At 69.2% G+C, this 57,671-nt stretch carries 51 protein-coding genes (1 of these 51 running past the window's edge); 42 read left to right on the forward strand and 9 right to left on the reverse strand.

All coding sequences use genetic code 11. The annotated features are described in order from the left end of the window. Nucleotides 1-110: 110 nt before the first annotated feature. Nucleotides 111-734, reverse strand: a complete 624-nt coding sequence (locus tag AB0H36_RS29530; protein ID WP_360530566.1) for a 4'-phosphopantetheinyl transferase superfamily protein — start codon at nt 732-734, stop codon at nt 111-113. Nucleotides 735-824: 90 nt separating this feature from the next. Here AB0H36_RS29530 and AB0H36_RS29535 point away from each other — a divergent pair, with 90 nt between their 5' ends. Beyond that, nucleotides 825-1,994: an MFS transporter gene (locus tag AB0H36_RS29535; protein ID WP_360530569.1), complete on the forward strand. Its 1,170-nt coding sequence runs from the start codon at nt 825-827 to the stop codon at nt 1,992-1,994. Here the strand turns inward: AB0H36_RS29535 and coaA are convergent. After that, nucleotides 1,970-2,923, reverse strand: a complete 954-nt coding sequence (gene coaA, locus AB0H36_RS29540; RefSeq protein WP_360530572.1) for a type I pantothenate kinase — start codon at nt 2,921-2,923, stop codon at nt 1,970-1,972. The two genes, AB0H36_RS29535 and coaA, sit on opposite strands and share 25 nt — an antisense overlap. A 206-nt stretch (nt 2,924-3,129) precedes the next feature. On the opposite strand from coaA, the gene AB0H36_RS29545 reads away from it, so the two are divergent. The 7 genes from AB0H36_RS29545 to AB0H36_RS29575 all read left to right on the forward strand — a co-directional run bounded on the left by AB0H36_RS29545 (nt 3,130) and on the right by AB0H36_RS29575 (nt 12,661). Then, nucleotides 3,130-4,080 (forward strand): ABC transporter permease subunit, encoded by a 951-nt coding sequence (locus tag AB0H36_RS29545; RefSeq protein WP_360530575.1) that lies wholly within the window; start codon nt 3,130-3,132, stop codon nt 4,078-4,080. Further along, the gene (locus AB0H36_RS29550; protein WP_360530578.1) at nt 4,074-4,964 is read left to right on the forward strand and encodes a carbohydrate ABC transporter permease; all 891 of its coding nucleotides are present in this window, start codon (nt 4,074-4,076) and stop codon (nt 4,962-4,964) included. Before AB0H36_RS29545 ends, AB0H36_RS29550 begins: the two co-directional genes overlap by 7 nt. A 34-nt stretch (nt 4,965-4,998) precedes the next feature. Continuing rightward, a complete protein-coding gene (locus tag AB0H36_RS29555) occupies nt 4,999-6,633 on the forward strand; it encodes an extracellular solute-binding protein (RefSeq protein WP_360530581.1) in 1,635 nt (544 codons plus the stop codon). Next, on the forward strand, nt 6,633-7,238 hold the full coding sequence (locus tag AB0H36_RS29560; protein WP_360530584.1) for a hypothetical protein: 606 nt from the start codon (nt 6,633-6,635) through the stop codon (nt 7,236-7,238). Before AB0H36_RS29555 ends, AB0H36_RS29560 begins: the two co-directional genes overlap by 1 nt. After that, nucleotides 7,235-9,223, forward strand: a complete 1,989-nt coding sequence (locus tag AB0H36_RS29565; RefSeq protein ID WP_360530587.1) for a beta-galactosidase — start codon at nt 7,235-7,237, stop codon at nt 9,221-9,223. Before AB0H36_RS29560 ends, AB0H36_RS29565 begins: the two co-directional genes overlap by 4 nt. Continuing rightward, the gene (locus tag AB0H36_RS29570) at nt 9,213-11,153 is read left to right on the forward strand and encodes an alpha-glucuronidase (RefSeq protein ID WP_360530590.1); all 1,941 of its coding nucleotides are present in this window, start codon (nt 9,213-9,215) and stop codon (nt 11,151-11,153) included. The genes AB0H36_RS29565 and AB0H36_RS29570 overlap by 11 nt, the downstream gene beginning before the upstream one ends. Before the next feature lie 80 nt (nt 11,154-11,233). After that, entirely contained in the window at nt 11,234-12,661 is a 1,428-nt protein-coding gene (locus tag AB0H36_RS29575) for an ATP-binding protein (protein WP_360530592.1), read from the forward strand. On the opposite strand, the gene AB0H36_RS29580 is transcribed toward AB0H36_RS29575, so the two are convergent. Further along, entirely contained in the window at nt 12,658-14,946 is a 2,289-nt protein-coding gene (locus tag AB0H36_RS29580; RefSeq protein WP_360530594.1) for a glycoside hydrolase family 3 N-terminal domain-containing protein, read from the reverse strand. The two genes, AB0H36_RS29575 and AB0H36_RS29580, sit on opposite strands and share 4 nt — an antisense overlap. A gap of 110 nt (nt 14,947-15,056) precedes the next feature. Between AB0H36_RS29580 and AB0H36_RS29585 the strand changes: the two genes are divergently transcribed. From AB0H36_RS29585 to AB0H36_RS29605, 5 genes are all read left to right on the forward strand, one after another. After that, entirely contained in the window at nt 15,057-16,052 is a 996-nt protein-coding gene (locus AB0H36_RS29585) for a LacI family DNA-binding transcriptional regulator (protein ID WP_360530596.1), read from the forward strand. Nucleotides 16,053-16,087: 35 nt separating this feature from the next. After that, entirely contained in the window at nt 16,088-16,438 is a 351-nt protein-coding gene (locus tag AB0H36_RS29590) for a holo-ACP synthase (protein ID WP_360530599.1), read from the forward strand. Next, a complete protein-coding gene (locus AB0H36_RS29595; RefSeq protein WP_360530602.1) occupies nt 16,438-17,835 on the forward strand; it encodes an NAD(P)H-hydrate dehydratase in 1,398 nt (465 codons plus the stop codon). The genes AB0H36_RS29590 and AB0H36_RS29595 overlap by 1 nt, the downstream gene beginning before the upstream one ends. Before the next feature lie 673 nt (nt 17,836-18,508). Then, nucleotides 18,509-19,180 (forward strand): GAP family protein, encoded by a 672-nt coding sequence (locus AB0H36_RS29600; RefSeq protein ID WP_360530605.1) that lies wholly within the window; start codon nt 18,509-18,511, stop codon nt 19,178-19,180. A 349-nt stretch (nt 19,181-19,529) separates the two neighbouring features. Beyond that, on the forward strand, nt 19,530-22,463 hold the full coding sequence (locus tag AB0H36_RS29605; RefSeq protein WP_360530609.1) for a PIG-L family deacetylase: 2,934 nt from the start codon (nt 19,530-19,532) through the stop codon (nt 22,461-22,463). Between the two features lie 53 nt (nt 22,464-22,516). Here the strand turns inward: AB0H36_RS29605 and AB0H36_RS29610 are convergent, their stop codons facing one another. Beyond that, complete coding sequence (locus AB0H36_RS29610) at nt 22,517-23,299, reverse strand: META domain-containing protein (protein ID WP_360530612.1); 783 nt, start codon at nt 23,297-23,299, stop codon at nt 22,517-22,519. 304 nt (nt 23,300-23,603) lie between these two features. On the opposite strand from AB0H36_RS29610, the gene AB0H36_RS29615 reads away from it, so the two are divergent. The 9 genes from AB0H36_RS29615 to AB0H36_RS29655 all read left to right on the forward strand — a co-directional run bounded on the left by AB0H36_RS29615 (nt 23,604) and on the right by AB0H36_RS29655 (nt 31,481). Continuing rightward, nucleotides 23,604-24,833 (forward strand): hypothetical protein, encoded by a 1,230-nt coding sequence (locus tag AB0H36_RS29615; RefSeq protein WP_360530615.1) that lies wholly within the window; start codon nt 23,604-23,606, stop codon nt 24,831-24,833. Between the two features lie 78 nt (nt 24,834-24,911). Next, nucleotides 24,912-25,553, forward strand: a complete 642-nt coding sequence (locus tag AB0H36_RS29620) for an HAD family phosphatase (RefSeq protein WP_360530618.1) — start codon at nt 24,912-24,914, stop codon at nt 25,551-25,553. Between the two features lie 15 nt (nt 25,554-25,568). After that, complete coding sequence (gene alr / locus AB0H36_RS29625) at nt 25,569-26,741, forward strand: alanine racemase (RefSeq protein WP_360530621.1); 1,173 nt, start codon at nt 25,569-25,571, stop codon at nt 26,739-26,741. A 6-nt stretch (nt 26,742-26,747) separates the two neighbouring features. Beyond that, nucleotides 26,748-27,866, forward strand: coding sequence for an alpha/beta hydrolase (locus AB0H36_RS29630; protein WP_360530624.1), 1,119 nt, complete (start codon nt 26,748-26,750; stop codon nt 27,864-27,866). Beyond that, nucleotides 27,863-28,789, forward strand: a complete 927-nt coding sequence (gene tsaE / locus AB0H36_RS29635) for a tRNA (adenosine(37)-N6)-threonylcarbamoyltransferase complex ATPase subunit type 1 TsaE (protein WP_360530627.1) — start codon at nt 27,863-27,865, stop codon at nt 28,787-28,789. The genes AB0H36_RS29630 and tsaE overlap by 4 nt, the downstream gene beginning before the upstream one ends. Then, the gene (gene tsaB / locus AB0H36_RS29640; protein ID WP_360530630.1) at nt 28,789-29,457 is read left to right on the forward strand and encodes a tRNA (adenosine(37)-N6)-threonylcarbamoyltransferase complex dimerization subunit type 1 TsaB; all 669 of its coding nucleotides are present in this window, start codon (nt 28,789-28,791) and stop codon (nt 29,455-29,457) included. The genes tsaE and tsaB overlap by 1 nt, the downstream gene beginning before the upstream one ends. Continuing rightward, nucleotides 29,454-29,903, forward strand: coding sequence for a GNAT family N-acetyltransferase (locus tag AB0H36_RS29645; protein WP_360530633.1), 450 nt, complete (start codon nt 29,454-29,456; stop codon nt 29,901-29,903). Before tsaB ends, AB0H36_RS29645 begins: the two co-directional genes overlap by 4 nt. A 76-nt stretch (nt 29,904-29,979) precedes the next feature. Then, entirely contained in the window at nt 29,980-31,035 is a 1,056-nt protein-coding gene (gene tsaD / locus AB0H36_RS29650) for a tRNA (adenosine(37)-N6)-threonylcarbamoyltransferase complex transferase subunit TsaD (protein ID WP_360530636.1), read from the forward strand. Then, entirely contained in the window at nt 31,032-31,481 is a 450-nt protein-coding gene (locus AB0H36_RS29655; RefSeq protein WP_360530639.1) for a GNAT family N-acetyltransferase, read from the forward strand. Before tsaD ends, AB0H36_RS29655 begins: the two co-directional genes overlap by 4 nt. A 291-nt stretch (nt 31,482-31,772) precedes the next feature. Here the strand turns inward: AB0H36_RS29655 and AB0H36_RS29660 are convergent, their stop codons facing one another. The 3 genes from AB0H36_RS29660 to AB0H36_RS29670 are packed head-to-tail and all read right to left on the reverse strand — an operon-like array spanning nt 31,773 to nt 34,466. Then, nucleotides 31,773-32,543: an alpha/beta hydrolase gene (locus tag AB0H36_RS29660; RefSeq protein WP_360530642.1), complete on the reverse strand. Its 771-nt coding sequence runs from the start codon at nt 32,541-32,543 to the stop codon at nt 31,773-31,775. A 27-nt stretch (nt 32,544-32,570) separates the two neighbouring features. Beyond that, nucleotides 32,571-33,749 (reverse strand): class I SAM-dependent methyltransferase, encoded by a 1,179-nt coding sequence (locus tag AB0H36_RS29665; RefSeq protein WP_360530645.1) that lies wholly within the window; start codon nt 33,747-33,749, stop codon nt 32,571-32,573. 9 nt (nt 33,750-33,758) lie between these two features. Continuing rightward, nucleotides 33,759-34,466, reverse strand: a complete 708-nt coding sequence (locus AB0H36_RS29670) for a peptidoglycan-binding domain-containing protein (protein WP_360530648.1) — start codon at nt 34,464-34,466, stop codon at nt 33,759-33,761. A gap of 210 nt (nt 34,467-34,676) precedes the next feature. Between AB0H36_RS29670 and groES the strand changes: the two genes are divergently transcribed. From groES to AB0H36_RS29725, 11 genes are all read left to right on the forward strand, one after another. Then, entirely contained in the window at nt 34,677-34,973 is a 297-nt protein-coding gene (gene groES, locus AB0H36_RS29675; RefSeq protein ID WP_130384566.1) for a co-chaperone GroES, read from the forward strand. Between the two features lie 159 nt (nt 34,974-35,132). After that, nucleotides 35,133-36,752: a chaperonin GroEL gene (gene groL, locus AB0H36_RS29680; protein ID WP_360530651.1), complete on the forward strand. Its 1,620-nt coding sequence runs from the start codon at nt 35,133-35,135 to the stop codon at nt 36,750-36,752. 82 nt (nt 36,753-36,834) lie between these two features. Further along, on the forward strand, nt 36,835-37,278 hold the full coding sequence (locus AB0H36_RS29685; RefSeq protein WP_360530654.1) for a GNAT family N-acetyltransferase: 444 nt from the start codon (nt 36,835-36,837) through the stop codon (nt 37,276-37,278). Nucleotides 37,279-37,291: 13 nt separating this feature from the next. Further along, entirely contained in the window at nt 37,292-37,987 is a 696-nt protein-coding gene (locus tag AB0H36_RS29690; RefSeq protein ID WP_360530658.1) for a DNA alkylation repair protein, read from the forward strand. Nucleotides 37,988-38,097: 110 nt separating this feature from the next. Then, the gene (gene shbA, locus AB0H36_RS29695) at nt 38,098-38,718 is read left to right on the forward strand and encodes an RNA polymerase sigma factor ShbA (protein WP_360530661.1); all 621 of its coding nucleotides are present in this window, start codon (nt 38,098-38,100) and stop codon (nt 38,716-38,718) included. Beyond that, complete coding sequence (locus AB0H36_RS29700) at nt 38,711-40,015, forward strand: hypothetical protein (RefSeq protein ID WP_360530664.1); 1,305 nt, start codon at nt 38,711-38,713, stop codon at nt 40,013-40,015. The genes shbA and AB0H36_RS29700 overlap by 8 nt, the downstream gene beginning before the upstream one ends. Nucleotides 40,016-40,189: 174 nt before the next feature. Then, on the forward strand, nt 40,190-41,704 hold the full coding sequence (guaB, locus tag AB0H36_RS29705; protein WP_360530667.1) for an IMP dehydrogenase: 1,515 nt from the start codon (nt 40,190-40,192) through the stop codon (nt 41,702-41,704). 52 nt (nt 41,705-41,756) lie between these two features. Further along, nucleotides 41,757-41,888 carry a hypothetical protein gene (locus AB0H36_RS29710; RefSeq protein WP_360530670.1) on the forward strand — a complete coding sequence of 44 codons (132 nt, stop codon included), beginning with the start codon at nt 41,757-41,759 and terminating at the stop codon, nt 41,886-41,888. Nucleotides 41,889-41,965: 77 nt separating this feature from the next. Next, entirely contained in the window at nt 41,966-43,072 is a 1,107-nt protein-coding gene (locus AB0H36_RS29715; protein ID WP_360530673.1) for a GuaB3 family IMP dehydrogenase-related protein, read from the forward strand. Continuing rightward, the gene (locus AB0H36_RS29720) at nt 43,069-43,791 is read left to right on the forward strand and encodes an acyl-CoA thioester hydrolase/BAAT C-terminal domain-containing protein (RefSeq protein WP_360530676.1); all 723 of its coding nucleotides are present in this window, start codon (nt 43,069-43,071) and stop codon (nt 43,789-43,791) included. The genes AB0H36_RS29715 and AB0H36_RS29720 overlap by 4 nt, the downstream gene beginning before the upstream one ends. A gap of 57 nt (nt 43,792-43,848) precedes the next feature. Continuing rightward, nucleotides 43,849-44,247, forward strand: a complete 399-nt coding sequence (locus AB0H36_RS29725; RefSeq protein ID WP_360530678.1) for a hypothetical protein — start codon at nt 43,849-43,851, stop codon at nt 44,245-44,247. Here AB0H36_RS29725 and AB0H36_RS29730 read toward each other — a convergent pair. After that, entirely contained in the window at nt 44,244-45,152 is a 909-nt protein-coding gene (locus tag AB0H36_RS29730) for a TIGR03086 family metal-binding protein (RefSeq protein ID WP_360530681.1), read from the reverse strand. The genes AB0H36_RS29725 and AB0H36_RS29730 overlap by 4 nt on opposite strands. Nucleotides 45,153-45,215: 63 nt before the next feature. Further along, entirely contained in the window at nt 45,216-46,667 is a 1,452-nt protein-coding gene (locus AB0H36_RS29735; RefSeq protein WP_360530684.1) for a hypothetical protein, read from the reverse strand. A 205-nt stretch (nt 46,668-46,872) separates the two neighbouring features. Here AB0H36_RS29735 and AB0H36_RS29740 point away from each other — a divergent pair, with 205 nt between their 5' ends. The 9 genes from AB0H36_RS29740 to guaA form a co-directional block, all read left to right on the forward strand. Continuing rightward, the gene (locus tag AB0H36_RS29740; protein ID WP_360530687.1) at nt 46,873-48,465 is read left to right on the forward strand and encodes a succinic semialdehyde dehydrogenase; all 1,593 of its coding nucleotides are present in this window, start codon (nt 46,873-46,875) and stop codon (nt 48,463-48,465) included. After that, nucleotides 48,462-50,162: a GMC family oxidoreductase gene (locus AB0H36_RS29745; RefSeq protein WP_360530690.1), complete on the forward strand. Its 1,701-nt coding sequence runs from the start codon at nt 48,462-48,464 to the stop codon at nt 50,160-50,162. Before AB0H36_RS29740 ends, AB0H36_RS29745 begins: the two co-directional genes overlap by 4 nt. Nucleotides 50,163-50,710: 548 nt before the next feature. Then, nucleotides 50,711-51,706, forward strand: a complete 996-nt coding sequence (gene bioB, locus AB0H36_RS29750; RefSeq protein ID WP_360530693.1) for a biotin synthase BioB — start codon at nt 50,711-50,713, stop codon at nt 51,704-51,706. A gap of 208 nt (nt 51,707-51,914) precedes the next feature. After that, nucleotides 51,915-53,228: an adenosylmethionine--8-amino-7-oxononanoate transaminase gene (locus AB0H36_RS29755; protein WP_360530696.1), complete on the forward strand. Its 1,314-nt coding sequence runs from the start codon at nt 51,915-51,917 to the stop codon at nt 53,226-53,228. After that, the gene (locus AB0H36_RS29760) at nt 53,228-54,349 is read left to right on the forward strand and encodes an 8-amino-7-oxononanoate synthase (protein ID WP_360530699.1); all 1,122 of its coding nucleotides are present in this window, start codon (nt 53,228-53,230) and stop codon (nt 54,347-54,349) included. Before AB0H36_RS29755 ends, AB0H36_RS29760 begins: the two co-directional genes overlap by 1 nt. Continuing rightward, a complete protein-coding gene (locus AB0H36_RS29765; protein ID WP_360530702.1) occupies nt 54,346-55,146 on the forward strand; it encodes a dethiobiotin synthase in 801 nt (266 codons plus the stop codon). The genes AB0H36_RS29760 and AB0H36_RS29765 overlap by 4 nt, the downstream gene beginning before the upstream one ends. Then, on the forward strand, nt 55,143-56,213 hold the full coding sequence (locus tag AB0H36_RS29770) for a hypothetical protein (protein ID WP_360530705.1): 1,071 nt from the start codon (nt 55,143-55,145) through the stop codon (nt 56,211-56,213). The genes AB0H36_RS29765 and AB0H36_RS29770 overlap by 4 nt, the downstream gene beginning before the upstream one ends. A 19-nt stretch (nt 56,214-56,232) precedes the next feature. Beyond that, nucleotides 56,233-56,418, forward strand: coding sequence for a hypothetical protein (locus AB0H36_RS29775; RefSeq protein ID WP_360530708.1), 186 nt, complete (start codon nt 56,233-56,235; stop codon nt 56,416-56,418). A gap of 9 nt (nt 56,419-56,427) precedes the next feature. After that, nucleotides 56,428-57,671: the 5' portion of a glutamine-hydrolyzing GMP synthase gene (gene guaA / locus AB0H36_RS29780; RefSeq protein ID WP_360530711.1), read on the forward strand. It continues 307 nt past the right edge of the window; 1,244 of the gene's 1,551 nt are visible here — the first part of the coding sequence; the start codon lies at nt 56,428-56,430; its stop codon lies off the right edge, out of view.

Consider the following 57,671-nt stretch of genomic DNA (forward strand, 5'->3'; position numbering starts at 1 on the left):
CCCCGGCTCCGGGCGAGATCGGCAGGCAGCCAGCGGGAAGCCGGCCAACAACCGAAACAACAAACTCAAGTCTCTACGGTTTGAGGGGATTGCCGCCTCCGCCTCGTCGATCAGTTGCCTTGGGTAACCACTCGGAGGCTCGTCTGTGATGCGACCGTTCTGTGTGGGACGGCTTGGTGATGCGTGGTCACTGCCAGCTCGGCCGTTGTTGCGGGGGCGGCCAGGGCCAGGATGGTTTGTTTGTCGACGGGTGGGTGTAGGACTGCGAGGGTTGGGGCGGACGGGACCAGGCCGGCGCGGAGCGGCGGGTCGTTGGTGGGAGGGAGCGGCATGCGGCGGCGGAGGCCGGTGTTGTGTAGGCCTAACCCGAGCGCCTTGCCTACAGCTTCCTTCGCCGTCCACAGGTGCAGGAAGGCGGTCAGCTGGTCGGCTTGCCCCGTTAGCCACTGCAGTTCCAGGGGGTCGAACCAGCGGCGTGCTAGTCCTCCCACCTCGCGGGGGTGGAGGTCTTCGATGTCTATGCCGACGGGGGCAGCGAAGGAGGCGGCGGCTGCGGTGAGGGTGGGGGTGCGGCTGAGGCTTACGGAGAGGCCGTCGATGTGGGGCTGGCCGGTTGGTGTGTGGTGCAGGGACGGCGTGCCGCCTAGTAAGGAGGCGGCCAGGTCGAGCAGGAGCGTGTGGGCGGCCGACGGGTCGCCGGCCGGGGCCAACCACAAGTGTACCGAGTCACCCATCGGACGAAGGTAACCGCTCCGATACTGGTCCTCTGTGGCGGGTTGAAACTGGATCTGTAGGGGAGACCGGTCTGTTCTTAGGTTTGAGGCATGACCACCTGCGAAATCACCCTGGTTCCCGCGACACCGCGCCTGCTCACCGGGCAGTTCGGCCGGCTGCTGTTTACCGTGTTCGGCTCCTCGCTGAGCATGTACTTGCTCACCTCGGTGGTCCCGCTCTACCTGGCCGCCAGCGGCTCCGGGGGCATCGGCGCCGGGCTGTCCACCGGCGCGATGATGCTGTCCGCGGTGGGCGTCGAGCTGCTCGTGCCCCGGATGCTGGCCCGCTGGGGGTACCAGGTCGTCCTCGGGCTCGGGCTGGTCCTGCTGGGCGCGCCGTCCCTGGTCCTGCTGACCACCGCGTCACTGCCGCTGGTGCTCGCGGTCTGCGTCGTCCGCGGTGCCGGACTGGCGATCCTGGTCGTTGGCGCGGTCGCGTTGATCGCCGAGGTGACTCCGGCGCACCGCCGCGGTGAGGCGTTCGGTGTGTACGGCGTCGTCGTCGGACTGCCGGCCGCGATCGGTCTGCCGCTCGGCGTCTACCTGACCGGCGTGATCGGCTTCGACGCGCTGTTCGTCCTCGCCGCGGCGGCCTCGCTGGTCGGTCTGATCACCCTCGGCGGAATGCCCAAGCTGCCCAGCACGGAAGAGCAGCACGTCAAGGTGCTCGGCGGTCTGCGGGGGAGCGGCCTGTTGATGCCGACGTTCGTGTTCGCCGCAGTCACCGTCGCCGCCGGCATCAGCGTCACCTTCCTGCCGCTGGCCGTTGCCGAGGAGAACCAGTCCCTGGTGGCCGCCGCCCTGCTGATGCAGGCCATCACAGCCCCCGGCGCCCGCTGGCTGGCCGGCCGGTACGGCGACCGCGTCGGCCCGGCGAAGTTGCTGCCGGTGGCGTTGGTCCTGGCTGCGCTCGGCGCCGGCGCCCTGGTCCTGATCGGGAGCGCGACCGCGATCGTCGTCGGCTCCACCCTGTTCGGCATCGGCTTCGGCGCAGCGCAGAACCTGACGCTGTCACTGATGTACAACCGGGTCCCGAAGTCCCGCTACGGCCAGGTCAGCGCGCTGTGGAACCTGGCGTACGACGGCGGCTGGGGCATCGGCGCCATCGTCTTCGGCGCGATCGTCGCCGGCACCGGCTACTCGGTCGCCTTCGCACTGACTGCCGCGGTCGTCGCCGTGGCGATCGTGCCGGCGGTTCAGAGTTTGCGCAACCGGACGTAACGCACGGTGTGGTCAGCGCCCTTGCGGAGGACCAGGGTGGCGCGGGAGCGGGTGGGGAGGATGTTCTCCCGCAGGTTCGGGCCGTTGATGCCGTCCCACAGCGACTCGGCCTTCTTGATCGCCTCGTCCCGGCTGAGCTCGCCGTACCGGACGAAGTACGACTCCGGGTTGCGGAAGGCCGTCTCCCACAGCTTGAGGAAGCGGTGCACGTACCAGGACCGGATGTCGTCGGCGGCGGCGTCGACGTACACGGAGAAGTCGAAGAAGTCGCTGACCGCCAGGCCACTCTTGCCGTCCGCGTGCCGCGGCGCGGGCTGCAGGACGTTCAGGCCCTCGAGCAGCAGGATGTCCGGCTGCTCGACGGTGGTCCGGACGCCGGGCATCCGGTCGTAGTGCAAGTGTGAGTAGACCGGCGCCTCGACGGTGTCCATCCCGGACTTCACCTCGACCACGAAGCGCAGCAGCGCCTTGCGGTCGTAGGACTCCGGGAAGCCTTTGCGCATCATCAGGCTCCGGCGCTCGAGCTCGGCGTTCGGCCAGAGGAACCCGTCGGTGGTGACGAGGGCGACCCGCGGGTGCTCGGGCCAGCGGGCCAGCAGCTCGCGCAGCAACCGGGCGGTGGTCGACTTGCCGACGGCAACCGACCCGCCGATGCCGATCACGAACGGCGTCCGGGTCGCGGCCGGCTTGCCGAGGAAGCTCTCGGTGTCGGCGTGCAGGGCGCGGGCGTGCCGGACGTAGAGCGAGAGGATCCGCGACAGCGGCAGGTAGACCTCGCGTACCTCGTCCATGTCGATCTCGTCGCCGAGACCGCGCAGCCGCTCGATCTCCTCGGCCGTCAGCGGGGACACGGTCGTCTCGGCCAGTTGCGCCCAGGCCGCCCGGTCCAGCTCGGTGTAGGGAGTCACCTCCCGCGTCGGCTGCAGCATGAGCCCATTCTTCCCACCCCGACGTACGACGACCCACCCCGGGCGGGCGTGGCTTACGTCTCAACCATTTGAACGGACCGACTCCGGAAAACGCTTGCTCAACCTAGTGACGGCGTGTGGGGGCGTGCGTACGGTGTGTCCACGTTCAAGTATCGAAGTTCCCATCGAAAGTTTCGAGAACTCTGTGTGAGCGACCAAGAGACTCGGTGAGGAGGGCTGCGGGCGTGCACAACCGCCGTGTTGAGGTACAGCGCCGCCGGGGTGTCTGGGCGGACGTGAAGCGGGACTGGCGGCTGTACGCGCTGCTGGCGCTGCCGATCGCGTACATCGTGATCTTCAAGTACCTGCCGATGGCCGGGAACATCATCGCGTTCCGCCGGTTCATGCCCGGCGGATCGATGTTCGGCGAGCAGTGGGTGGGGCTGCGCTACATCCGGATGTTCATCGAGGACCCGACCTTCTGGCAGGTGTTCCGCAACACGGTGGTGCTGGGCGGCCTGAGCCTGCTGGTCGTCTTCCCGATCCCGATCGTACTGGCGCTGCTGCTGAACGAGCTCCGCGGGCAGCGGTTCAAGAAGTTCGTCCAGACCGTGTCCTACCTGCCGCACTTCATCTCGGTGGTGATCGTGGCCGGGATGATCCTGCAGCTGGTCTCGCTGCACGGCACGGTCAACCAGGTGCTGAAGGCAACCACCGGCAGCACGGTGAACTTCATCCAGGACGCGGACTGGTTCCGGGCCATCTACGTGTCCTCCGACGTCTGGCAGACGGCCGGCTGGGGCACCATCCTCTACCTGGCCGCGCTCACCCAGATCGACGACACCTTGTACGAGGTGGCCCGGATCGACGGCGCCAACCGGTGGAAGCAGACCTGGCACATCACCCTGCCCGGGATCGCGCCGGCCGTGGTGACGCTGCTGATCCTGAACATCGGCTCGTTCCTGTCGGTCGGGTTCGAGAAGATCCTGCTGCTCTACAACCCGCTGACCTACGAGACCGCCGACGTCATCTCGACGTACCTCTACCGGGTCGGTCTGGTGTCGAACAACTTCTCCTACGCGACCGCGATCGGCCTGTTCGAGGCCGTGGTCGGCCTGACGCTCGTCTTCGGTGCGAACGCGATCTCGCGCCGCGTACTGGGAGCGGGACTGTGGTGAACCAGACGGCCGGCATCAAGGACAGCACCGGGTACCGGGCCTTCCAGGTCTTCAACGTCGCGATCCTGCTGCTGGTCGTGGTGCTGACGCTGTACCCGTTCCTGAACATCGTCGCGCAGTCGTTCAGCAGTGAGTCGGCGATAAGCGCCGGCAAGGTCAACCTGTTCCCGGTCGGCTTCGACACCTCGACGTACCAGGTCGTGATGAACGACGCGATGTTCTGGCGCAACTACGCCAACACCGTGCTCTACACCGTGGTCGCGACCGCGATCTCACTGGTGCTCACGACCTGTATGGCGTACGTGCTGTCGAAGAGGCACCTGCGCGGCCGGACTTTCATCATCGGGTTCGTCGTGTTCACGATGTTCTTCAACGGCGGGCTGATCCCGAACTACGTGCTGGTCTCCCAGCTCGGGATGAAGAACACGCTGTGGGCGGTGGTGCTACCGAACGCGATCAGCGTGTTCAACCTGCTGGTGATGAAGGCCTTCTTCGAGAACATGCCGCCGGAGCTCGAGGAGGCGGCGATGATCGACGGCCTGACCACGTTCGGCATCCTGCTGCGGATCGTGCTGCCGCTGAGCAAGGCGATCCTGGCCACGATAATGCTGTTCTACGCGGTGGCGAACTGGAACGCCTGGTTCGGCGCCTTCCTCTACCTCGACGACAAGTCGCTGTTCCCGGTCACGATCTACCTGCGGAACCTGGTCGCCGGCGCCACCTCCGGCACCTCGGCCGGCGCGACCGGCGACGACCTCACCCAGATCGCGGCCAGCATCAAGGCGGTGACCATGGTGCTCACCGTCCTGCCCATCCTCTGCGTCTACCCGTTCGTCCAGCGGTACTTCGTCACCGGCGTGATGCTCGGCTCCGTCAAGGGCTGAGTACGCCGGATCGCCCTTCTGAAAGGAAGTCCACATGATCAGCGTGAAGAGGGCGGGCATCGCCTTTGCCCTGGCCGCCGCCTTGGGTCTGTCCGCGTGCAGTTCCGGCGGCGGTGACGAGAAGGCCGACACCAGCAAGAACCGAACCGGTGCCATGGACAACTACGCCGTCGGCACCCAGTTCAAGGCGACCGAGCCGGTGACGTTCTCGGTGCTCTACAACGACCCGCCGACGTACCCGTACAAGAAGGACTGGCTGCTCTGGAAGGCGATGGCCGAGCAGAACAACGTCACGCTGCAGCCGACCGTCGTACCGCTGAGCGACTACGAGCAGAAGCGGTCGCTGCTGGTGTCGGCCGGGGACGCGCCGCTGATCATCCCGAAGACCTACCCGGGTCAGGAGTCGGCGTACGTGTCGTCCGGCGCGATCCTGCCGGTCAGCGACTACCTCGACCTGATGCCGAACTTCCAGGACAAGATGAAGAAGTGGAAGCTCGAGCCGGAGATCGACACGCTGCGCCAGCAGGACGGCAAGTTCTACCTGCTGCCCGGCCTGCATGAGGAGCTCTGGCCGGACTACACCCTGAACATCCGGGCCGACATCTTCAAGCAGCAGGGCATCCCGGTGCCGAAGACCTGGGACGACCTGGCGGCTGCGTTGGCCAAGCTGAAGCAGGCCTACCCGGACAAGACGCCGTTCTCGGACCGCTACCAGGGCAAGAACCTGCTCAACCAGCTGGCCGTGGCCTACGGCACGGCGGCCGGCTGGGGGTACGGCGACGGCGCGGTCTGGAACCAGTCCGAAGGCCAGTTCAAGGCCGCGGCCGGGATGCCGCAGTACAAGGACATGGTTGCTTACCTCAACAAGCTGGTGACCGGCAAGCTGCTGGATCCGGAGACGTTCACCCAGCAGGACGACCAGGCGATCCAGAAGTTCGTCACCGGCCAGTCGTTCGTGATCAGCGGGAACTCGCAGGAGATCACGACGTACCGCAAGACGATGGACAGCACACTGGGCAAGGGCAAGTACGAGGTCGCCCGGATCCTCGTCCCGGGCGGTCCGGCCGGTCAGGTGATGGGCGGGTCCCGGCTGGAGAACGGGATCATGATCAGCGCGAAGGCGAAGGAGCAGCCGAACTTCGTCGCGATGATGCAGTTCGTCGACTGGCTCTGGTACTCCGACGCCGGCCAGATGTTCGCCAAGTGGGGTGTCGAGGGCACGACGTACCAGCAGCAGGACGGCAAGCCGGCGCTGCTGCCGGCCATCGACTACAACGGCCTGAACCCGGGCGCCGGGAAGAAGGACCTGCGCAAGGACTTCGGCTTCTCCGGCGGCGTCTTCGCGTACGGCGGAACGACCGAGCTGCTGCAGTCGATGATGGTCCCGGCGGAGCTGAAGTGGCAGGAGGAGATGGCCGCGACGCACAAGCCGGTGGCCGTCGAGCCGCCGTTCCCGTTGAGTGACGCCGATCGGGAGCAGGCGACGCTGCTGAACACGCCGCTGACCGACTACGTCAACCAGCAGACGCTGAAGTTCGTGCTCGGGCAGCGGCCGATGGACCAGTGGGACGCGTTCGTCCAGGAGCTCAACGGCAAGGGTGCGGAGAAGTACCTGAAGATGGTCAACGACGCGCACACGAAGTACGAGACGGAACACGGCGGCAAGTGATGTCGACGCTGTCCACGGGATTCGTCGACGGCAGGCTGTACCGGGGCTGCTCCTTCGTCCACCACCTGATGGTGGTCGAGGGCTGCCTGGTGATCTCGCTGCTGCCGACGTTCGCCACGGTCCTGCTGCTGGCGCCGGATCCGCGCAATGCGCCGCTGTTCGCCGTTGCGCTGATCCCGGCCGGTCCGGCAATGGTTGCCGGCCTGTACGCCGTACGCCGGAAGGACGGATCGCCGGGGCGCGACTTCGTCCGGGGATACCGGTCGAGTTGGCGCGAGGTGCTCAAGGTGTGGGTGCCGGCGGTCGTGCTGATCGCGACCACGCCGGCGGTCGTGGCGGCTCTGGTGGCCGTGTGGCTGGCCAACGCGGTGGTGATCACGTCCCGGTTCTCGTTCCGCGGGCGTGACACCGCGCGACTGGCGGCGTACTACCTCGGTGCGCGCTGGCGGTGCACGCTGAACGTCCTGCTCCTGGGCGCGGCGTTCACGGGCCTGGTCGCGCTCACCTCTGATTGGGTTGCGGTGTTGCTGTTGTCTCCGGCGCTTTACCTGCTGGCCCGAGTGACGCGACCGCTGGTCGCCGACGTGGAGAAGAGGTTCGTGTGACGATCTGGTACGGCGGCGACTACAACCCCGAGCAGTGGCCGGCTGACGTCTGGGCCGAGGACTCCCGGCTGTTCGACCTGGCCGGGATCAACACCGCGACGATCGGGGTGTTCTCGTGGGGCCTGCTGCAGCCGTCCGAGGACGTGTACGACTTCGGCGTCCTCGACCGGATCACCGAGTCGCTGGACGGCCGCAACGTCATCATGGCCACCGCCACCGGCGCACTACCGGCCTGGCTGGCGCGCAAGCACCCAGAGGTCACGCGGGTCGACTTCGAGGGCCGCAAGCATGTGTACGGCGCTCGCCACAACCACTGCCCGTCGTCGCCGGTCTTCCAGCGGTTCTCGGTCGAGCTCGCCGGCCGCATCGCCGAGCGGTACGCCGGTCTGCCTAACCTGGTCGCCTGGCACGTCGGCAACGAGTACGGCGGTTCCTGCTACTGCGACAACTGCACAGCCGCCTTCCGGGTCTGGCTGCAGAACCGCTACGGCACGCTGGAGGCGTTGAACCACGCCTGGTGCACGACGTTTTGGAGCCACACGTTCTACGACTGGGACGAGATCGTCGCGCCCTCGGCGTTGAGCGAGCACTGGCGTGGACCGAACCACACCGCGTTCCAGGGGATCACCCTCGACTACCTGCGCTTCATGTCGGACGCCCTGCTGGAGAACTTCAAAGCGGAGAAGGCCGCCATACGCCAACACAGTGATGCGCCGGTCACCACCAACCTCATGGGCTTCTACCGGCCGCTCGACTACTTCCGCTGGGCCGAGCACCTGGACGTCATCTCCTGGGACAACTACCCGCCGGACGACCGGTCGGCGCCGCGGATGGCGCTGACGCACGACCTGATGCGCGGGCTGAAGGGCAAGCCGTTCTGGCTGATGGAACAGACGCCGTCGACGACCGCTTGCCGGGACGTGAACCCGGTCAAGCGTCCGGGTGTCATGCGGCTGTGGAGCTACCAGGCGTTGGCGCACGGCTCCGACACCGTGCTGTTCTTCCAGCTGCGGGCGTCCCGTGGTGCGTCGGAGAAGTACCACGGCGCTGTCATCAACCACGCCTCCCGCTCCGACACTCGCGTGTTCAAAGAGATCGCTGAGTTGGGCGCCGAGCTCCCGTTGCTCGAGGGCCTCGTCGGCGCCGAGACGCGCAGCAAGGTCGCGCTGATGATCGACTGGAACAGCTGGTGGGCGGTCGAGATCTCCGACGGTCCGTCCCGGCACGTGTCCTACGTCCAGACCGCGATCGCCTGGTACACGGCCCTGCAACGCCTCGACGTGGATGTCGACGTGATCCCGGTCGACGGCAACATTTCGGCGTACGACGTGGTCCTGGCCCCGCTGCTGCACATGGTGCCGGACGAGTTGGGCCGGCAGTTGAAGGGCTTCGTCGCGGGCGGTGGAAAGTTCGTGACCGGTGTGCTGTCCGGGCGGGTCGACGTCGACGACAACGCGTTCCTGACCGATGTCCCGGGACCGCTCGCGCGAGTGCTCGGCATCCGCGTGGACGAGACCGACGCGCAGCCTCCGACCGTGGTGAACCCCGTGCAGTTGGACGGGTTGACGTCGGAGGCGTCACTCGTCTTCGACCTGGTCATTCCCGAGCACGCCGAGGTGATCGGCACCTACTCCGCCGACTTCTACGCGGGTACGGCGGCCGTCACGCGACACCGCTTCGGCGCGGGGCACTCGTGGTACATCGGGACCATGCTGGACGCAGCCGGCCTCGACGCCGTACTGGGGTCGGTGATCGAGGAGGCCGGGGTGACCGGGTCGTATGCGAGGATCGACGGCGTCGAAGCGACGCGGCGCTACAAGGACGGTCAGCGGTATCTCTTCCTGCTGAACCACGGGGACCGGGAGGTGCGAGTGGCGGCCGACAAGTCAGGAACCGACCTACTCACCGGATCGCAGATCGAGGCCGGCGACAAGCTGGTGCTCCCGGCAACCGGTGTGGTGGTGTTGCGCTCGGATGACGTTTGACCCGTGCTGGCTTGGTGGCCAGCGGTTGCCGGAGGTCACCATCCACGCCTCCGGGGCGCTGGCGCAGACGATCCGGGGCGAGCTCCGGCAGACCCGCCGAGTCCCACATGACGTAGAGGTTGCCCTGTGCACCCTTGGACGGCTCGAGGAGACGCCGCTCGCTCCGTGGGTCGAGCAGGCGTTGCCGGCCGACGGGCTCGGGCCCGAAGGCTTCGTGGTGACGCGACGAGGCAACCAACTGGTCGTCGCCGCCGAGGGCGGCCGCGGCCTGCTCTACGGGTACTTCTACCTGCTGCGGTACTTCGAGTGGATGACCGGCGACTTCACCGTGGTCGAGCGGCCGGCGGTCCCGGTCCGGATGGTGGCGCACTGGGACAACCTCGACGGTTCCGTCGAGCGCGGGTACTCCGGTGGATCGATATTCTTCCGCGACGGCCGGGTGGTGCAGGACCTGACCAGAGTCCGCGCGTACGCGCGCTTGCTGGCGTCGGTCGGGATCAACGCGGTGGTGGTCAACAACGGCAACGTGCATGCCGCCGAGACCCGGTTGATGAGCGACCACCTGCCTGATCTTTCCCGGCTCGCCGCGGTGTTCCGCGAGTACGGGATCGCGACCCACCTGTCGGTGAACTTCGCGGCGCCGCTCGTTCTCGGTGAGCTGGAGACGGCAGATCCGCTGGACGAACGCGTGATCCGCTGGTGGTCGGCGGCCGTCAGCCGGGTGTACGACGCGGTGCCGGACCTCGGCGGATTCGTGGTCAAGGCGGACTCCGAGAACCGGCCCGGTCCGTACAGCTACGGGCGGCATCATGCGGATGGCGCGAACCTGCTGGCTCGGGCGCTGGCGCCGTACAAGGGGACTGTGTACTGGCGCTGCTTCGTCTACGACTGCCATCAGGACTGGCGGGACCGGAGTACGGATCGGGCTCGGGCGGCGTACGACCACTTCGTCCCGCTGGACGGGTTGTTCGACGACAACGTCGTACTGCAGATCAAGCATGGGCCGCTGGACTTCCAGCCGCGCGAACCCGTGTCGCCGTTGCTGGGGGAGTTGCAGGAGACCCCGTCAGCGGTCGAGTTGCAGGTGACGCAGGAGTACACCGGTCAGCAGAAGGACCTCTGCTACCTGGGGCCGTGGTGGCGGGAGATCCTGCAGTTCGACACCACCGGCTCCGGCGCGCCGACGACGGCCGAGCGCGCCGCCGCGGTCGTGGGCGTCGCCAACGTCGGTGACGATCCGAACTGGACCGGCCACAAGCTTGCCCAGAGCAACCTCTATGCGTACGGGCGGCTGGCCTGGGACCCGGCCGCGGATCCGGTCAGCCTGCTGCACGAATGGGCCGCGGCGACGTTCGCGATGGACGACCGGACCCGGGCCGAGCTGGTCGAGATCATGGCGGACTCGTGGCGGACGTACGAGCGCTACACCGCGCCGATGGGGGTCGGCTTCATGGTCACGCCGGGCACGCACTACGGGCCGAACGTCAACGGGTACGAGTACTCCGAGTGGGGGACGTACCACTTCGCCGACCGGTACGGCATCGGCGTCGACCGGACCGTCGCGACCGGATCAGGCTTCACGGCGCAGTACCCGGAGCCCCTCGCCGGCGGCTACGAGAACGTCCACACCTGCCCGGACGAGCTGCTGCTGTTCTTCCACCACGTGCCCTACGACCACGTCCTGCAGAACGGCCGCACCGTCCTGCAGCACATCTACGACACCCACTTCCAGGGGTACGACGAAGTCGAAGCGATGATCGCCCGCTGGAAGGCCATCGCCGACCGCTTCGACCCCGCCACCCGCGAGAACATCACAGCCCGCTTCGACCTGCAGCTCCGCAACGCCCGCGAGTGGCGCGACCAGGTCAACACCCACTTCCACCGCCTCAGCGGCACCCCAGACGCAGCCGGCCGCACGATCTACCGATAGTCGCGACGTATCATGCCGCATCAAACTATGATTGAATAAAACTATGATTGATTCATAGTTTGTTCTCGGAGGTGTGGCTGATGAGGTTCAAGGGGCGGGCGGCTGATCTGAAGCTGCTCGACCGGCAGCTCGGCACGGTAACTGCCGGCGGCACTGACAGCCGTGGGCGCGCCGTGATCATGACTGGGCGTCGCCGGGTGGGAAAGTCTCGGCTGGCCCAGGAGTTCTGCGACCGGTCCGGTCTGCCCTACGTGATGTTCCAGGCAACCCGCGGCCGTCGGCCGGCCGCCGAACGGACGGAGTTCATCGCGGCTTTGTCCGGGCTGCCCGGGGCCGATCTCGTCGCCGGTCTCCAGTCCGGCGACTGGAATCAGGCGCTGCGTTCGCTGGCGATCGCACTGCCGGATGACACCCCGAGCATCGCGGTGATCGATGAGGTCCCTTGGCTGGTGGAGCAGGACGCGGAGTTCGAAGGGGCGTTGCAGACGGTCTGGGACCGCTACCTTTCGGCCAAGCCCGTCCTGCTGGTCCTGGTCGGCAGCGATCTGTCGGTGATGGAGGCGCTGCAGGCCTACGGCCGGCCGTTCTTCGGGCGGGCGGCGAAGATGACTGTGCGACCGCTGCACCTGGCGGATGTGCAGGCGATGACGGGTCTGGATGCCGCCGACGCGGTCGACGCACTCCTGATGACCGGAGGCTTTCCGGAGATCGTCCAGTCCTGGCAGAAGGGAATGAGCCGGAAGGCCTTCTTGCGGGAAGCCGCGAGCAATCCGCTCGCGCCGCTGCTGGTGGCGGGTGAACTGTCGTTGCTGGGGGAGTTTCCGGAGACGTCACAGTCGCGTGCGGTCCTGGAGGCAGTAGGTACCGGCGAGCGGACGTTCTCAGCGGTCGCGGCCCAGGCCGGCGGCGGTCGCGGGATGCTGCCGGGAACGCTCTCCCCACTCCTGTCGACTCTGCAGACGAAGCAGGTCCTGGTCGCCGATCTGCCGCTGTCGACCAAGGCCGACAGCAAGAACAAGCGGTACCGCATCGCGGATCCCTACCTGAGGTTCTGGCTGGCCTTCCTGCAACGGGGAATCCCGCTCATCGAGCGCGGCCGTGGTGACCTGGCACTGGAGCGAATCGAACGCGCCTGGACGAGTTGGCGCGGCCGGGCGGTCGAGCCGCTCGTCCGCGAGTCCCTGGTCCGGCTGCTGCCTGACGATGGCTGGGCTGCCACCGAGGCGGTGGGCGGGTGGTGGAACCGGCAGAACAATCCCGAGATCGACCTGGTCGGGGCCGATCGCGAACCGGTCGCGCGCGCGGTGCATTTCGTGGGCTCGATCAAGTGGCTGGATTCCAAACCGTTCGGCGGACGCGAGTATCAGGCACTGGCGCGGGACATGGCGACGGTGCCGGGCGCCGGGGCGGATACGCCGCTGGTTGCCGTGTCGCGATGTGGTGTGGATGAAGGCATACCTCTCGCCGCACACTGGGGTCCGGACGACCTGGTCCGTGCTTGGCGCTAGCTGATTTCGCGCGAAGCGCAGCGGAGGGTTCGGGTGTGGTCTACGGTGCGCTCGGGGCCGGTCAGGGTGACGGTGTGGGTGGACTGGATGTCGGTGCTGGATTTTGCCAGGCGGAGGTTGATCTCGCCGGGCTCGACGATGCGTGTGCCGGTGCGGTCGGCGAACGACGTGAGGTCGGCGTGCACGGTGAACTCGACGGTCCGGGACTCGCCGGCGGCGAGGTCGATGCGGTGGTAGCCGATCAGCCGGGTGACCGGGCGGGTCACCTTGGCGACGGGGTCGCCGAGGTAGAGCTGGACGATCTCGGTGCCGTCGGTGGCGCCGGTGTTCTGGACGGTGACCTTGAGCGTCACGGTCCCGTCGGTTGGGGTGGTCTCGCGATCGGCGGTCGAGTCGGTCCACTCGAAGGTCGTGTACGACGTTCCGTGGCCGAACGGGAAGAGTGGTGTCGGGTCGACCGACGAGACCTTGCTGCGGCCGCCGAGCGGTTGATGGAGGTAGGTCCCGGGCTGCGCGCCCTCGCTCCGCGGCAGGCTGACCGGGAGCCGGCCGGACGGGTTGACGGCTCCGGTCAGAACCCGGGCCAGCGCCGGACCGCCTTCCTGGCCGGGGAAGAACGCTTGCACGATGGCCGCCGTACGGTGTGCGAATCGGCCGAGGGCGTACGGGCGTCCGGACAGCAGTACGACGACGACCGGCGTACCGGTGTCAAGGACCGCGTCGAGCAGGTCGGCCTGGCGTCCGGGGAGGGCCAGGGTCTCGACGTCACAGCCCTCGCCCGAGGTACCGCGGCCGAACAAGCCGGCCCGGTCGCCGAGCGCGACGATCGCGACGTCCGCCTCGGAAGCAGCGGTGATCGCCTCTTCGAAGCCGTCGTCGGAGTCGTCGTCGACCCCGCATCCCTCGGCCGTCTTCAGATCGATGCCTTGCGCAACGAGCGCCTCAGCGAGGGTGCGAATCTGGACGCCGTCGTCGGTGCCTGGGTAGCGGGGCGCGATGTGGATCGGGAAGGTGTAGCAGCCGAGCATCGCGTGCGCGTCCATCCCACGGGGCCCGACCAGCGCGATCTTCTTGCCTGGGGCAACCGGCAGTACGCCGTCGTTCGCGAGCAGCACGATCGACTCGTCGGCCAACCGCGCTGCGATCTCCCGGTTGGCCGCGGTGTCCAGCTCGACCGGTCCGGTCGGCTCGAGGTCCAGGTCGGGGTCGAGCAGACCGAGATCGCACTTCTGCCGCAGTACCCTGCGCACGGCCTGGTCGACGTACTTGACGTCGAGCCGGCCCTCCTCGACCTCTGCAATCAGCGCGTCGGCGTAGGTGTGCACGGTCGGCAGTTCCACGTCGATGCCGGCCTTCAGCGCGAGCGCGGCCGCTTCGCCGTCGGTGCCCGCGACCTGGTGCAGCGTGCGCAGGAACGCGATCGCGAAGTAGTCCGCGACGACCGTCCCGTCGAAGCCCCAGGTGTCGCGTAGCAGCGTGGTCAGCAGTTCCGGGTCGGCGGCAACCGGCACGCCGTCGATCTCGGCGTACGAGTTCATCACCGTACGGACGCCACCCTCGACCATGGCCAGCTCGAACGGCGGCAGGATCACGTCGGCCAGCTCGTGCCGGCCCATCGACACGGGCGCGAGGTTGCGACCGGCCCGGGAGGCGGAATAGCCGGCGAAGTGCTTCAGCGTGGCGTGAACGCCACCGTCCTGCAGGCCGCGGACGTACGCCGTACCGATCGTGCCGACCAGGTAGGGGTCCTCGCCGATCGTTTCCTCGGTGCGGCCCCAGCGGTAGTCGCGGGTGACGTCGAGGACGGGTGCGAGGCCGAGGTGCGTCCCGGCCGACTTCATGTCCGTGCCGATGTGGCGGGCCATGGTCTCGACGATTTCCGGGTCGAACGTGGCTCCCCACGCGAGCGGGGTCGGGTAGATGGTGGCGCCGTACGCCGCGAAGCCCGTCAGACACTCGTCGTGGGCGATCGCCGGGATGCCGAACCGGTTGGCGGCCATGATCTGCCGCTGCGCCGCGGCCAGCGACCGGGCGCCGGTGGTCGGGTCGACCGGCCGGGTGCCGAACGGGCGGGTGAGCTGGCCGAGCCCGTCCCGGATCACCTCGTCCCAGACCGGCGGGTCGGCGCTCATGTCGTGCTGGTACGGCGCGACGTCCTCGCCACTGTCCCGGGCGCCGACCCACAGGCCGGCCAGCTGGGAGACCTTCTCCCGCAGGGTCAGCTCGGCCAGCAAAGCCTCGACCCGGTCGTCCGGACGTGCGGTCGTGTCGCGCCAGGCGGACATCCAACTCCTCGAAAGTTTCGGGCAAATTCTCGATACCTCCGACGAGGTTAGCTTGTATTCTGCTGCTTGCACAGCCTCGAACCGGGTGGAGGAACGTCGTGGGTCAGCGGATGACCATCTCGAAAATTGCGGAGCAGGCGGGGGTCTCGGTGCCCACCGTGTCCAAGGTGCTGAACGGCCGCTCCGACGTCGCCGAGGAGACCCGGGCGAAGGTCGAGAGCATCATCCAGGAGCACGGCTACCGCCGCCGGACCACCAGTACGGCGAGCAGCCCGATGATCGACCTGGTGTTCCACGAGATCGGCGGCGCGTGGGCGGTCGAGCTGATCCGCGGCGTCGAGGAAGTGGTCCGCGCCGAGGGCGTCGAACTCGTGTTGTCGGAGTGCGGCGGCGCCCGGCGGCCGCGGCAGGAGTGGATCGAGTCCGTCCTGCTCCGCCGCCCGCTCGGCGTGATCATGGTCTTCTCCGACCTGGACGCCGACCAGCGGGCGCAGCTCGAGGCGCGGCGGATCCCGTTCGTGGTCGTCGACCCGGTCGGCGACGAGGGCGACGACGTACCGTCCATCGGCTCGGCCAACTGGAACGGCGGCCGGATGGCGACCCTGCACCTGCGCAAGCTCGGGCACACCCGGATCGGGATGATCGGCGGCCCGGTGGAGACACTGTGCTCGCGGATGCGGGTCGACGGGTACACCGACGCGCTCCGGTCGACCGGGGTGGACGTCGACCCGGCGCTGATCCGGGCGGCGGAGTTCGAGGTGGACAGCGGGCACCGCGAGGCGCTGGCGCTGCTGAAGCTGCCGGAGCGGCCGACCGCGGTCTTCGCGGGCAGCGACCTGCAGGCGCTCGGGGTGTACCAGGCGGCGCGGGAGCTCGGGCTGGAGATCCCGCGCGACCTGTCAGTCGTCGGGTACGACGACCTCCCGGTCGCGCAATGGGTCTCGCCGACGCTGACCACCGTCCACCAGCCGCTGCGCCAGATGGCCGAGCTGGCCACCCGGATGGTCCTCGACCTCGCCCGCGGCGTCACCCCGGCTGCCCTCCGTATGGATCTCGCCGTGGACATGCGCGTCCGCCAGAGCACCGCGGCGCCGCCCGGCGCCTAACTCGTCGTTCCAAGCCGGCGGCTAGGGTGATGGACATGATCGTCGGCGTGGGTATCGATGTGGTCGACGTTGAGCGGTTCATGAAGACCCTCGAGCGCACACCGGGTCTTCGGGATCGCGTCTTCACCGCTTCCGAGGCAGCCAGACCACCGGCGTCGCTCGCCGCCCGGTTCGCCGCCAAGGAAGCGCTGGCCAAAGCGCTCGGCGCGCCGGCGGGCATGCACTGGCACGACGCCGAGGTACAGACCGACGAGACCGGACGCCCCTGGCTGGAGATCAAGGGCACCGTCGCCGACCAGGCCGGCCGGCTCGGCGTCCAGAGCCTGCACCTGTCCCTGAGCCACGACGCCGGCATCGCTTCCGCCGTCGTCATCCTGGAGGGCTGATGCGCCGCGCGCACACCGTCGAGCAGGTCCGGGCAGCCGAGGCCGACCTGATGGCGCGCCTCCCCGAGGGCACCCTGATGCAACGCGCCGCGACCGGTCTCGCGGTTGCCATCAGCAACTTCCTCGGTCACACGTACGGCGCTCGCGTCGTACTGCTGATCGGGTCCGGCGACAACGGTGGTGATGCCCTGTACGCCGGGGTCCGGCTGGCTCGACGCGGTGCGCGCGTGGTCGCCGTACTGCTGTCGGACAAAGCGCACGCCGCCGGGCTGGAGGCGCTGCTGGCCGTCGGTGGACGGGTCGGCTCGACCGACGACATCGGAGACGCCGACGTGGTGGTGGACGGCATCGTCGGGATCGGCGGACACCCCGGCCTCCGCCCGAACGCGCTCGCCGCCGTCGAACTGGCCGCTCAGAAGGGCATCCCGATCCTCGCCGTCGACACCCCGTCCGGCGTCGACGTCGACACCGGCGAGACCCCGGAACCCCACGTCCGTGCAGCCCTCACCGTCACCTTCGGCACCCACAAGATCTGCCACTTCATCGACCCCGCCGCCACCGCCTGCGGCCCGGTCCACCTCGTCGACATCGGCCTCGACCTCCCGCCCGCTCCCGTCGAGTCGCTCCAGGCCGCCGACGTACGAGCGTTGTACCCCGTCCCGCACGGCGAGTCCGACAAGTACTCCCGCGGCGTACTCGGGTTGATGGCGGGCTCAGCGCAGTACCCGGGAGCGGCCGTCATCGCCACCGCCGGTGCTCTCGGCGGCCCGCTCGGCATGGTCCGGTACGTCGGCCCGGACGCAGTCGCGGCGGAAGTCCGGGCAGCTCATCCGGAGATCGTGGCCGGTGAGGGACGCGTGCAGGCGTGGGCAGTCGGCTCCGGACTGGGCGACGAGCTGGACGTCAGCCGCGTCCGCGACCTCCTCGACGCCGACGAGCCGATCGTCCTCGACGCCGACGGACTCCGGGCACTCGAGGACTCGGGCGACCACACCGGCGTACTCGGGACTCCGCATGCTGGCGAGCTCGCCCGCCTGCTGGGCGTCGACCGCGCCACCGTCGAAGCCGAACGCCTCAAACACGCCCGCCTGGCCGCCGAACGCTACGACGCGACCATCCTCCTCAAGGGCTCCACCACCGTCATCGCCGCCCCCGACGGCCACGTCCGCGTCAACACCAACGCCACCCCCTGGCTGGCCACCGCCGGCGCCGGCGACGTCCTGGCCGGCCTCTGCGGAGCCCTCCTCGCCGCCGGCCTCACCACCCTCGACGCCGCCAGCCTAGGCGCCCACCTCCACGCGGCCGCCGCCAACCTTGCCTCCTCCTCAGCCCCCATCACAGCCCTAGCAGTAGCCGCCACCCTCCCCGCAGCCACCCGCCAACTCCTGCACGGTTAGTCCCCCACGCAGCCGCTACGCGCTCCTGCGTCGCGCGCTCGCCGGCTGCTGCCTCCCACCTCGATTTGCGCGGCTACCGCCGCGCGATCGACGGCAAGGTGGTCGGGGCGAGCCGTCCGTCAGTCGACGCTGTCGCTGGACTGTGGTCGTTGTCTCGCACACGAACAGCCGGGATCGAGGCGTCACAGCTCGTGCCGCGTCAAGGAACGTTCGGGTCGTCACCGCTCTCCCGCGGAACGTGCTGGGGTTCGGTACCGCTCGACAGGACGTATACGCCCACTGCCGGCCGGTCCTCGCCTGAACCGGCCACCGAGCGGGCTGGAGGACCGGACACCTCCTGTCGAACTGCACCACCCGCCCGCCCTGTCCACCCACCACAGCACAGGCGCCGCGCCTGCCATCCAGCACCAGCCGTCCAGCACTCGCCACACGGCGCGGGCACTTCAGGGGAGAACCCCTGAAGTTGCCCCTTCTCACGCGCAATGCGGGGAGAGAAGGGACAACTTGAAGGGATAACCAGTCATGTGACCGCGGGGGAGGGGTGCCGCGGATCGGGTTACACCCCGAACGTTTCTCGACGCACCGCTAGCCTGGCTTCACCCGTGGCGGTGATGTGGACCCCACAAGTCAGCCCGTGGCCTTCTTCTCGACGTTCGACTGAAAGGGCTCAGCGATGGGTGAGGTGGTTGGGGAGATCTTGCCGTTGGGGTTGGGGGTGGCGATCAGTCCGATTCCGGTGATTGCGGCGATTCTGATGTTGTTGTCGCCGCGGGCGAAGGTGACCGGTGTCGCGTTTCTCGTCGGCTGGGTGGCGGGCATCCTGGTCGCCGTCACCGTGTTCACGCTGCTGTCGTCGCTGCTGCCTGAGGGCGATCCCGATGCGTCGAGGCCGGTCCAGGGCGTTATCAAGCTCGCCCTGGGCGTGCTGCTCATCGCGCTGGCCGTGAAGCAGTGGCGGGCTCGGCCAGACGCCGGCGATGAACCGGAGTTGCCGAAGTGGATGTCGGCCGTCGACACGTTCACGCCGGTGAAGGGCCTTGGGTTCGGGTTTCTGCTCTCGGCCCTCAACCCGAAGAACCTCATCCTCGCGGCAGGCGCCGGAGTCGCCATCGGCGCTGGGTATCTCAGCACCGCCGAGACCATCCTCGCTATCGCGATCTTCACCGTCATCGCCGCAGCTACGGTCGCGATCCCGGTCGTTGCCTACCTCACTGCCGCCAACCGGGTGGCCGGTCCCCTCGAGTCTCTCCACACCTGGCTCGTCCGGGAGAGCTCCACGGTGATGGCAGTCCTGCTCCTGGTGATCGGCGTGGTCATGCTCGGCAAAGGCATCGAGAGCTTCTGACCGCGGACGTCACGCTTCGAAAACCGTCGGGCGGGAGCGGCGACTGACACCGGTCCACGGGATCGCGTGGGAATCCAATGCATGGGGTTGGCGGTGACGCGGGTTCGGGTGCGAGGCGACGACAGCAGTCCGGCGGCAGCGTTGACTGATCGCAGTCCGCGGGACCACCTCGTAGTCGAACGTGCGGCGGTAGCCGCGCAGATGAGGGTGGGACGGAGCAGTCGGCGAGCACGCGACGTAGGAGCGGGCGTTGCGGGTGCGTGGGGGACACTTCGGGTGCGGTTGCGGGGGCGGCTTGGGGCGGATAGGACTGGAGGGTTGGTGTCTCCGCCGCCCTGGGAGATTGCACATGAAGCGTTTCGCCGTACTGCTGGTTCTTGCTCTTGTGGCCGCGTTGCCGGTGCCTGCTGAGGCGGTGAGCACGGGGTACGTGGCTGATGCCGCGACGAAGATTCATGTGATGGGGGAGTGGGCCCATCCGGATGACGACACGAGCATCATCGGGCCTTGTGGGGTGTGGCACCAGCGGTACGGCGTGAAGTGTGGCGTGATCATGGTGACGCGGGGCGAGGGTGGGGGGAACGCGGTCGGGACCGAGCTCGGGCCGGATCTCGGGCTGCGGCGGGAGAACGAGGACCGGGTGGCGCACTACCGGTCCGGGACTGTGGACATCTTCAACCTGGACCGGATCGACTTCTTCTACAACCAGAGTGCGCCGCTGACGCAGTACTTCTGGGACGAGGAGGAGACGCTGCGCCGGGTCACCCGGGTGATCCGGGAGACGCAGCCGGAGATCTACATCGGGTTCACGCCGACGCTCGCGGCGGGGCATGGGAACCACCAGCAGGCGGGGCGGCTGATCTGGGAGGGCGTGCTCGCGGCCGCCGACCCGACCAGGTTCCCCGAGCAGCTCGAGGGGCCGAACGCTCTCAGCACCTGGCAGGTCAAGAAGGTCTTCTCCGGCGGCAGTACGGCGGGAACCGGCGGTACGACGTCCGCCGCCAACTGCACCACCGGCTTCACCCCGAACGGGCTCGACACCGTCGCAGGCGTGTGGACGGGCTACGAGTCGCCGTACAAGTGGCCGGCCGGGAACCTGCAAGGTCAGCCGGCCGGCTCGGCCAAGATCTGGCAGCAGGTCGCGGACGAGGGGCGCGCGGCGTACCCGACGCAGAGCCGGGTGATGTTCAAGGGTACCTCGGCCCCGGCCTGCCCGCGGTTCGCGATGACCCAGTCGTTCGTGCCGTTCCAGCCGAACAACAGTCCGTCGGCCGGCTTGGACGAAGCGATCCTCTTCGGCGCGACCAAGCCCGACCCCGGCGGGCTGCCGCTCGGCACGCTGCAGTACCTGACCTTCAGCCGCTTCTACAACGTCGCCGGCGAACCGTTCCAGGCCACTGTGCACCTCGAGGCGCCGAAGGAAAAGCTTGCCCCAGGCAACATCAACCTGACCGTCCCGCCGGGCTGGACCACGGACGGCCCCAAGCCGGTCCCGGCGCGCGCACAAGCCGACGTCACGTTCACAGTCACCCCGGCAGCGAACGCCCCGGTCGACCAGAACGCGAAGATCGCCGCGACCTACACCACCGCGAAGGCGACCGGCTACACCGACAATGTCGTACGCATCGTGGCCGCCGCCGAGGGCCGGTTCCACCGTTGGGGCAACTGGCAGGAGTACGACGAGTGGCTGGCGACGACCGCCCCACAGGCCAACCGCCTCGGCCGCTCGTCGGCGATCCAGTCGATGGCGATCGGCAGCACGATCGACGTACCGGTCGTCGTCCACAACTGGTCGGCCCAGCCGCAGAGCGGTGCCGTGTCGCTGGACCTGCCCGCGAACTTCACAGTGGACGCGCCGTCCAAGCCGTACACCGTCCAACCCGGCGCCGACACCACCGTCACGTTCAAGCTCACCAACACCGACTCGGCACTGCCCGCGACTCAGAACGTCTCGATCCCGATCCGGACCGCGACCGGCAGCGAGACGCTGACGCTGACTCTGGTGCCGACGACAACCATTCCGCAGGCGCAGCCGGTCGTCGACGGGAAGGCCGAGCCGGGCGAGTACCCAGGTCCGACCCTCGATCTCGGCCGGATCTGGCAGGGCGCGACCAACTGCACCGGCGTGGACGACTGCGGCGTTTCGTCAACAGGCGAAGGCAATACGGCCAAGTTGAGCTGGTCGGACGACGCGCTGTACGTCTTCATCCACGTCCGCGACGACTACCAGTCGTACGCCGTAACGCCGGCCGAATGCGTCGGTCACTGGCAGGCCGACTCGGTCGAGATCCTGCTCGACCCGCGCGGAACCGCGTCCGAGGCGCTGATGGACACCGCCAACACGTTCAAGCTCGGCATCTTCCCGTTCAGCCAGAGCGGCGGGCCGTGCTGGTCGCGGGACGCGGACAACCACCAGGGCTACTCCAGCGGTGACCTCGACACCGGGAACGCGCCCGGCGTCCAGGTCGCCTCGACGGCGCAGTGGGTGGGCAGCAACGAGACCACGGTCCCGCACGCGTACGCCGGCGGCGGCTACGACCTCGAGGTGAAGATCCCGCTGGCCACGCTGCCCGCCGCGGTCGACCCGTCCAGGTTGGGGCTAAACATCACGCCGTACGACAACGACGACACGTCAGCGGCCGGTACGACGACGCTGCGGCACATCGACATGAGCACGCGACTCGGCTGGTCCGCACTCGGGTCCGTGCAGTCCGACCCGTACCGCTGGGGTCTCGCAACCCTGCCCGGCTACACCCCGCCCGCCGACCGGCCGACCACCCCGGCCCCGCCGAACGTCTCGAACCCGAACCTCAACGGCGCGCTCTCCCCGCAGACGATCGCCCAGTCCGCGCGCAACGGCGTGCCGATCTCCGGCCGGGTCCCGGCGACCGACCTCGAGATCCTGTACGCCGACCTCGGCAAAGCCGGCGTGGACGTCTACACACGGTCCACGGGCTCCGGCACGGCCCGGGCGTTCCTGACCACCGGCGCGATCGACGCCATCCCAGTCTGGACGACCAGCTGCTCGCCGGCCGCGGACCCGCCACCCGACTACGGTCTGACGCCCTGCGCAGTCACCGACGGCGGCACGCCGCCGTGGTCGCCTGACATGAGCGGGCACGTGGTGAAGCAGACGAGCAAGGACATCACCCGCGGCACGAGCCGCTGGTCCATCCCGCTCACCCCGGCCGAACACGCCAAGCTGGCCAAGGACGGCCGCCTGCTGATCTCCTACGAGACCCCGCAGAACACGGTCCAGGCCTTCGACCTCCGTCTCCGCTGAGCTTTGCGGAAGGAAGTAGTCGCCAGGTGGCCACTTTCTTCCGCAAACCCGGCTCAGCGAGCGCCGGTGAAGTCGAGGCCGTTGGGGCCGGTGCGGAGTTTGAGGCGATTGGCGTCGATCTCGTAGGTGACGTCGCCCTCGAGGCCGGTCAGCAGGGACTGCTCGAGCTTGCCCGCGTCGCCGGGGCAGGCGCGGCGGGTGGTGGCGATCTCGCCGAACGTCAGCTTGCCGGTCGCCTGGGCGACCTTGCCCTGGAGTTCGTTGCAGCCGGTGGAGCCGGTGACGCGTTCGCCGTTGATGGTGATCCACGCCTTCTCGGAGCCGACCTGGTGGGAGGCGGTGTCGTTGCTGACCACGGTCTCCAGCGACCACTTGGTGCCGTCGAGGGCGAGGTCCGGCTCGGCGGTCTCGCGGTCGGTCAGCGAGATCGTCGTACCGCCGGACGTCAGCGTCAGCCGCTCGCCCTCGAGCTTCCAGGCCGGGTCGGACGTCAGGATCGTCGACAGCCAGCCGTCCTGGCGGTGCCGGGGCTCGTCGCAGCCCATTGTGGTCGTGACGAGCTCCTTGTCGAGCGACAGCTTGCCGTCGCCGGTGTCGACCGCCGACTGCATGGAGTTACATCCGGCCTCGGCGATCAACCGGCCGTCGTCCGTGAAGTTGAGCCGGATCCGCGAGTTCGGGACCAGCTGTCTCGGCTTCCCGTCCTCGGTCACGGCGGTGGACAGGTACGTCCTGCCCTCAAGTGACCCGCCGGTGACGCCACCCGCGCCGGACTCGTTTCCGCAGCCGGTCAGACCGAGCAGCAGGCCGGCTCCGGCGACCGCGATCATCCGCATCTTCACACCCTTGAGGACGCGATCGAACAAGCGAGCGTTGCATGTGCACTCTGCGTAAAATCGGGACCCCGGGGTTGGCGTTTCACATCACGGTTGGATAACGTCGGGCGCCGTACGCGCGAGAGCGAAACGTGAAGGACAGGGCCGGCGCCCCCTCGGCGCCCGGTCTGCCCGGATCGGTACGGCGTTTCGGGGACGTCGGCCGAACCTGGCCTCACTGGGGAAACCAACCGAAAAGCTGAGGGCCGCGCTGGAGTGCTGGGGCAGTCAGTGGGGCCCATCGAGCAGACGAGGAATGTTTCGCATGCCCCCCACCCGAACTGCCCGAAGCCGCATCGTCGTCCCGGCGGTGTTCCTTGCCATGGGCGCGCTTGTCGCAGCGCCCATCGCCGTTCAGGCGGCCAAGGACTCCCCTGTCGCCGCGACCACGACGAGCGCCGCGACGGACAGCACGGCTTCGACCCTCCCAAGCCTCGGACGCGTCGAGACCTGCGTCCTGGACTCCAACTCCGGTTGCACCGTGGTGCACGGCTTCCCCACGAAGCCGGTCGCCATCACCGCGACCGCGGCCGGGCCGTCGATCCTGTCGATCGACCCGACCCAGACGAACGACAAGACGTACCGTCTCCGGGCGCTGAGCCGCAACGGCGACCGGTACCAGGCCGGCACCCGGCTGCGGTACACCGCGCACTACGACTTCGTCGAGGCGCCGCCGCAGCCGACCACCCCGACGCCGACCGCGACCGCGAGCCCGACGTCGACGCCGACCACGACGCCGACGGCGAGCCCGACCACCACCTCCACCCCGTCCACGACCCCGACCACGACGTCGACCCCGACGGCCACGGCGACTCCCACCACGACGTCGACCCCGACGTCGACGAGCAGCCCGTCGAAGAGTTGCACCAGCCCGGTGTGGACCACCACGTCGAGCAACAACCAGGGTGAGGGCCGGACGTTCGGCGCGTACTACGTCCACAACAACATGTGGAACAACGACAACGGCACCTACACGCTCGGCGCCTGCAGCTGGGACAACTGGTGGGTCGACGTGACCCAGCCGCTGCCCGGTGACAAGGGCGTCCAGGCGTACCCGAACGTGCACAAGGACTACGACGACGTCCCGCTGTCGAAGATCAAGTCGGCCAAGTTCGCCGCCACCACGCCGGCCAACTGCGCGAGCTGCATCTACAACGTCGCGTTCGACGCGTGGATCGGCGACGGCCTGAACAACGAGCTGATGATCTGGACCGACAACAAGGGCCAGGTCCCGGCCGGCCGCAAGGTGGGCACGGTGACCTTCGGCGGCTTCACCTACGACGTCTGGCACCAGGACGGCTACACGGCGTACGTGTCCCAGGTGACGCAGAAGTCCGGCACGATGCCGCTCGCCGACTTCTTCAACGACATGGTCAAGCGCGGCTGGGCCCCGAAGGCCACGACCTGGCAGGTCGACTACGGCGTCGAGGTGGTGTCCACCGGCAACACCAAGCAGCGCTTCAGCTTCACCGACTTCTCCATCCAGGAGAACTGACCCCTCACGCTCTCCCGCGAACCCTTGGCGGCCGCCGCAACACCTGTTGCGGCGGCCGCATTGCATAAGGTGGCCCGCGTGAGCGGACTGGTGATCTTCGACAACGACGGCGTGCTGGTGGACTCCGAGCGGCTGGCCAACACGATCCTTGCCGAGCTGCTGACCGAGGCGGGCCTGCCGTACACGTTCGAGGAGACGGTCCGCGACTTCATGGGCGGCAGCATGGCCTCGATGCGGCTGAAGGCCGAGGCGCAGCTGGGTGGGCCGTTGCCGGCCGACCTGGAGGATCGCTACCACCAGCGGCTGTTCGACGGGTTCGCCAACCTGCAGGCGATCGCCGGCGTCGAAGCGGTGCTCGACCACCTGGACGCGGAAGGTGTCCGGTACTGCCTCGCGTCGTCCGGCACCCACCGCAGGATCCGTACGGCGCTCACGACGGTCGGCTTCCTGGACCGCTTCGAGGGCAGGATCTTCAGCGCGGAGGACGTTGCCCACGGCAAGCCCGCACCGGACCTGTTCCTGCACGCCGCGAGCTCGCTGGGCGTCAAACCCGGTGACTGCGTGGTCGTCGAGGACAGTCCGCTCGGCGTCGCCGCGGCCAACGCGGCCGGGATGAAGGTCTTCGGGTACGCCGGCATGACGGACCCGGCGAAGCTGTCCTCGGCGGACGCGGTTTTCCACGACATGGCCGCCCTGGCGGAACTGATCGACGGGGCCTGAGACACTGGAGGAGCTATGTCTACCCTCCAGTCACTTGGCGGCGAGCGCCCGGTCCGCGCCGAGGCGGTCGTCGACCTTGCCGCGATTCGTCACAACGTCACCACCCTGCGTGCCCGTGCCGCGGGCGCCCAGCTGATGACCGTGGTCAAGGCCGACGGCTACGGCCACGGCATGGTCCAGGTCGCCCAGGCCGCCCGCGAAGCAGGCGCCGACTGGATCGGCGCGGCCGTGCTCGAGGAGGCGCTCGCGCTGCGTGACGCCGGCGACACCGGCCGGATCTTCTGCTGGCTGACCACGCCGGGCGAGCCGCTGTCCGATGCGATTGCGGCCGGCATCGACCTGTCCGCGGGCGCACCGTGGGTGATCGACGAGCTGGTCGCCGGCGTCGAGGACCGGCCGGCCCGGGTCCACCTGAAGATCGACACCGGCATGAGCCGGGGCGGCGCCGTACCGGAGGAGTGGCCGGCGCTGATCCGCGCCGCGCTCGCCGCGGAGAAGGCGGGCCGGATCGAGATCGTCGGGATCTGGTCGCACCTGGCGTCGTCGGACGAGCCGAAGAGCGCGGCCAACGAGGCGCAGCTGGCCACGTTCACCGAGGCCGTCGAGATGGCCGAGGAGTTCGGCATCGACGCCGAGTTCAAGCACCTGGCCAACTCCGGCGCGACGCTGGCCCTGCCCGAGACCCATTTCAACCTGGTCCGGCCGGGTGTGGCGACGTACGGGCTCTCGCCGTTCGGGCACGCGCTGCCGTCGACCGAGCTGGGGCTGATCCCGGCGATGACGCTGAAGGCCCGGCTCGCGATGGTGAAACGCGTCCCGGCCGGCGCAGGCGTCTCCTACGGCCTGACCTGGACCGCGCCGCGGCCGTCGACCCTCGGCCTGATCCCACTCGGGTACGGCGACGGCCTGCCGCGGCACGCCTCGAACGGCGGCCCGGTCCAGGCGCGCGGGGAACGCCGTACGATCGTCGGCCGGATCTGCATGGACCAGTGCGTGGTCAACCTCGAGGAGGACCAGGCGGACGCGGGGGACGAGGTGGTGCTGTTCGGCCCCGGGACCGCCGGCGAGCCGACCGCGGACGACTGGGCCGATGCGGCCGGGACCATCAACTACGAGATCGTCACCAGGCTGGGGCCCCGGATTCCACGCCGGTACGTCGACAGCTCCACCGCCCCGATCGAGAGGTAGACCGTGGTGTCCAAGGCAGGGCGGACCGCCGGTCTGATCGGAGCCGCGGTCGGAGTGCTGGCTGCCGGAGCGGCGGCAGGAGTCGCAGTTGAGCGGCAGGTCATCGGCCGCCGGTCGGGTCAGCGTGCTCAGCTCGAGGCCGAGCCGTTCGGCTCGCTGCGTGGCACGCCCTACGTGTTCACCGCCGACGACGGCGTCGAGCTGTACGTCGAGGTCGACGAGCTGAAGCGGTCCCGCCGGCCGGAGCCGCCACCGAAGCGCCGCTTCGGCAAGAAGCTGCCCTTGCCACCGGAAGACCTGACGGTGATCTTCGCCCACGGCTACGGGCTGAACATGGACTGCTGGCACTTCGAGCGCCGCGACCTGGCCGGCATCGGGACGATGGTGTTCTACGACCAGCGGTCGCACGGCCGGTCCGGGCGTTCGCCGAAGGAGAACGTCAGCATCGACCAGCTCGGCCGCGACCTGTACGGGATCTTCGAGGAGTTCGCGCCGACCGGCCCGGTGATCCTGATCGGCCACTCGATGGGCGGCATGTCGATCATGGCGCTGGCCGAGCAGCACCCGGAGCTGTTCGGCGACCGGATCATCGGCGTCGGCCTGTGCTCGACCAGCGCGGGCGCCCTGGACCGGGTCCCGATCGTGTTCCCGGGCAAGGTCGGCATGTTCGCCCGGGCGCTGGCCACCCCGACGGTCGCCGCGCTGGCCCGGATCCCGGACGTGGTCGAGCGCAGCCGGAAGGCCGGCACCGACATCAGCTACCTGCTGACCCGGAAGTACTCGTTCGGCTCCGAGGTGCCGCCGGCGTTCACCGAGTTCGTCAACGAGATGATCGCGGCGACGCCGATCTCGGTGATCGCGGAGTTCTACCCGATCTTCGCGCTGCACGACAAGTACCACGCCCTGGAGCCGTTGCAGAAGGTGGAGTGCGTCGTGATCGGCGGCGACAAGGACCACCTGACCCCGTTCGAGCACGCCGAGGAGATCGTCCGGCACGTGCCCGGCGCGGAGCTCGTCGAGGTGAAGAACTGCGGGCACCTGGGCCTGATCGAGCACCACCGTGAGTACACGGCCGCGCTCCTTGGCATGATCGAGCGAGCCGAACAATCCTTGGGACACACATGACAGACCTGCACGTCGTCGACGCGACCGCCGAGCACGCGAATGAGATCGTCGCGGTGATCCACCACGCGTTCTCCGCCCGCCGGGTGCTCGACCCGCCGTCGACCGCCCTGACCGAGAACGCGACCACCGTCACCGACGCTGTGAACAAGTACGGCGGCCTCCTGGTCCGGGTCAACGGCTCCCCGGCCGGCGCGGTGCTGTTCGAAGAGAGCGGTGACGTCCTCAACCTGCGCCGCGTCTCGGTCGACCCGCGGCACCAGGCGCGCGGCGTCGCCTCGGCGATGGTCGGTTGCGCCGAGGAGGTCGCCGTACGGCGTGGGCTGAGCCGGGTGCAGCTGATCGCGCGAGTGGAGTTGCCGGACACCGTGGAGTTCTGGCGCCGGCGTGGGTACTCGGTCGTCGAGCAGCACGACCACAACCTGATCTACGCGAAGGCGATGCCGGCCGAGCTGACCGTGCCGACGGCCGACGACATGCGGGCGATCGGCGAGGAGATCGCCGGTCAGCTGCACGCGGGCGACGTACTGGTGCTGTCCGGTGACCTGGGCGCGGGCAAGACGACGTTCACCCAGGGCCTCGGCGCCGGGCTGAAGGTGCGGGGTGACATCACGTCGCCGACATTCGTGATTTCGCGAGTGCACCCGTCGCTCGCGGGCGGGCCGGCGTTGGTGCATGTGGACGCTTACCGGCTGGGTGGGCTGGCCGAGCTGGACGATCTCGACCTCGACGCGAGCCTGGACGACGCGGTCACGGTGGTCGAGTGGGGTCATGGGCTGGCCGAGTCGCTGGCGCCGGACCGCCTGGACATCGTGGTGACCCGCGGCGACGACGACACCGACGAGACCCGGGAGATCCGAGTCACCCCGGTGGGCCCCCGCTGGGCCGCGTCCGGCCTTCGCGTGTCTGTACTGGAGAAGAACTGATGTTGCTTGCTTTCGACACCTCTAGTGCTGCGGTCACCGTTGCGCTGGCCGATCCGGTGAGCGGCGAGATCCTGGCGTCGTCCACGACCGTCGACGCGCTGCGGCACGGTGAGCTGCTCGCGCCCGCGATCGCCACCTGCCTGGAGACCGCGGGCTGCTCGGTGCGCGACCTGACCCGGATCGCCGTCGGCGTCGGACCGGGGCCGTTCACCGGGCTGCGGGTCGGTCTGGTGACCGCTCGGACGATGGCCGACGTACTCGGGATCGAGGTCGCCGGCGTGTGCAGCCTCGACATCCTGGCCCGGCAGACCGACCTCATGCTGCCCGTGGCCGTCGCGACGGACGCGCGACGCAAGGAGATCTACTGGGCCCTGTACGACGGTCCGGCCGCGGACGGTAGCCGTCGTCGGCTGGAAGGCCCGGCTGTGGACAAACCGGCCGACGTAGCGCACGTCTTGTCCGGCCTGCCGGTGATCGGGCGCGGCGCGGTGCTGTACGCCGATGCGCTCGGGGTCGCGGACGTCGCGGTCGTCGAGTACCCGTCGGCCGAGGTGCTGGCGACCGGCGTCGCGACCGGGACGCTCGACGTCGTCGGACCGGAGCCGCTGTACCTGCGCCGCCCGGACGTCACGCTGTCGGGCGGACCGAAGAGCGTGCTGCCGAAGTGAGACCCGCCATTCGACCGGCGACCGCGGACGACCTGCCCGCACTGGTCGCGCTGGACGAGGTGTGCTTCGGGTCGGAGGCGTGGAGTACGGTCTCGTGGACGGGCGAGTTCGAGCGGCGGTCCGAGGACCGGGTGATCCTGGTCGCGGACGAAGGAGCCGTCGTCGGGTACGTCGTACTGCTGGTGCCGCCGGTGGCGCTGGACGTGGTCGAGTTGCTGCGGATCGCGGTGACGCCGGCCGAGCGCCGTACCGGGATCGGCGGACAGTTGATGACGGCGGCGCTGGCGCAGTGCAGCGGGCGGACGGTCTTGCTGGAAGTTGCTGCGAGCAACGAGTCGGCGGTCGGGCTGTACGCCGGGTTCGGGTTCGAGGAGATCAGCCGGCGGCGCGGGTACTACGCCGGCGGCGAGGATGCGGTGATCATGCGGTGGCGGGAGGATGCGTGAACGAGCGCAGCGAGCGAACAAAAAGTAGAGCAACGCGTGTTGGTCACACCGGAGCCGAGCGAAGCGAGGTGGAGGTGTGACCAACAGCGAGCCCCTGATCCTGGGGATCGAGACGTCGTGTGACGAGACCGGGGTCGGGATCGTCCGGGGGCAGACGCTGCTCGCCGACGCGATCGCGTCCAGTGTCGAGGAGCACGCCCGGTTCGGCGGCGTCGTGCCGGAGGTCGCCAGCCGTGCGCACCTGGAGGCGATGGTCCCGACGATCCGGCGTGCCTGCGAGACCGCCGGCATCAAGCCGACCGACGTCGACGCGGTCGCCGTCACCAGCGGGCCCGGTCTGGCCGGCGCGCTGCTGGTCGGTGTCGCCGCGGCCAAGGGGCTGGCGTTGTCGCTCGACAAGCCTTTGTACGGCGTGAACCACCTCGCGGCCCATGTCGCCGTCGACACGTTGGAGCACGGCGACCTGCCGAAGGGTTGTGTCGCGATGCTGGTGTCCGGCGGGCACTCGTCGCTGCTCGCGGTCGAGGACATCACCGAGGGCGTGGTGCCGATGGGCAGCACCATCGACGACGCTGCGGGGGAGGCCTTCGACAAGGTCGCGCGGGTGCTTGGGCTGCCGTTCCCTGGCGGTCCATATGTCGACAAAGCGGCCCGTGATGGTGGTGACCGGCTGTACGTCACGTTCCCGCGCGGGCTGACGTCGCAGCGGGACCTGGAGCGGCATCGGTTCGACTTCTCCTTCTCCGGCTTGAAGACTGCCGTGGCGCGGTGGGTCGAGGCCCGGCGTCGCGACGGCGAGGACGTGCCGGTGAACCACGTGGCCGCGGCCTTCCAGGAGGCGGTCTGCGACGTGCTCACCCGGAAGGCGATCGACGCGTGCAAGGACCGCGGCTTCGAGCACCTGCTGATCGGTGGCGGGGTCGCGGCGAACTCACGGCTGCGCGCGATGGCGGAAGAACGCTGCGCCGAGGCCGGCATCGCCGTACGGGTGCCGCGGCCCGGGTTGTGCACCGACAACGGCGCGATGGTGGCGGCGCTCGGTTCGGAGTTGGTTCGGGCCGGGAAGGCGCCGTCGCCGCTCGAGTTGCCGGCCGACTCGTCGATGCCGATCACCGAGGTGCTGAACAAGTGAAGTGGACCGGGCCGGACGGCTTCGAGGCGGACGACTCCACCGAGCTCGTCGACGTCGACGTGGTGCATGGGTTCCTCAGTACGTCGTACTGGGCGGAGGGGATCCCGCGGGAGGTCGTGGCGCGCTCCATCGCGGGCAGTCTCAATCTCGGGGTGTACGGCGCGGACGGGGCGATGGTCGCGTTCGCGCGAATGGTGACGGACCGGGCGACGTTCGCTTGGCTGGCCGACGTGTTCGTGGTGCCGGAGCAGCGGGGGCATGGGCTCGGCAGGTTCGTCGTGTCGACGTTGCTCGAGCATCCGGACCTCAAGGGGGTCCGGCGGGTCATGCTGGCGACCGCGGATGCGCATGAGCTCTACCGCAGCTACGGCTTCGGTGATCTCGAGGACCCGAGCCGGATGATGATCATCCGGCGGGATGCGGCCGAGCTGTACGGCACGGCCTGAGTCCTGCTGCGGCGCGGGATTCTGCTGCAGCGCGGGGAAGGGCGCGGCAGAGACCTGGGGCTGGTGCGCCGCTCGATCCCCAGGTGAACGGCCAGCGGCAAACCGGTTCTGCCTCTCACCCTGCCCGACCCAGGTGAACGCACGACTTCACCAACGTAACGGCTTAGTGGCGGGCCTCCGGGAGGCTGCAGCAGCAGACGCAGCACCTCGCCCACCGGAAGCCTCCCGAAGACCCGCACGTAAGATCGATCATATGTTCGACTGTACTCAGAACGCAACTCGCCGGGTGTCTTACTGGGTGACCCCCTCGAGGAAGGTGAACAGCGCCTGTTTCGCGACGGTGGCCTCGGTTCCGTCGAGGAGCTCGACGCCGTGCGCGGTGGAGCCGGTGACCACGACCAGCTTCTTGTCCTTGGCGGGTACGGCGGCGAAATCCTTGCGCACTTCGGCGACTGGCAGGCGGTCCCCGTCGCCGGCCAGGTACAGCGACGGAACCCGGAGCTTCGCGGCCAGCGGCGTGGTCGGCAGCCGGTGCTCCACGTCGTACCAGGATGCGCAGCTCAACACCGCGACGCCGGAGACCGCCGGGGTGATCATGGAGCCGCCAATCATGGATATGCAGCCGCCGATCGAGCCGCCGGCCAGCACGACCTTGGTCGCGCCGGCGGCCCGGACCTGGTCCACGACGGCCTGCAGCTCCTTGACCCGATCCAAGCCGGTGAGGGTGCCGTACTCCCAGAGTGCGACCCGGTAGCCACGGGCGACCAGCTCGGTCGCGACACCGGACCAGTCGCACGGCGAACCGCCCCACTCGTAGGACAACACGACGGCCCGACTGGCGTCACCCAGCTGCACGCCGCTGACCGTGGCGCCGCCGGCAACCGGCGCGGTGAACGCCTTCGCGTCCGAGGACGGGCATGCGGCCATCATCCCGACCGGGGCGGACGTCGTCGGCGAGCTCGGTGGCGGCGCGGCTGGATCGGACCCGGACCCGGACCCGCATCCGGCCAGGCCGAACGCGACGACGACGAAGAGGACCGCCGACCGACCGGCGTTCAGCATGGCCACCTCCAAGGGCGTCCCGGCAGATTATCCAGGCCACCCTGCTGTGGGGCTGGGAGCGACTCGGCGGCAGGAGAAGGCAATCGCGTCGCGGTCGATGCGGGTGATGATCAGGGTTGCCGAGCCGGAACCCTTCGGCGCGAGCTTCCTCCGCAGCTGGGCGGGGTCGAGGTCAACGCCGCGCTTCTTGATCTCGAGCGTGCCGATGTCATGGCTGCGGACCCAGGAACGCAGCGCCTTCTCCTTGTAGGGCAGCTCTTCCAGAACCTCGTACGCCGACGCGAGTGCAGTCGACACCAGGGCGTCGGCGGTGACGTAGGCGATCCGGGGGTCCAGCAACCAGCCGTCTACTGCGGCGGCCACTGCAGTCACCAGGCCGGCACGCACCACAGCGCCGTCGGGTTCGTAGATGTACTGACCCACTGGACCGCTGTCGGCTTCGGGGGCGTCGGTGACGGTCGCGCCGCTGGGTAGAAGCGTTGCCCGACGAGTGATGCCGGCGTACAGATGACCGGACCACAGTGCTGCCTCCTTCACTTCGCCGGCGTCGCTGACCCACTCGGCCTCCACACCATCCGGTACGGCGTCATGCGGGATGCCGGGCGCGACCTTCACGCAGGCCGTGCGGTTGAGGAGCCCCGTGACGAAGGACCACGGTGGCGAGTAGGCGTTGTGGTCGAACACGCGCCGCCCGTCCGCCCGCCGCGCCGGGTCCGCGAACACCACGTCGTACGGCGCGAGGTCGATGGACTCGGCGTCTCCGACGATGACCTCGCCGGGCAGTCCGAGTGCTGCCAGGTTGGCGCGGGCGGCGTCGGCGGTGGCTGGGTCGCGCTCGACTCCGGTGACCCGTAGGCCCGCGCGTGCGGCGCTTATGAGGTCGCCGCCGATGCCGCAGCCCAGATCGACCACGCTGCTGCCGGGCATTGTCGCTGCGATGCGCTGCGCCCTGTGCGCGCCGACAGTACTGCGGGTCGCCTGCTCCAGGCCGTCTGGCGTGAAGTACATCCTGGCCGCGTCGCTGTCGAACTTGGAGACCGCCCGGTGGCGTAGCGCGGCCTGTGTGACTGCGGCACTCACGAGCGTGGCGTCGTACTGCCGGCGGAGCTTCTCGACGAGCTGGAGCTCGCGGCCCGGCTGGAAGTTCGTGCACGCCTCGGCCAGCAGTTCGGCGCCGGCGCCGTCCAGCAAGGCAGTGACTGTCACCCCGTCACTTTAGAGGGGGCTCGAGCAGCCCTTGCTCCAGCTTCGGGTGGACATCGAGTAGAGGCGCCAGTTCATGGCTGAGCGGGTTTTCGGGCCGTAGATGCCGTCCGCGACCAGCTTGTGCTTGCGCTGGACCATCCGGACCACTGCGCGGGTGTTGCTGCCGTAGATGCCGTCGACGGCGAGCTTGGTGCCGTAGCAGAAGTTCAGGTTGCGCTGGAGCACGCGGATTGCGGTGTCCGGGTCGCCGAACACTGTGGAGCCGCGGTGCGGGTCGTCGCCGTACATCAGGTTGCAGTAGGTGCTGGAGGCGCCGTACACGGACGGCATCGGGATGCCCCAGGTCCGATTGACCGGCACGAGCATGGCCGACCGGCACTGCGGCAGTGCAGCAGCCGCAGCAGCGGCTCTGGTGCTGGCAGTGTCCGCGGCCGGGGCCTGCTCGGGCGGTGCGACGGCTGGTGCGTCCGCACCGGGCTCTGCAGTGGGCTGGTCCTTCGATGCGCCCGCGGCGACGGCGCCGACCGCGAGCGCGCCGGCCGCGGCCAGGACCGCGACAGTGCGGCCGGACAGTTTGGGCAGAGAGAGAAAGCTGAGGGCCATGGTCTCCTCGGGCACCCGGTCCCGGAGCGGCCGGGACGCCGTACAGACAGAACGGTCCCACGCCGACCCCGGGTTGGCCCAGCACTCGACCACATTCCGCAGCGGCTCGATCACAGTCCGCCGGTCAGAGCTGGTGCGGGTCGTGGTTTCGCCGTGGGCGTGATCCTGGCACTCGAGTTGACCGAGTGCTAAAGGCGGCCTAGATTCGGTATTGGCACTCTCCGGTGGAGGGTGCCAGCGGTCCGGCCCTTGACCCCCGCGACGGCAGGGGAGCGCGACCATCGCAGAACCACAGACAAGCGAATCGACCGTGGAGGTCAGCAAGTGTCGGTCACGATCAAGCCGCTCGAGGACCGCGTCCTCGTCGCGCCGCTCGAAGCCGAGCAGACCACGAAGTCCGGCCTGGTGATCCCGGACACCGCCAAGGAGAAGCCGCAGGAGGGCGAGATCCTCGCCGTCGGTCCGGGCCGGATCGACGACAACGGCAACCGCGTCCCGCTGGACGTCGCCGTCGGCGACAAGGTCATCTACTCCAAGTACGGCGGCACCGAGGTCAAGTACGACGGCCAGGACTACCTGATCCTGGGCGCCCGCGACATCCTCGCAGTCGTCAGCAAGTGACGACTGCTCGCTGTTCCTGACTGACACCGCCCTGGTGCCGTACCGGCGCCGGGGCGGAGTCGGTCTGGGCCCCCGGCCGGGGTGATGGGCGGGGGAGTTGGGCGCAGCGCTCGTACTGCTGTCACGAAGAGCGAATTTCAGAGAGGGACTGGATTTTTCATGCCGAAGATCCTCGAGTTCGACGAGAACGCGCGGCGCGCCCTGGAGCGCGGCGTCGACAAGCTCGCGAACACGGTGAAGGTGACGCTGGGGCCGAAGGGCCGCTACGTCGTCCTGGACAAGAAGTGGGGCGCCCCGACCATCACCAACGACGGTGTCACCGTCGCCCGTGAGGTCGAGCTGGACGACCCGTTCGAGAACCTTGGTGCGCAGCTGACCAAGGAGGTCGCCACCAAGACCAACGACATCGCCGGTGACGGCACCACCACCGCGACGGTGCTGGCGCAGGCGCTGGTGCACGAGGGCCTGCGGGCGGTCGCCGCCGGCGCCAACCCGATGGGCCTCAAGCGCGGTATCGAGGCGGCCGTCGAGGCTGTCTCGGCCAAGCTGGTCGACACCGCCCGCGCGGTGGACGACAAGGGCGACATGGCGCACGTCGCCACCATCTCCGCCCGGGACGCCGAGATCGGCGCCCTGATCGCGGACGCCTTCGACAAGGTCGGCAAGGACGGTGTGATCACCGTCGAGGAGTCGAACACCTTCGGCACCGAGCTCGAGTTCACCGAGGGCATGCAGTTCGACAAGGGCTACATCTCGCCGTACTTCATCACCGACGCCGAGGCCGGCGAGGCGGTGCTGGAGGACCCGTACATCCTGATCCACCAGGGCAAGATCTCCGCGATCGCGGACCTGCTGCCGCTGCTGGAGAAGGTCGTGCAGTCCGGCAAGTCGCTGCTGATCATCGCCGAGGACGTCGAGGCCGAGGCGCTGTCCACCCTGGTGGTCAACAAGATCCGCGGCAACTTCACCTCGGTGTCGGTCAAGGCGCCGGGCTTCGGTGACCGCCGCAAGGCGATGCTGGAGGACCTGGCCGCGCTGACCGGCGCGCAGGTGGTCGCTCCCGAGGTCGGCCTCAAGCTGGACCAGGTCGGTCTGGAGGTGCTCGGCACTGCTCGCCGGATCGTCGTCACCAAGGACAACACCACCGTCGTCGAGGGCGCCGGCGAGGCCGACGCGATCGAGGCCCGGGTCAACCAGATCAAGGCCGAGATCGAGCGCACCGACTCCGACTGGGACCGCGAGAAGCTGCAGGAGCGGCTGGCCAAGCTGGCCGGTGGCGTCTGCGTGATCAAGGTCGGCGCGGCCACCGAGGTCGAGCTCAAGGAGAAGAAGCACCGGATCGAGGACGCGGTGTCCGCGACCCGGGCCGCGATCGAGGAGGGCATCGTCGCCGGTGGCGGCTCCGCTCTCGTGCACGCGGCGACCGTGCTGGACAACGGCCTGGACCTCGAAGGTGACGAGGCCACCGGTGTCCGGATCGTCCGCAAGTCGATCGTCGAGCCGCTGCGCTGGATCGCCGAGAACGGCGGTTACGAGGGCTACGTGGTGACGTCGAAGGTGGCCGAGCTCGAGTCCGGCAGCGGCTTCAACGCCGCCACCGGTGAGTACGGCGACCTGCTGGCCCAGGGCGTGCTGGACCCGGTCAAGGTGACCCGGTCCGCGCTCGCCAACGCCGGCTCGATCGCCGCGCTGCTGCTGACCACCGAGACCCTGGTGGTCGACAAGCCCGAGGAAGAGGAGCCCGCCGCCGCCGGTCACGGCCACGGCCACGGTCACTGATCCTCAGGTCGAACGACAACCGCCCGGCTGGTCCACGGACCAGCCGGGCGGTTCGTCTTTGCCGGTGTGGTTGGGTTGGGGAGTGATTCGGGAGCGGACCGAGGCGGATCTCGCGAGCTGTGCCGAGATTCTGCGGGAGGTGCACGAGGCCGCCGGTTATCCGGTCAACTGGCCAACGGACCCGACCCGGTGGCTGACACCGCCGGGCATGCTCGGCGCCTGGGTGATCACGACCGACGACGGCAGCGTGGCGGGCCATGTCGTGCTGACCGCGGACGCGTCCGGCGGCGCGCTGGTGGAGCGGCTGTTCGTGGACCCGAAGGCCACCGGCGGCGGGTTGGGCCGCCGCCTGCTCGACCACGCCCTCGCGGTCGCTGACCGGCCCGTCACCCTGGAAGTCGCCGACAACTGCCACGCCGCGATCGCCCTCTACCAACGCTCCGGCTGGCGCGAGACCGGCCGCAGTCCCGTCGACTGGGGCGGCGACCACGCGTCCGCCGTACTTCACTTCGAACCGCCGAACTGACTACGCTCCCAGGATGGACCGGACGGCATCCGCGCTGGTCGACGAGTTACGGTCGGAGGGCCGACCGGCCGAGCATCCGCAGAAGCACTACCACGGCTCGGCCGCTGTTCTCGGCGTCCGGATGGGGACGCTGTTCGGGATCGCCAAGCGCTACACCGCGTTGCCGTTGAGCGAAGTCGACCGGCTGCTCGACGTCGCGGAGTACGAACCGCGCCTGGCGGCGTTCTGCGTGCTCGACTTCAAGGCCAGGAAGGCGAAACTGCCGGCCGACGAACGTCGCGGCTGTTACGAGCTGTACCTCGGCCGACACGACCGGATCGACACCTGGGACATGGTCGACCGGGCCGCCCCACGCGTCGTCGGCAGCTATTTGCTCGACAAGCCACGTACGCCGTTGTTCGAGTTGGCCCGGTCGGCTGATCCGCTGCGCCGGCGTACCGCGATGACGGCGCCGCTCGCCTTCACCGGATCCGGTGATCCCGACGCGCTCGCCGACCTCTTCGCCCTGGCCGAGTTGCTGGTCGACGACACCGACCCGGTCGTGTCCAAGCCCGTCGGCATCGCCCTCAAGTACGCCGGTGCCGCCGACGAGCTCGCTCTCCGCGCCTTTCTCGACCGGCATGCGGCCCGGATGCCACGCCCGGCCCTGCGTTACGCCGTGGAGAAACTCGACCCGTCCGACCGCCAGTCCTACCTGACCCGCGGGTAGTGACAGATCGTGACCAAAAACCTGGTGCGATCACGAATTGCCACTAGGCAAGAGAAGATGAGCGCCGTACCATCTTTCAGGCTGACCGGTCCAACACGAGGGGGCGAGGGGTGACCGAGGTCCAAGTACCGCACACCCACGACCGGGTCGAGCTCAGGGATCTTGCCGCGCTTGCGAGCGAAGGCGACCGGACAGCTCTCAACGACCTGTTGACAAGGGTGCGCGCCGTGGCTCACCGCTACGTGCGGTCCCGGCTCTGGACGTACCCCGGCGGCGCCGACATGGTCGACGACGTCGCACAAGAAGTCTGTGTCGCGGTGTTCGGCGCGCTGAGCCGGTACCGTGATGAGGGGAGGCCTTTCGAGGCTTTCGTCTACGGCATCGCGGCCCGCAAGGTCGCCGATGCCCAGCGTGCGTTCGCGGTGGCCGACGTCTCGACGCCGGACCTGCCGGACGGCGCGGACGAGTCACCGACGCCGGAGGAGCACGCAGTCCGGCACTCGGAGGTCCAGCACATCATGGGCCTGCTGGACAAGTTGCCGGAGAAGTTGCGGGAGATCCTGCGGCTCCGGGTGGTAGCGGGGATGTCAGCCGAGGAGACCGGCCGGGCACTGGGGATGACACCGGGGGCGGTGAGGGTCGCACAGCATCGAGCGTTGAACACGCTCAGGGGGTTTGTGGGGCATGAGGCACAGCTGGAACGAGGAGCAGGGGAGGGGAATCATGGCTGACCGTTTCGACCTTGACGCGATCGACGCCGATGACGCGCTTCTCGACCTGCTGGCCGCTGGTGGGGAGTCCGCGCGTACCGCGGGAGAGCATGACCCGGCCGTCAAGCTGCTGGCCGAGCTACGGCTCGCGGTAGAGGTCGAGGACGAGCTCCCGGTGGAGACGATCGACGACCCGGAGAGCTTCCTGGCGCGCTGCGCGGCGCTGAACCCGGTGACGGACCCGTTCGCCCGCAAGGTGGCGACGCGTGGTCTGGCGCTCGGGGTCGCCGCGGTGGCCGCGCTGTCGGTCTCCGGTGTTGCCGCGGCCGTCACTGGTGATCCGCTGTCGCCGTACGAGAAGGTCATCGAGAAGATGGTCGACGCGGTCCGTCCGCAGACCAGCTTCCCGAAGGAGCAGCTCGACGGAATGCCGGTGGTCGACAAGACGAAGATCGTCAAGGTCGCCAAGGACTTCCAGAAGAAGCAGGAAGAGCGTCGCGACGCCGAGCAGAAGGCCGCCGAGAAGGTCGCGCCGACGCCGCCGGCCACCGCCGTGCACGCCCTGCCGGAGGTGCTGCAGCGGGTCGTGCCCGAGCAGAACCCGACCGTCACCTCGGTCCCGCCGACCAAGCCGGTCGAGACGACCAAGCCGGCCGACACCGGGAACACGGAGGAGAAGCCGGCCGACGAGCCGACGACCGAGCCGTCGACGGAGCCGACCACCGAGCCGAGCACGGAGCCGACGACCGAGCCGAGCACGCCGCCGTCGACCGACCCGACGACGCCGACGACCGAGCCGACCTCGGAACCGACGACGACGCCGAGCACGCCGCCGAACAACGAGGAGACCGGCGAGACCGGGAACAACCCGGTCACCGACCCGACGACGACGCCGACCACGGTGCCGAGCAACGACACGGGGTCGGAGCAGGGCTCCTCGGACGAGGGCTCGGACTCCGGTGACACCCAGCCGGCCGAGGACCCCGGTGCGGACCAGAAGGAGCCGCCGACCGACGCGCCGCTGGAAGAGCTCACCGAGATCATCAAGGAGGTCCTGCCGGACGTCCTGCCGACACCGACCGGTGCGCCGGTCGAGGTGTCGGGCGCGGAGGAGTTCTTCGGGTCGCAGACGTCTGCGAAGCACTCCAGCGGCCAGCTTGCGACCGGCTCGGTCAAGCAGACCTACGCCAAGGGCAAGCACTCCAGCGGCACGTACGCCGAGGGCAAGCACGCCGCCATCGCCCGCGCTCACGGCTCCACGGAGTCGACCGAGGTCCTTCAGATCCTGGACGTCGTCAACACACCGACCACCCGCTGACACTGTCCGCCCGGCCCGCCACGGCCGGGCGGATTCACGGGTGGTCCTGGCGCCACGTCGTACCGGGTGTGTACGGCGGGTGACGGCCGGCTGTGGATGGCGGATTCGGGGGTTGGGTGCGGGCGGCATAGGATGGTGTCCCGTTCTCGCCGTGCAAAGGTGCCTGTTTTCCCTATGGACATCACACCCGCTGGAGTTCCCGACAAGTTCGCCGTCCTCGGTCTCACCTTCGACGACGTGCTGCTGCAGCCCAACGAGTCCGACGTCATCCCCTCCGAGGCCAGCACCCGGTCCCGGGTGAGCCGCAACGTCGAGGTCAACATCCCGCTGCTTTCCAGCGCGATGGACACCGTCACCGAGGCCCGGATGGCGATCGCCATGGCCCGGCAGGGCGGTCTCGGCGTCCTGCACCGCAACCTCTCGATCGAGGACCAGGCCCAGCAGGTCGACCTGGTCAAGCGCTCCGAGTCCGGCATGATCGCGCAGCCGATCACCATCGGCCCGGACGCCAGCATCGGCGAGGCCGACGCGCTCTGCGGCCAGTACCGGATCTCCGGTGTGCCGGTGGTCGACGACGCCGGTGTCCTGGTCGGCATCGTCACCAACCGCGACATGCGGTTCGAGAACGACCTGACCCGGCCGGTGCACGAGGTGATGACCAAGCAGCCGCTCATCACCGGCAAGCAGGGCATCTCCGCCGACGACGCGATGGCGCTGCTCAGCCGGCACAAGGTGGAGAAGCTCCCGCTGGTCGACGACGCGGGCAAGCTGACCGGCCTGATCACGCTGAAGGACTTCGTGAAGCGGGACAAGTTCCCGCTGTCCACCAAGGACTCGACCGGCCGGCTGATGGTCGGCGCCGCGATCGGCTTCTTCGGCGAGGCGTACAAGCGTGCCATGACCCTGGTCGAGGCCGGTGTCGACGTGCTGGTCGTGGACACCGCGCACGGTCACTCCCAGGCCCAGCTCGAGATCATCCGCAGGCTCAAGGCCGACCCGGCCACCCGCGGCGTGGACGTGATCGGCGGCAACATCGGCACCCGCGCGGGCGCCCAGGCGCTGGTCGAGGCCGGCGCGGACGGCGTCAAGGTCGGCGTCGGCCCGGGCTCGATCTGTACGACGCGAGTCGTGTCCGGCGTCGGCGTACCGCAGGTCACCGCGATCTACGAGGCATCGCTGGCCTGCAAGCCGGCCGGTGTCCCGGTGATCGGCGACGGCGGCCTGCAGTACTCCGGTGACATCGCCAAGGCCCTCGTGGCCGGCGCCGACACGGTCATGCTGGGGTCGCTGCTGGCCGGTTGCGAGGAGTCGCCGGGCGACCTGGTGTTCATCAACGGCAAGCAGTTCAAGGCGTACCGCGGGATGGGTTCGCTCGGCGCGATGTCGTCGGCCGGCGGGCTGCGCAAGTCGTACTCCAAGGACCGCTACTTCCAGAGCGACGTCGGCACCGACGAGAAGCTGATCGCCGAGGGCGTCGAGGGCCAGGTCCCGTACCGCGGCCCGCTGTCCGCCGTCGCCCACCAGCTGATCGGCGGCCTGCGCCAGTCGATGTTCTACTGCGGCTCCCGCACCGTCCCCGAGCTCCAGGACAAGGGCCGCTTCGTCCGCATCACCTCAGCCGGCCTCCAGGAGTCCCACCCCCACGACATCCAAATGACCGTAGAAGCCCCCAACTACTCCGGCCGCTGACCCACCCGAACACCCCCGCGAAACCCGCGGGGTCCTGCTGAATGTCGGGTTGATGTCTGAGACGGCGGATTCGTTCGTGCGGAGGCTCCTCGCGGCCTCCCCCAGACCGGGTGAGCGTGGCGTCGACATCGAGGGGCTGCTGGAGCCGAAGCTCGGCGCCGAGTTTCGGCAGCGACACAACTGACCTCGGGCCCGCGGGCTGCGTGTCCACCGGCGGATCCGCGCGCCGGGCGGGCGAGGGGCTACCGGTAGATTGTCGGTATGAGTGAGATTGAGATCGGGCGGGCGAAGCGGGGGCGGCAGGCGTTCGCGTTTGACGACATCGCGATCGTGCCGTCGCGGCGGACGCGGGACCCCGAGGAGGTCTCGGTGGCCTGGCAGATCGACGCCTACCGGTTCGAGCTGCCGATCCTGGCCGCGCCGATGGACTCGGTGATGTCGCCGGCCACCGCGATCGCGATCGGGAAGGCCGGCGGTCTCGGTGTGCTCAACCTCGAAGGTCTGTGGACCCGGTACGAGGACCCGTCGAACCTGCTGGAGGAGATCACCTCCCTCGGCAAGGAGCAGGCGACGCACCGGCTGCAGGAGATCTACTCCGCGCCGATCAAGCCCGAGCTGATCTCGCAGCGGGTCCAGGAGATCCGCGACTCCGGCGTCACCGTGGCCGGCGCGCTCTCCCCGCAGCGGACCAAGCAGTTCGCGAAGCACGTCGTGGACGCGGGCGTCGACCTGTTCGTCATCCGCGGTACGACGGTCTCGGCCGAGCACGTGTCGGGTCAGGCCGAGCCGCTCAACCTCAAGCAGTTCATCTACGACCTCGACGTACCGGTGATCGTCGGTGGGTGCGCGACGCACCAGGCCGCGCTGCACCTGATGCGGACCGGGGCGGCCGGTGTGCTGGTCGGATTCGGCGGCGGCGCGGCGCACACGACCCGCAAGGTGCTCGGGGTCGCGGTGCCGATGGCGTCCGCGGTGGCCGACGTGGCCGCGGCGCGGCGGGACTACATGGACGAGTCCGGCGGCCGGTACGTGCACGTGATCGCGGACGGCTCGGTCGGCCGGTCCGGCGACGTGGCGAAGGCGATCGCCTGCGGCGCCGACGCGGTGATGGTCGGTTCGCCGCTGGCGCGGGCGAGCGACGCCCCGGGCGGCGGGTTCCACTGGGGCGCCGAGGCCTGGCACGCCGATCTGCCCCGCGGCGAGCGGGTCGAGGTCGGTGTCACCGGGACACTCGAGCAGATCCTGTTCGGCCCGTCCTGGGTGCCGGACGGCACGATGAACCTGGTCGGCGCGCTCAAGCGCGCGATGGCCACCACCGGCTACACGGAGCTCAAGGAGTTCCAGCGAGTCGAGGTCGTCGTAGGTTGACCACGGGCGTCCTGCTCCTGCACGGATCCAGTGGTACGCCGGATCTGGAGCGGGCCCGGATCCTCGAGGCCGAGGGGTACGACGTCCTCGCGCCGCAATGGTTCGACGCCAAGATCAGCGAGATCCCGCTCGAGTCGTTCCCACTCGACGAGCTCAAGCAGCGCAACAAGCGGATCGTGATCATGGGCGTGTCCCGCGGCGCCGAAGCGGCCCTGCTGCTCGGCGCCCTCGACGAACGCGTCGACGCGGTGATCGCACTCGCCCCCACCGCATACGTCTGGGCCTGGAACGACGCCGGCCACCAGACGTCGGCCTGGACCTGGCAGGGCGAACCCCTGCCGTTCGTCCCGCTCGACCTGACCTGGCAACCGGACGACGACCCACCCAGCTTCACCCCCTGGTACCGCCAGAGTCTGAAGAAGTACGACGGAGACGCCGCCCGGATCCCGGTGGAGCGGATCCGCGGCGAGGTCCTGCTCGTTGCCGGCGGTGACGACCGGGTCTGGCCGTCGGTGCAGTTCGCGGAGCAGATCAGCCTGGCGCGCGAGGCTCGCCCCACCCGGACGGTGGTCGCGGCGAGGGCCGGGCATCGGGTGATCCTGCCCGGGGAGACGCCCCAGAGCGGCGGGCAGCGGATGGCCCGAGGTGGGACCGAGGAGGCGGATCGGGAGCTCGGCGAGCTGGTCTGGCCGCAGCTGCTGCGTACCCTCGCCGGATGAACCGGAGCGACCTGCGTCGAGTCCTCGCGGCTTGAGCAGTTCTGAAAGGATGGCGGCATGGGACTGTTCAGCCGACGGAGCAACCAGGACGCCGACAACGTCGCCCTCGCCGCCGCGCGGGCCAGACTCGCCCCTGACGACGTGGACCAAGTGCGGTTCCTGCTCACCACGAAGAAGTCGGTGCACGCGGTCAAACTTGTCCGGGACCGGACCGGCCTGGACCTGAAGACCGCCAAGGGCCTCGTCGACGACATCCGGCTCGGGCGCTACGTCCCACCGGTCACCGACACCCCGGTCGTCCGCGTGCCCGGCACGAACCTGGCGGAGCGCACCCGCGCCCTCAAGGCGCAGGGCGAACTCCACCAGGCCACCGCCCTGGTGGTCTCCGAGACCGGGATGACCGAGGCCGAGGCCGGCCTGTTCGTCGGCGCTCTGAAGACGGACCTACCGGACTAGCCCTTCACGTACGACAGCTTCTCGGCGATCTTGCCGTCGCGCAGGCGCAGTACGTCGACGCCGCGGACGTGACCGCGCTCGCCGGACGATTCCCGCCACGAGTACGTCCAGCGGACGAAACCCCGGTCACCCTGCACGAAGGTCTCCTCGGTCTCGAACCGCGGGTCATCCGTGTTCGCGAACAGCTTCTCCCACACGGCCCGGACGGCGGCCGCGCCCTCGAACCGTTCGCCGTCCGGCGCGGGTGAGGTGGACTCGAAGACGCAGTCGTCGGTGACCAGCGCCATCACGGCCTCGATGTCCTGCCGGTCGAAAGCAGCCCCGAAACGGGTGACGACGGTGTCCGTCGTCGACCAGTTCGGGTCGCGGCCGAAGGCGCCGATGAGCTGGTCGGCCGGGTCCGTGAAGCCCTCGACGGAAGCGGCGACCATACCGGCCGAGCGGTAGAGCTCGGCCCGCTCCGCGAACCAGGTCGCGACCTCGTCCACCACGTCCGGATCCAACCGTGGGTCCGCCCCGATCGCGGCGGCCAGGTCCCACCCGTGCACGAGGTGGTCGGCCGCGAGTTGCCGCAGGTACTCGGACGCGTCCTCGTCGCCGTACGAGAGATGGACCTTCTCGATCGGCTGGTCCGCGGCGCCCTGAGCGGCCCGGGCGGCCGCCGTCGCGGCGGACACCGGGTCGTCGCCGAGCAGGTCGCCGTCCAAGGCGGCGCCGACCTCCGCGATGGTTTTGCCTTCCATCAGCGGCACGGTCCAGCGTTCCTCGCCGACGACGTGATTCACCAGGTCACGAACGTTCCAGTCCGAGCAGGGCGTCGGAGCCGTCCACTGGTCGGGTCGCACCTGGTTGACCAGCAGGGCGAAGTTGTCGACCGTTCGATTGTGCAGTTGCACTACATGCATGTTCGTTCCCCCTCTCAAGCGCCAGCGTCCGCCTGGCGAGGGGAAGCGTCAATTACCCGGAGGTTACCGGCCGAGTTGGAGCTGCTGGGCGGCCTCGTGGGCGTGCTGGGACGCCATCACGTCTCCGGTCGCCGCGAGCAGGTCGCCGTGGTGCCGGTAGCAGGAGCCGGCGAGGTCCTTCATCACGGCGTCGTCGTCCGTGAACGGGATCAGCGCGGTCGCGACCTCCGCACACCAGCCGCCGAGGTCCAGGGCGAGGTCCGTCCGGCCGGCCTGGTAGTACGCCTCGGAGATGTCGAGCAGCAGCTGCGCCCAGATCGGCGCGTAGGTACTCGTCTCGTACCGCATCCGGTGCGACTCCCGCTCGGACGAGATCGCGAACAGGTAGTGCGCTTCCATGCCCAGCGTGAGCGCGGTGTCCACGTCCTGCATCAGCAGCGGACGGACCAGTTCGCTCAGCTCGGTCGCGCGTACGGCGGCTGACTCCGGATCGGTGCGACCGGACACCGTCGCCAGCGTCATCCCGGGCGCGGGCTCACTCAGCGCCACCAGCCGGTGGTACTGCTCGAACGGGCCGAGCTTGATCTCCGCGTTCTCGAGCGCCGCGACCAGAGTCAGCGGCAGGCCGCGGTCCAGCTCCTCGGTGACCCGTTGAGCGGTCTCCGCGTCGGTGTCGAACGCCGTCCGCAGGCAGGTCTCGCCTTCCATGATCCGGCCGACGACGCCGAGGTGCTTGCCCTTCCGGGTGAGCGCGGCGACCAGCGTGCGCATGTCGGTCGCCGACTCCGAGTCCGCGAGCGTGTCGGCCGTGCTCAGGCCGACCTCGTCCGCCTCCAGCGCCAGGTCGAGCCGGCCCTCGGCGGCATGTACGTCGGCCGACACGGCGGTCGCCGTACACAGGTAGCGCGCGTAGGACAGCGACTGCGGGCTCTCGTTGATCTGGTCTGCGAGCTGCAGGAACAGCTGCGTCGCCGCGTCGGCGGACGCGACTGCCAGGGCGGGGTCGCCGTACCGCCGCAGGATCAGCGCGTTCATCGCCAGCACCCGGGCGAAGTCCGGCTGGTGCTTCAGCCCGTCCTTGCCGCCGACGAGCTGGCCGTACGCGATCACCGCGCCGTCCATCTCCAGTACGGCGGTCGCGCCGTGACCGCGGTGCGCCTGGGTCATCGCCCGCCGGGCGCGCACGTCGGCCAGGAAGGAGGTGGCGTCGAGGACGCCGGCGTCGCTGAGCTCGGTGTAGCCGAGCTGGGCCTCGTGCAGCGCGGCAAGCGCTTCCTCGTGCCGGCCGGACGCGTTCAGCGAGCCGGCCAGCTCGTACTGCGTCGCGGCCATCAGGTGCTTGGCCTCGTAGTGATTCGGGTGCCCCTCGGCGCGCTCCCGGGCCAGCTCGATCACGCGTTGCTGGTACGGCCCGGCCTCGTCGGCCCGGCCTTCCTCGATCAGCACCTGTGCGGTCTGCAGAGCCTCAGCGAGCTCGTCCTCAGGAGGCGTCCACAGCCCCCCGCTGTCCACCATCTCGACGTTCCACCCCTTCGCAGGTTCAGCCGTTCAGCTTAGTGGTCTGCCGGGTGGAACGCTGAGGCCTGACACGGCCGATTTCCGGTACTGACATGGGTATTACCGGCAGGTAGCCTGGTTACATGAGCGAGCGTAGCGAGCGAATCAAAGGCAGAGCAGCGTTTTCGCTCATTCCGGAGCCGAGCGCCAGCGAGGTGGAGGAATGAGCGAGCAGACCTCGATTCCTGCGGATCCCGAGCTCGACCCGACCGCGTCGTACGCGACCGATCAGTCGGTCGTCCGCCGCCTGTCGGGGCTGCTTCGCGCCTCGGCCGGGGTGCGGACGTCGCACGCGCCGGCCACCGGTCAGCCGATCGCCACGCTGCCGGTGTCCAGCCCGGACGACGTGGTCGCAGCGGTCCGATCCGCGCGCCGGACCCAGCAGACCTGGAAGCGGGTGCCGCTGGCTGAGCGCGCGGCGATCCTGCTGCGGTACCACGACCTGGTCCTGGACCACCGGCACGAGCTCGTGGACCTGGTGATCCTCGAGTCGGGCAAGGCGCGCAAGCAGGCCTTCGAGGAGGTCGCGCACGTCGCCCTCACCGCTCGCTACTACGGCCGCAAGGCCGCCGAATTGCTCGAGCCGCAGCGCAAGCTGGGCATGTTCCCGATCCTGACCCGGGCCGAGCAGCGGTTCGTGCCGAAGGGCGTCGTCGGCATCATCTCGCCCTGGAACTACCCCCTCAGCATGGCGATGTCCGACGGCCTACCGGCCGTGCTCGCGGGCAACGCCGTCGTCCACAAGCCCGACAGCCAGACCCCGCTGACCGCGCTCAGGGCGATCGAGCTGCTGTACGACGCCGGCCTGCCACGTGAGGTCTGGCAGCCGGTGAACGGCGACGGCCCGACTGTGGGCGGCGCGATCATCCAGAAAGCCGACTACATCTGCTTCACCGGCTCGACCAGGACCGGCCGGCTGGTCGCGAAGCAGGCGGGCGAGCGGCTGATCGGCTGCAGCCTGGAGCTCGGTGGCAAGAACCCGATGCTCGTACTGAGGGACGCCGACATCAACCGGGCCGCAGAAGGCGCCGTACGGGCGTGCTTCTCGAGCGCCGGCCAGTTGTGCGTCTCGATGGAGCGGCTGTACGTCGCCGACCAGGTGTACGACGCGTTCGTCACCGCGTTCATCGACCGGGTGAAGAAGCTCCGGATCTCCGCCGGGACCGGGTGGGACGTCGACATGGGCTCGCTGATCTCGAAGGCGCAGCTGGAGACCGTGACCCGGCACGTCGACGACGCTCGTGCGAAGGGCGCCGTCGTACTCGCGGGTGGCAAGGCGCGGCCCGACATCGGTCCGCTGTTCTACGAGCCGACCGTGCTGTCCGGGGTGACGCCGGAGATGGAGTGCTTCGACAACGAGACGTTCGGGCCGGTGGTGTCGATCTACCGGTTCTCCGACGAGTCCGAGGCGATCCAGCGCGCGAACGAGGGCGAGTACGGGCTGAACGCGAGCGTCTGGACCCGGGACGGCCGGCGCGGCCGGGCTGTCGCGGCCCAGCTCGTGGCCGGCACGGTCAACGTGAACGAGGCGTACGGCGCGACGTTCGGCTCGATCGACACCCCGATGGGCGGGATGCGGGCCTCCGGCCTCGGGCGCCGCCAGGGCGCCGAGGGCATCCGCCGGTACGTCGACCCGCAGGCGATCGCCACCCAGCGGGTGCTCCCGATCGCCGCCTCGCACGGCATCTCCGACGAGGCGTACGCCGAATTCATGACCGGCGCCCTCCGAGTGCTGAAGAAACTGGGCCGCCCATGAAGTTCGACTATGACGTCGTCATCATCGGGTCCGGGTTCGGTGGCAGCGTCAGCGCGTTGCGGCTGACCGAGAAGGGCTACAAGGTCGCCGTACTCGAGGCTGGGGCACGGTTCGAGGACGCCGGGTTCGCGAAGAACTCGTGGGACAAGAGCCGGTTCCTGTTCGCGCCGAAGCTCGGCTGGTACGGCATCCAGCGGATCAGCGCGCTGCGGGACGTGATCATCCTGTCCGGCGCCGGGGTCGGCGGCGGCAGCCTGGTGTACGCGAACACTCTGTACGAGCCGCTGCCCGCGTTCTACACCGACCGCCAGTGGGCGCACATCACCGACTGGAAGTCCGAGCTCGCGCCGTACTACGACCAGGCCAAGCGGATGCTCGGCGTCACCACGTACCCGCACTTCACGCCGGCCGACGAGGTGATGAAGCAGGTCGCCGACGACATGGGTGTGGGCGAGACCTTTCACCCGACCCCGGTCGGCGTCTTCTTCGGCGAGCCCGGCGTCGAGGTCGACGACCCGTACTTCGGTGGCGCCGGACCGCGTCGTACCGGCTGCATCGACTGCGGCGAGTGCATGACCGGCTGCCGGCACAACGCGAAGAACACGCTGACCAAGAACTACCTCTACCTGGCCGAGAAGGCCGGCGCCACGGTCTATCCGATGACCACGGTCACCTCGGTCGAGCCGCTGCCGAACGGCGGGTACGCCGTCGACACCCGCCGTACTTCGAACCGCAAGATCACCCGCCAGTTCACCGCCCAGCAGGTCGTGTTCGCCGCGTCCGCCCTGGGTACGGCGAAGCTCCTGCACCGGCTCCGGGACGAGGGCAAGCTACCGCGACTGTCCGACCGGCTCGGCGTGCTGACCCGGACCAACTCCGAGTCGCTGCTCGGGGCGATCGCCAGGGACCGCGACGTCGACTACAGCCGCGGGGTCGCGATCACCTCGTCGTTCCACCCCGACGACATCACCCACATCGAGCCGGTCCGGTACGGCAAGGGCAGCAACGCGATGTCGCTGCTGCAGACCGTGCTGACCGACGGGGACGGGGACCGGCCGCGGTGGCGGACCTGGGTGCGTGAGCTCGGCGTGCAGCGGAAGAACATCCGCCGGCTGTACGACCTCAAGCACTGGTCCGAGCGGACCGTGATCGCGCTGGTGATGCAGACCGCGGACAACTCGATCACCACCTTCGGGAAGCGGGACCGGTTCGGCCGCTGGCGGCTGTCGTCGAAGCAGGGACACGGCGCCCCGAACCCGTCCTGGATCCCGGTCGCGAACCAGGTGGTCCGGCGGATGGCGAAGCTGATGAACGGCACGCCCGGCGGCACCATCGGCGAGCCGTTCAACGTGCCGATGACGGCGCACTTCATCGGCGGCTGCGCGATCGGCGACTCACCCGAGACCGGCGTGGTCGACCCGTACCACCGGGTCTACGGGTACGACGGCCTGCACATCCTGGACGGGTCGACGATCTCGGCGAACCTCGGAGTGAACCCGTCGCTGACGATCACCGCGCAGGCCGAGCGGGCGCTCTCGTTCTGGCCGAACAAGGGTGAGAACGACGTCCGGCCACCGGTCGGATCGGCGTACCGGCGGGTGCAACCGGTGAAGCCGGGGCATCCCGTCGTACCGGCCGATGCGCCGGGGGCGCTGCGGCTCCCGATCATTCCGAAGCCGTCTGTGACGAAGTCGTAACACAACGACAATAGTTCACCTGCTGTCAGGTGAAATGAAGAAACCTCAGCAAACCCGTGAGGCTGCTGAGGCTGGTGGGAATTGTCAAAAGCTCCGGAAAAGGGAGCAGGTCCCTCGGGAACGTTTCCGCCCAAATCGTTTCCCGAGGGACCCACTCAAGCCGGGGTGAGGCGCCCGGCGCTTTGGGATCGGGTCACCAACCACGGCTGGCGACCCGAGCTCTTGGTCACTACCTTACATCCGATTCCCGGAGTTTCGAGGTTTTGCGAGTGGTTGTGACCACTCTGCGTGCCGATCGTAATGATCAGCTTTTCGTCGCTCCTTGTAACCGGGTGGCGGTCTTCCTTGCGGTAACCGCCTCTGCACACATCAACGAGCCCGTCTACGGGGGGTTACGAGGTTCTGCAGAAAATCCCGGAAAGTTTTGCCGGGGCTGCGGAGAGTTGCTGCGACGCCTCGGTCGCACGTGTTCCACGTGACGCCCCTCGCAGCCCCCCAGCGGCCGGCTGACTTACTGTGGGCCGACCGTCAGATGAGGCAGGAGAACGATGAGCGACATCCTCGAGGTGGCCCGGGAGCAGGTTCTGGAGCAGGGCGTCGGCCTTTCCCAGGAACAGCTGGTCGAGGTCCTGCAATCACCGGACGACCAGTTGGCCGACCTGCTCGCGCTCGCGCACGAGGTGCGGGTGAAGTGGTGCGGCGAGGCGGTCGAGGTCGAGGGGATCATCTCGCTCAAGACCGGCGGCTGCCCGGAGGACTGCCACTTCTGCTCCCAGTCCGGCCAGTTCACCTCGCCGGTGCGCTCGGTCTGGCTGAACATCCCCGAGCTGGTCGAGGCCGCCAAGGAGACCGCGAAGACCGGGGCGACGGAGTTCTGCATCGTGGCCGCGGTCCGCGGTCCGGACCAGCGGCTGATGTCGCAGGTAAAGGCCGGCATCGAGGCGATCAACGCCGAGGTCGACATCAACATCGCCTGCTCGCTCGGCATGCTCACCCAGGAGCAGGTCGACGAGCTCAAGGCGATGGGCGTGCACCGCTACAACCACAACCTCGAGTCGGCCCGGTCGTACTTCGGCGACGTCGTCACCACGCATTCCTTCGAGGAGCGCTGGGACACCTGCCTGATGGTCAAGGAGTCCGGCATGGAGCTGTGCTGCGGCGGCCTGGTCGGGATGGGGGAGACCCTCGAGCAGCGCGCCGAGCTGGCCGCGCAGCTGGCCGAGCTGGAGCCGCACGAGGTGCCGCTGAACTTCCTCAACCCGCGGCCGGGGACGCCGTTCGGCGACCTCGAGATCATGGACGGCAAGGACGCGCTGCGCACGATCGCCGCGTTCCGGCTCGCGATGCCCCGGACGGTGCTCCGGTACGCCGGCGGCCGCGAGCTGACCCTGGGCGACCTGGGCACCCGCGACGGCCTGCTCGGCGGTATCAACGCCGTGATCGTCGGCAACTACCTGACCACCCTCGGCCGCCCGGCGACCGCGGACCTCGACCTGCTGGCCGAGCTGAAGATGCCGGTCAAGGAACTTCAGAAGACGCTGTGACCACGCTCGTCTACTGCGGCCACTGCGGCCGCGAGCTGACCGACGGCAGGCACGAGGACTGCCGTCGGGCCCTGGCTCTGGAGCCGCCCCGCTACTGCGCCGAGTGCCGTCGCCGGATGATCGTCCAGGTCCACCCGATGGGCTGGTCGGCCCGCTGTTCAGTGCACGGAGAGCTAACAGATCGCGTGCGGACGGATCAGGACGGAAGGTGAGCGTGGTGGGCGGCGAGTGGTGGCAACGGGATGCGGAACGGCTGTGGCATCCGTACTCCTCGCTGAGCGATCCGTCCCCGGTCCGGCTGGTCCGCGGCGCCGACGGCGTCCGGCTGCGACTGGACGACGAGGCCGGCGGCACGGTCGAGGCGATCGACGCGATGGCGTCCTGGTGGTGCATGATCCACGGCTACCGCAACCCGGTGCTGGACGCCGCGGTGAAGAGCCAGGTGGACGACTTCAGCCACGTGATGTTCGGCGGGCTGACCCACGAGCCCGCGATCCGGCTGGCCGAGCGGCTGGTCGAGATCAGCCCGGACCCGCTGCAGCACGTGTTCTTCTGCGACTCGGGCTCGGTGTCGGTCGAGGTCGCGATCAAGCTCGCCCTGCAGTACCAGGTTGCCCGGGGCAACAGTGGGCGAACCCGGATGCTGACCGTCCGCGGCGGCTACCACGGCGACACGTTCGCGCCGATGAGTGTCTGCGACCCGGTGAACGGGATGCACTCGCTGTTCACCGGGGCCCTGAAGGAGCAGGTGTTCGGCCCGCGGCCGCCGGCCGGGTTCGATCGGCCGGACGACGATCCCGAGCTCCGGGCCTGGGCCGCCGCGCTGACCGCGCTCGCGGACGAGCGGGCGGGAGAGATCGCCGCGATCGTCGTCGAGCCGGTCCTGCAGGGCGCGGGTGGGATGTACCCGTACAGCCCGGCCTGCCTGCGGGTGCTGCGTGACCTCGCTGATCGTCACGGGTTCCTGCTGATCCTGGACGAGATCGCCACTGGCTTCGGCCGGACCGGGACTCTGTTCGCGTCCGAGCACGCGGGGATCGATCCCGACATCCTGTGCGTCGGCAAGGCGCTCACCGGCGGGTACCTCTCCCTGGCCGCGACCTTGTGTACGACGGACGTCGCGCACACCGTGTCCGACGGTCCAGGTGGTGCGCTGATGCACGGCCCGACCTTCATGGCGAACCCGTTGGCGTGCGCGGTCGCGCTTGCTTCGATCGACCTGCTGCTGTCGCAGGACTGGGCCGGCCGGGTTGCCGGGATTTCTGCGGGCCTGTCGGCTGGTCTGGCTCCGGCGGCGTCGCTCCCCGGGGTCAAGGACGTTCGCGTGATCGGTGCGGTCGGCGTCGTACAGCTGGATGGTCCGGTCGACATGAAGCGGATGACGGACGCCGTACTGCGGCGGGGCGTATGGGTGCGGCCGTTCCGCGATCTCGTCTACACGATGCCGCCGTACGTCTGCACCGCCGAGGAGATCGCGACGATTACCTCGGCGATCACCGGTGCTGTGGAGGAGGTCGGCTGATGCTCGAGTCGTGGCTCGCGCCCAAGGCGGCTGCTCTCGAGTCGCGGGGCCTCACCCGCCGGCTCCGCGCTCGGTCTGCTGGTGATGACCTGATCGACCTTGCGGGCAACGACTACCTCGGCCTGTCGCGCGACCCGCGTGTCGTCTCCGCCGCCGCCGAGGCTTTGCAGACTTGGGGAACCGGCGCGACAGCGTCCCGTCTCGTCACCGGTACGACGGCGCTGCACGAAGAGCTCGAGTCGGCGCTGGCCGCGTACGTCGGTCAGGAGTCTGGCTTGGCGTTCTCCTCCGGCTACCTTGCCAACCTGGGCGTCGTCACCGCCCTTGGTGGGCCTGGCACGGTGCTGGTGTCCGACGAACACGTCCACGCCTCGCTGGTGGATGCCTGCCGTCTCTCACGGTCGCGGGTCGAGGTCGTCCCGCACAACGACGTGGATGCCGTCCAGAAGGTTCTTGCCGAGCGCAACGAACCGCATGCGCTGGTGATGACCGAGTCCGTGTTCAGCGTGTTGAGCGACGAGGCGCCGCTGGCCTCGCTTGCCGCCGTTGCTCAGGCGCACGACGCCGTACTCCTGGTCGACGAAGCCCACGGTCTGGGCGTCACCGGCGGGGGGCGTGGTTCGGTTGCGGCGGCGGGGCTGGCGGGTCTCGACCACGTGATCGTCACCATGACGTTGTCCAAGTCCTTGGCCTCGCAGGGCGGCGCTGTCCTGGGACCGGCGGTGCTGCGTGAGCACCTGGTGAACCGGGCGCGGCCGTTCATCTATGACACCGGCCTCAATCCGGCCGCCTGCGCTGCTGCTCTGGCCGCGCTCCAGGTGTTGCAGGCCGAGCCGGGGCGTCCCGATGGCATTCACCGCGCGACCGCCCAGCTCGCGGCAGCCTGCAACCTTCCGCCGCCGTCCGGCGCGGTCGTCTCCGTTCCGATGCCCGGACCACGCGAGACGGTCCAGGCCGCCGACCTCTGCATGTCCGCCGGCGTGCGGGTTGGCAGCTTCCGCCCGCCGTCCGTTCCCGACGGCATCTCGCGCCTGCGCCTGACCGCCAACGCGGGTTTGACCTCGGCCGACCTGGACCGCGCCTGCACCGTCGTCGTCGACGCAATCGGCCGGTTCACATGATCACGATCATCACTGGCACCGACACCGGCGTCGGCAAAACCATCGCCACCGCCGCCCTGGCCACACGCGCCGCCCTCGCCGGCTCGGTCGCAATCGTCAAACCCGCCCAAACCGGAGTCACCCCCGAAGAACCAGGCGACCTCGACGACATCCGCCGCCTAACCACGCAGCCCACCACGGCCACCTTCCACGAAGGCGCCTCCGGCGCCGCCCAGCCCACCTCTGCCACCTTCCGCGAAGCTGCCTCCGGCGCCGCGCGCGGCCGCGCGACCGGCTTCGACGACGGCGGGCGGCTTGCCGCTCCGGGCGGCTTGATCACATTCCACGAAGGCGTTCGCCTGCGGGACCCGCTCGCGCCTACGACAGCCGCGCGCCGGGAAGGCGTCCCCCTGCCGACCGTCGAGGAGCACGCCAAGCTGATCGACGACCTGGCGGCAACACATGACACCGTGCTGGTCGAGGGCGCCGGTGGTCTCTTGGTCGGCCTCGATGCAGAGGGCCGAGGCCTTGCCGACCTCGCCGAGCATCTGACGACGCCCTTCGGGTTTGTCGTGGTCACGCGCTCCGGGTTGGGCACCCTCAACCACACCGGCCTGACCGTCGAGGCCCTGCGCCGCCGCAACCTTCCGATCGAGGGGTTGATCATCGGCTCCTGGCCCGACGAGCCTGACCTCGCCGAGCAGTGCAACCTCGAGGATCTGCCGACGACGACCGGCGTACCGGTGATCGCGCGCATCCCAGCCGGAGCCGGTGCAATGGACGGTTTTGCGAGCGCCGCCCCGGGCTGGTTCGCGTGACCGGTTGCCCTGCTCGGTACGACGAGGAGCTCGGGTACTGGGTGGTCGACGACCCAACGCTCGCCCGTGAGGTGTTGCTGGATCCGGAGACGTTCCGCCCCGACAACGCCGTACTCGCGCACACACCGCTGTCGGTGAAGGCGCTGCGGGTCCTGTCGGCGGCCGGGTTCGCACTCCCGCCGACGCTCGCGAACAACGCGGGCGCGTCTCATCGCCCGATCCGCGCAGCCGTAGCCCGCTTCTTCAGCCCCGCCCGAGTCGCAGCCGTCGAGCCCCTGACCCGCTCCCTCGTGTCGACCCGGGTCACCTCCGCCATGTCCGCGCTGGCAGCCGGTCAGCAAGTCGACCTGGTCGAATCCATCGCCGCCGAGCCCCCGGCCCTGGTACTCCTCCACATGCTCGGTCTGCGCGACGTCGACGTACCGTCGCTCAAGTCCTGGAGCCAAGACTCCCTGGAGCTCTTCTGGGGCCGGCCGGACGAGGACCGTCAATTGGAGCTCGCCCACACCGCGGCTGAGTTCTACACCTGGCTCCGCACCCGCACGACAACCGCCCGGCGAACCCCGGCCGACGACCTCTTCGCCGTACTGGTCGCCCTCGGCCTGACCGACGAGGAAGTCTGCGCCGTCACCTACTTCCTCCTGATCGCAGGCCAGGAAACCACCACCCAACTCATCTCGACCGCCTTCCAGCGGTGTCTCGGAAGGTCTTTCGCGCCCGCCGAAGCGGTGGAGGAGGTGTTGCGGGAGGCTTCCTCGGTGCCTACCTGGCGTCGGGTCACGGCGCGGGCTGCTGTGATCGGCGAGGTCAAGGTACCTGCCGCCGCGCCCGTTCTGCTCGGGCTGACCGGCCGCGGTGGGCCTGCCGACCTCGCCTTCGGAGTCGGGATTCACCGGTGTCTCGGCGCCGGCCTAGCTCGCCTCGAGGCGCGGGTGGCGCTGGAGTGTGCGGCCGACATGCTGGCCGCCGTACTGCTGGTGGAAGAGCCCCCGATGATCGACCTGCTGTCCTTCAGAGCACCGAAGCGACTTCGGGTCGTAACGCGGAGTAATACCGCCGACAACTGACGGCGATAACGTCCCGCAGGTGAGCTCCCCACCTCGCCGCCGAGTGCGCCTGTGGTTCGGCCCCCACCTCATCGCCGACTACATCGGCGACCCCGCCTCCGCCACCCGCCACGAAGCCGCCCTCCGCCGCCGCTTCCCCGACCTCCACCTCACCAACGACCCCCTCCGAACGCCGGATTACGGCCCTGCTGAGGTGCACCGATAGGCTTTGCGGGTGAGCGAGCATGAGTTGGTACTGGTCGTCGACTTCGGGGCGCAGTACGCGCAGCTGATCGCGCGCCGGGTCCGCGAGGCCAAGGTGTACTCCGAGATCGTGCCGCACTCGATGCCGGTCGAGGAGATGCTGGCCCGGAACCCGAAGGCGATCATCCTGTCCGGCGGACCGCAGTCGGTCTACGCCGAGGGTGCGCCGCGGGTCGACTCCGGGCTGTTCGACGCCGGGGTGCCTGCGTTCGGGATCTGCTACGGGTTCCAGGCGATGGCGCAGACGCTCGGCGGCGAGGTCCGCCGGACCGGGCTGCGCGAGTTCGGCCGGACCCCGGTGACGGTGGGCTCGGCGGGCACGCTGCTGGCCGGGATCCCCGAGGACCTCAACGTGTGGATGTCCCACGGTGACGCGGTCCACGCCCCGCCGGCCGGCTTCGCCGTACTGGCTGCGTCCGGGGGCGCGCCCGTCGCGGCGTTCGAGGACCTGGAGCGCCGGCTCGCCGGCGTGCAGTGGCACCCGGAGGTGCTGCACTCGCAGGCCGGGCAGGCCGTGCTCGAACACTTCCTGTACGACATCGCCGGCTGCAACGGCGACTGGACCACCACGAACGTCGTGGACGAGCAGGTCGAGCTGATCCGCCGGCAGGTCGGCGACAAGCAGGTGCTGTGCGCGCTGTCCGGCGGCGTCGACTCCGCGGTCGCGGCGGCCCTGGTGCACAAGGCGATCGGCGACCAGCTCACCTGCGTGTACGTCGACCACGGCCTGCAGCGCGCCGGTGAGTCGGACCAGATCGAGAAGGACTTCGTCGCCGCGACCGGGATCCGGCTCGAGGTGGTCGACGCGGAGGACCAGTTCCTCGGCGCGCTGGCCGGTGTGACCGACCCGGAGCAGAAGCGGAAGATCGTCGGCCGCGAGTTCATCCGGACCTTCGAGGCGACCGCCCGCAAGGTGGACGCCGAGCGGCACATCGAGTTCCTGGTCCAGGGCACGCTGTACCCGGACGTGGTCGAGTCCGGCGGCGGTGCCGGCGCCGCGAACATCAAGTCGCACCACAACGTCGGCGGGCTGCCCGACGACCTGCAGTTCAGCCTGATCGAGCCGCTGCGCACCCTGTTCAAGGACGAGGTCCGCGAGCTCGGCCTGGCCGTCGGACTGCCGGAGGCGATGGTCTACCGGCACCCGTTCCCGGGCCCGGGCCTGAGCATCCGCATCATCGGCGAGGTCACCAAGGACCGCCTCGACATCCTCCG

The organism is Kribbella sp. NPDC050820 (assembly GCF_040653975.1).
GTDB lineage: Bacteria > Actinomycetota > Actinomycetes > Propionibacteriales > Kribbellaceae > Kribbella.

Excerpts from the sequence above, each read along its gene's own strand:
- AB0H36_RS29530 (WP_360530566.1), bottom strand. The coding sequence starts at position 734 with ATGGGTGACTCGGTACACTTGTGGTTGGCCCCGGCCGGCGACCCGTCG.
- AB0H36_RS29535 (WP_360530569.1), top strand. The coding sequence starts at position 825 with ATGACCACCTGCGAAATCACCCTGGTTCCCGCGACACCGCGCCTGCTC.
- coaA (WP_360530572.1), bottom strand. The coding sequence starts at position 2,923 with ATGCTGCAGCCGACGCGGGAGGTGACTCCCTACACCGAGCTGGACCGG.
- AB0H36_RS29555 (WP_360530581.1), top strand. The coding sequence starts at position 4,999 with ATGATCAGCGTGAAGAGGGCGGGCATCGCCTTTGCCCTGGCCGCCGCC.
- AB0H36_RS29560 (WP_360530584.1), top strand. The coding sequence starts at position 6,633 with ATGTCGACGCTGTCCACGGGATTCGTCGACGGCAGGCTGTACCGGGGC.
- AB0H36_RS29570 (WP_360530590.1), top strand. The coding sequence starts at position 9,213 with ATGACGTTTGACCCGTGCTGGCTTGGTGGCCAGCGGTTGCCGGAGGTC.
- AB0H36_RS29575 (WP_360530592.1), top strand. The coding sequence starts at position 11,234 with ATGAGGTTCAAGGGGCGGGCGGCTGATCTGAAGCTGCTCGACCGGCAG.
- AB0H36_RS29580 (WP_360530594.1), bottom strand. The coding sequence starts at position 14,946 with ATGTCCGCCTGGCGCGACACGACCGCACGTCCGGACGACCGGGTCGAG.
- AB0H36_RS29585 (WP_360530596.1), top strand. The coding sequence starts at position 15,057 with ATGACCATCTCGAAAATTGCGGAGCAGGCGGGGGTCTCGGTGCCCACC.
- AB0H36_RS29590 (WP_360530599.1), top strand. The coding sequence starts at position 16,088 with ATGATCGTCGGCGTGGGTATCGATGTGGTCGACGTTGAGCGGTTCATG.
- AB0H36_RS29595 (WP_360530602.1), top strand. The coding sequence starts at position 16,438 with ATGCGCCGCGCGCACACCGTCGAGCAGGTCCGGGCAGCCGAGGCCGAC.
- AB0H36_RS29600 (WP_360530605.1), top strand. The coding sequence starts at position 18,509 with ATGGGTGAGGTGGTTGGGGAGATCTTGCCGTTGGGGTTGGGGGTGGCG.
- AB0H36_RS29605 (WP_360530609.1), top strand. The coding sequence starts at position 19,530 with ATGAAGCGTTTCGCCGTACTGCTGGTTCTTGCTCTTGTGGCCGCGTTG.
- AB0H36_RS29610 (WP_360530612.1), bottom strand. The coding sequence starts at position 23,299 with ATGCGGATGATCGCGGTCGCCGGAGCCGGCCTGCTGCTCGGTCTGACC.
- AB0H36_RS29615 (WP_360530615.1), top strand. The coding sequence starts at position 23,604 with ATGCCCCCCACCCGAACTGCCCGAAGCCGCATCGTCGTCCCGGCGGTG.
- alr (WP_360530621.1), top strand. The coding sequence starts at position 25,569 with ATGTCTACCCTCCAGTCACTTGGCGGCGAGCGCCCGGTCCGCGCCGAG.
- tsaE (WP_360530627.1), top strand. The coding sequence starts at position 27,863 with ATGACAGACCTGCACGTCGTCGACGCGACCGCCGAGCACGCGAATGAG.
- tsaB (WP_360530630.1), top strand. The coding sequence starts at position 28,789 with ATGTTGCTTGCTTTCGACACCTCTAGTGCTGCGGTCACCGTTGCGCTG.
- AB0H36_RS29660 (WP_360530642.1), bottom strand. The coding sequence starts at position 32,543 with ATGCTGAACGCCGGTCGGTCGGCGGTCCTCTTCGTCGTCGTCGCGTTC.
- groL (WP_360530651.1), top strand. The coding sequence starts at position 35,133 with ATGCCGAAGATCCTCGAGTTCGACGAGAACGCGCGGCGCGCCCTGGAG.
- AB0H36_RS29690 (WP_360530658.1), top strand. The coding sequence starts at position 37,292 with ATGGACCGGACGGCATCCGCGCTGGTCGACGAGTTACGGTCGGAGGGC.
- AB0H36_RS29700 (WP_360530664.1), top strand. The coding sequence starts at position 38,711 with ATGGCTGACCGTTTCGACCTTGACGCGATCGACGCCGATGACGCGCTT.
- guaB (WP_360530667.1), top strand. The coding sequence starts at position 40,190 with ATGGACATCACACCCGCTGGAGTTCCCGACAAGTTCGCCGTCCTCGGT.
- AB0H36_RS29710 (WP_360530670.1), top strand. The coding sequence starts at position 41,757 with ATGTCTGAGACGGCGGATTCGTTCGTGCGGAGGCTCCTCGCGGCCTCC.
- AB0H36_RS29715 (WP_360530673.1), top strand. The coding sequence starts at position 41,966 with ATGAGTGAGATTGAGATCGGGCGGGCGAAGCGGGGGCGGCAGGCGTTC.
- AB0H36_RS29725 (WP_360530678.1), top strand. The coding sequence starts at position 43,849 with ATGGGACTGTTCAGCCGACGGAGCAACCAGGACGCCGACAACGTCGCC.
- AB0H36_RS29730 (WP_360530681.1), bottom strand. The coding sequence starts at position 45,152 with ATGCATGTAGTGCAACTGCACAATCGAACGGTCGACAACTTCGCCCTG.
- AB0H36_RS29735 (WP_360530684.1), bottom strand. The coding sequence starts at position 46,667 with ATGGTGGACAGCGGGGGGCTGTGGACGCCTCCTGAGGACGAGCTCGCT.
- AB0H36_RS29740 (WP_360530687.1), top strand. The coding sequence starts at position 46,873 with ATGAGCGAGCAGACCTCGATTCCTGCGGATCCCGAGCTCGACCCGACC.
- AB0H36_RS29745 (WP_360530690.1), top strand. The coding sequence starts at position 48,462 with ATGAAGTTCGACTATGACGTCGTCATCATCGGGTCCGGGTTCGGTGGC.
- bioB (WP_360530693.1), top strand. The coding sequence starts at position 50,711 with ATGAGCGACATCCTCGAGGTGGCCCGGGAGCAGGTTCTGGAGCAGGGC.
- AB0H36_RS29760 (WP_360530699.1), top strand. The coding sequence starts at position 53,228 with ATGCTCGAGTCGTGGCTCGCGCCCAAGGCGGCTGCTCTCGAGTCGCGG.
- AB0H36_RS29765 (WP_360530702.1), top strand. The coding sequence starts at position 54,346 with ATGATCACGATCATCACTGGCACCGACACCGGCGTCGGCAAAACCATC.